Annotated in this window: 59 protein-coding genes and 1 tRNA gene (3 of these 60 cut by a window edge); 22 read left to right on the top strand and 38 right to left on the bottom strand. The window is 63.5% G+C overall.

What is annotated here, in order from left to right; genetic code table 11:
• Window positions 1-560, top strand: partial view of a sensor histidine kinase KdpD gene (locus tag SC1_RS09970; protein ID WP_062180833.1) — the 3' portion only. The gene continues 811 nt to the left of window position 1, outside the view; 560 of the gene's 1371 nt are visible here — the last part of the coding sequence; its start codon lies off the left edge, out of view; it ends in the stop codon at window positions 558-560.
• 482 nt (window positions 561-1042) lie between these two features.
• Here the strand turns inward: SC1_RS09970 and SC1_RS09965 are convergent, their stop codons facing one another.
• Window positions 1043-2326 carry a citrate synthase gene (locus tag SC1_RS09965; protein WP_062180830.1) on the bottom strand — a complete coding sequence of 428 codons (1284 nt, stop codon included), beginning with the start codon at window positions 2324-2326 and terminating at the stop codon, window positions 1043-1045.
• A 38-nt stretch (window positions 2327-2364) separates the two neighbouring features.
• Window positions 2365-3831, bottom strand: coding sequence for a glutamate--tRNA ligase (gene gltX / locus SC1_RS09960; RefSeq protein ID WP_062180827.1), 1467 nt, complete (start codon window positions 3829-3831; stop codon window positions 2365-2367).
• Between the two features lie 58 nt (window positions 3832-3889).
• Between gltX and SC1_RS09955 the strand changes: the two genes are divergently transcribed.
• Complete coding sequence (locus SC1_RS09955; protein WP_062180824.1) at window positions 3890-6049, top strand: ComEC/Rec2 family competence protein; 2160 nt, start codon at window positions 3890-3892, stop codon at window positions 6047-6049.
• Here SC1_RS09955 and lexA read toward each other — a convergent pair.
• From lexA to SC1_RS09930, 4 genes are all read right to left on the bottom strand, one after another.
• Window positions 6003-6686, bottom strand: a complete 684-nt coding sequence (lexA, locus tag SC1_RS09950; protein WP_062180821.1) for a transcriptional repressor LexA — start codon at window positions 6684-6686, stop codon at window positions 6003-6005. The genes SC1_RS09955 and lexA overlap by 47 nt on opposite strands.
• Before the next feature lie 65 nt (window positions 6687-6751).
• Window positions 6752-7942 (bottom strand): gephyrin-like molybdotransferase Glp, encoded by a 1191-nt coding sequence (glp, locus tag SC1_RS09945; RefSeq protein ID WP_062180818.1) that lies wholly within the window; start codon window positions 7940-7942, stop codon window positions 6752-6754.
• A complete protein-coding gene (gene moaC / locus SC1_RS09940) occupies window positions 7939-8412 on the bottom strand; it encodes a cyclic pyranopterin monophosphate synthase MoaC (RefSeq protein WP_062180815.1) in 474 nt (157 codons plus the stop codon). The genes glp and moaC overlap by 4 nt, the downstream gene beginning before the upstream one ends.
• Before the next feature lie 550 nt (window positions 8413-8962).
• A complete protein-coding gene (locus tag SC1_RS09930; protein ID WP_062180809.1) occupies window positions 8963-10234 on the bottom strand; it encodes an MFS transporter in 1272 nt (423 codons plus the stop codon).
• 159 nt (window positions 10235-10393) lie between these two features.
• Here SC1_RS09930 and pgsA point away from each other — a divergent pair, with 159 nt between their 5' ends.
• From pgsA to SC1_RS09915, 3 genes are read left to right on the top strand one after another with little or no spacing between them, the layout of a single operon-like run.
• The gene (pgsA, locus tag SC1_RS09925) at window positions 10394-10966 is read left to right on the top strand and encodes a CDP-diacylglycerol--glycerol-3-phosphate 3-phosphatidyltransferase (protein WP_062180806.1); all 573 of its coding nucleotides are present in this window, start codon (window positions 10394-10396) and stop codon (window positions 10964-10966) included.
• A 10-nt stretch (window positions 10967-10976) separates the two neighbouring features.
• Window positions 10977-11231 carry a molybdopterin converting factor subunit 1 gene (gene moaD, locus SC1_RS09920; protein WP_202966795.1) on the top strand — a complete coding sequence of 85 codons (255 nt, stop codon included), beginning with the start codon at window positions 10977-10979 and terminating at the stop codon, window positions 11229-11231.
• On the top strand, window positions 11228-11668 hold the full coding sequence (locus tag SC1_RS09915) for a molybdenum cofactor biosynthesis protein MoaE (RefSeq protein ID WP_062180803.1): 441 nt from the start codon (window positions 11228-11230) through the stop codon (window positions 11666-11668). Before moaD ends, SC1_RS09915 begins: the two co-directional genes overlap by 4 nt.
• Before the next feature lie 107 nt (window positions 11669-11775).
• Here SC1_RS09915 and SC1_RS09910 read toward each other — a convergent pair whose 3' ends face one another.
• Window positions 11776-12681 carry a hydrogen peroxide-inducible genes activator gene (locus SC1_RS09910; protein ID WP_062180799.1) on the bottom strand — a complete coding sequence of 302 codons (906 nt, stop codon included), beginning with the start codon at window positions 12679-12681 and terminating at the stop codon, window positions 11776-11778.
• 134 nt (window positions 12682-12815) lie between these two features.
• On the opposite strand from SC1_RS09910, the gene SC1_RS09905 reads away from it, so the two are divergent.
• The gene (locus SC1_RS09905) at window positions 12816-13283 is read left to right on the top strand and encodes a hypothetical protein (protein ID WP_062183901.1); all 468 of its coding nucleotides are present in this window, start codon (window positions 12816-12818) and stop codon (window positions 13281-13283) included.
• A 14-nt stretch (window positions 13284-13297) separates the two neighbouring features.
• Here the strand turns inward: SC1_RS09905 and trmFO are convergent, their stop codons facing one another.
• Complete coding sequence (gene trmFO / locus SC1_RS09900; protein ID WP_062180796.1) at window positions 13298-14644, bottom strand: methylenetetrahydrofolate--tRNA-(uracil(54)-C(5))-methyltransferase (FADH(2)-oxidizing) TrmFO; 1347 nt, start codon at window positions 14642-14644, stop codon at window positions 13298-13300.
• 75 nt (window positions 14645-14719) lie between these two features.
• On the opposite strand from trmFO, the gene SC1_RS09895 reads away from it, so the two are divergent.
• Window positions 14720-15385, top strand: a complete 666-nt coding sequence (locus SC1_RS09895) for a lysoplasmalogenase family protein (RefSeq protein WP_062180793.1) — start codon at window positions 14720-14722, stop codon at window positions 15383-15385.
• Here the strand turns inward: SC1_RS09895 and SC1_RS09890 are convergent.
• Window positions 15382-15903 (bottom strand): hypothetical protein, encoded by a 522-nt coding sequence (locus tag SC1_RS09890; protein ID WP_152682357.1) that lies wholly within the window; start codon window positions 15901-15903, stop codon window positions 15382-15384. The two genes, SC1_RS09895 and SC1_RS09890, sit on opposite strands and share 4 nt — an antisense overlap.
• A 98-nt stretch (window positions 15904-16001) precedes the next feature.
• Complete coding sequence (locus SC1_RS09885; RefSeq protein WP_062183898.1) at window positions 16002-16871, bottom strand: TauD/TfdA family dioxygenase; 870 nt, start codon at window positions 16869-16871, stop codon at window positions 16002-16004.
• 135 nt (window positions 16872-17006) lie between these two features.
• Here SC1_RS09885 and SC1_RS09880 point away from each other — a divergent pair, with 135 nt between their 5' ends.
• On the top strand, window positions 17007-17567 hold the full coding sequence (locus SC1_RS09880; RefSeq protein ID WP_062180788.1) for a peroxiredoxin: 561 nt from the start codon (window positions 17007-17009) through the stop codon (window positions 17565-17567).
• Window positions 17568-17742: 175 nt separating this feature from the next.
• Here SC1_RS09880 and trpC read toward each other — a convergent pair whose 3' ends face one another.
• From trpC to SC1_RS09855, 5 genes are all read right to left on the bottom strand, one after another.
• Entirely contained in the window at window positions 17743-18528 is a 786-nt protein-coding gene (trpC, locus tag SC1_RS09875; protein WP_062180785.1) for an indole-3-glycerol phosphate synthase TrpC, read from the bottom strand.
• The gene (gene trpD, locus SC1_RS09870) at window positions 18525-19523 is read right to left on the bottom strand and encodes an anthranilate phosphoribosyltransferase (protein ID WP_062180782.1); all 999 of its coding nucleotides are present in this window, start codon (window positions 19521-19523) and stop codon (window positions 18525-18527) included. Before trpD ends, trpC begins: the two co-directional genes overlap by 4 nt.
• Window positions 19520-20110, bottom strand: coding sequence for an aminodeoxychorismate/anthranilate synthase component II (locus SC1_RS09865; protein WP_062180779.1), 591 nt, complete (start codon window positions 20108-20110; stop codon window positions 19520-19522). Before SC1_RS09865 ends, trpD begins: the two co-directional genes overlap by 4 nt.
• Window positions 20111-20180: 70 nt before the next feature.
• Complete coding sequence (locus tag SC1_RS09860) at window positions 20181-21698, bottom strand: anthranilate synthase component I family protein (protein WP_062180776.1); 1518 nt, start codon at window positions 21696-21698, stop codon at window positions 20181-20183.
• A gap of 7 nt (window positions 21699-21705) precedes the next feature.
• Window positions 21706-23652: a peptidylprolyl isomerase gene (locus SC1_RS09855; RefSeq protein WP_062180773.1), complete on the bottom strand. Its 1947-nt coding sequence runs from the start codon at window positions 23650-23652 to the stop codon at window positions 21706-21708.
• 178 nt (window positions 23653-23830) lie between these two features.
• On the opposite strand from SC1_RS09855, the gene tpiA reads away from it, so the two are divergent.
• The 4 genes from tpiA (at window position 23831) to SC1_RS09835 (ending at window position 27604) form a co-directional block, all read left to right on the top strand.
• Complete coding sequence (tpiA, locus tag SC1_RS09850; protein WP_062180770.1) at window positions 23831-24583, top strand: triose-phosphate isomerase; 753 nt, start codon at window positions 23831-23833, stop codon at window positions 24581-24583.
• Window positions 24584-24712: 129 nt separating this feature from the next.
• Window positions 24713-25156: a preprotein translocase subunit SecG gene (secG, locus tag SC1_RS09845; protein ID WP_062180767.1), complete on the top strand. Its 444-nt coding sequence runs from the start codon at window positions 24713-24715 to the stop codon at window positions 25154-25156.
• Window positions 25157-25263: 107 nt separating this feature from the next.
• A complete protein-coding gene (locus tag SC1_RS09840; RefSeq protein ID WP_062180764.1) occupies window positions 25264-26895 on the top strand; it encodes a CTP synthase in 1632 nt (543 codons plus the stop codon).
• A gap of 25 nt (window positions 26896-26920) precedes the next feature.
• Window positions 26921-27604 (top strand): Crp/Fnr family transcriptional regulator, encoded by a 684-nt coding sequence (locus SC1_RS09835; RefSeq protein WP_062180761.1) that lies wholly within the window; start codon window positions 26921-26923, stop codon window positions 27602-27604.
• 179 nt (window positions 27605-27783) lie between these two features.
• On the opposite strand, the gene SC1_RS09830 is transcribed toward SC1_RS09835, so the two are convergent.
• From SC1_RS09830 to SC1_RS09820, 3 genes are all read right to left on the bottom strand, one after another.
• Window positions 27784-28485 carry a DUF899 family protein gene (locus tag SC1_RS09830; RefSeq protein WP_062180758.1) on the bottom strand — a complete coding sequence of 234 codons (702 nt, stop codon included), beginning with the start codon at window positions 28483-28485 and terminating at the stop codon, window positions 27784-27786.
• A gap of 93 nt (window positions 28486-28578) precedes the next feature.
• Window positions 28579-29157: a hypothetical protein gene (locus tag SC1_RS09825; protein WP_062180755.1), complete on the bottom strand. Its 579-nt coding sequence runs from the start codon at window positions 29155-29157 to the stop codon at window positions 28579-28581.
• A gap of 13 nt (window positions 29158-29170) precedes the next feature.
• Window positions 29171-29809: a carbonic anhydrase gene (locus SC1_RS09820; RefSeq protein WP_062180752.1), complete on the bottom strand. Its 639-nt coding sequence runs from the start codon at window positions 29807-29809 to the stop codon at window positions 29171-29173.
• Window positions 29810-29871: 62 nt separating this feature from the next.
• On the opposite strand from SC1_RS09820, the gene lipA reads away from it, so the two are divergent.
• A complete protein-coding gene (lipA, locus tag SC1_RS09815) occupies window positions 29872-30819 on the top strand; it encodes a lipoyl synthase (protein ID WP_062180749.1) in 948 nt (315 codons plus the stop codon).
• Window positions 30820-30826: 7 nt separating this feature from the next.
• The gene (locus tag SC1_RS09810) at window positions 30827-31306 is read left to right on the top strand and encodes a type II toxin-antitoxin system RatA family toxin (protein ID WP_062180746.1); all 480 of its coding nucleotides are present in this window, start codon (window positions 30827-30829) and stop codon (window positions 31304-31306) included.
• On the opposite strand, the gene SC1_RS09805 is transcribed toward SC1_RS09810, so the two are convergent.
• Together SC1_RS09805 and SC1_RS09800 are read right to left on the bottom strand one after the other, a co-directional pair.
• A complete protein-coding gene (locus SC1_RS09805) occupies window positions 31249-31806 on the bottom strand; it encodes a CinA family protein (protein WP_062180743.1) in 558 nt (185 codons plus the stop codon). The two genes, SC1_RS09810 and SC1_RS09805, sit on opposite strands and share 58 nt — an antisense overlap.
• A gap of 3 nt (window positions 31807-31809) precedes the next feature.
• Window positions 31810-32988, bottom strand: a complete 1179-nt coding sequence (locus tag SC1_RS09800) for a bifunctional 2-C-methyl-D-erythritol 4-phosphate cytidylyltransferase/2-C-methyl-D-erythritol 2,4-cyclodiphosphate synthase (protein ID WP_062180740.1) — start codon at window positions 32986-32988, stop codon at window positions 31810-31812.
• A 96-nt stretch (window positions 32989-33084) separates the two neighbouring features.
• On the opposite strand from SC1_RS09800, the gene dusB reads away from it, so the two are divergent.
• The 7 genes from dusB (at window position 33085) to hflX (ending at window position 42307) form a co-directional block, all read left to right on the top strand.
• Window positions 33085-34083 carry a tRNA dihydrouridine synthase DusB gene (gene dusB, locus SC1_RS09795; protein ID WP_062180737.1) on the top strand — a complete coding sequence of 333 codons (999 nt, stop codon included), beginning with the start codon at window positions 33085-33087 and terminating at the stop codon, window positions 34081-34083.
• Entirely contained in the window at window positions 34080-35162 is a 1083-nt protein-coding gene (locus SC1_RS09790; RefSeq protein ID WP_062180734.1) for a nitrogen regulation protein NR(II), read from the top strand. The genes dusB and SC1_RS09790 overlap by 4 nt, the downstream gene beginning before the upstream one ends.
• Before the next feature lie 5 nt (window positions 35163-35167).
• The gene (locus SC1_RS09785) at window positions 35168-36586 is read left to right on the top strand and encodes a sigma-54 dependent transcriptional regulator (protein ID WP_062183895.1); all 1419 of its coding nucleotides are present in this window, start codon (window positions 35168-35170) and stop codon (window positions 36584-36586) included.
• 93 nt (window positions 36587-36679) lie between these two features.
• Window positions 36680-38971: an ATP-binding protein gene (locus SC1_RS09780; RefSeq protein ID WP_238586645.1), complete on the top strand. Its 2292-nt coding sequence runs from the start codon at window positions 36680-36682 to the stop codon at window positions 38969-38971.
• Complete coding sequence (locus SC1_RS09775; RefSeq protein ID WP_062180728.1) at window positions 38961-40340, top strand: sigma-54 dependent transcriptional regulator; 1380 nt, start codon at window positions 38961-38963, stop codon at window positions 40338-40340. Before SC1_RS09780 ends, SC1_RS09775 begins: the two co-directional genes overlap by 11 nt.
• A gap of 117 nt (window positions 40341-40457) precedes the next feature.
• On the top strand, window positions 40458-40958 hold the full coding sequence (gene hfq / locus SC1_RS09770; protein ID WP_062180725.1) for an RNA chaperone Hfq: 501 nt from the start codon (window positions 40458-40460) through the stop codon (window positions 40956-40958).
• A 59-nt stretch (window positions 40959-41017) separates the two neighbouring features.
• A complete protein-coding gene (gene hflX / locus SC1_RS09765) occupies window positions 41018-42307 on the top strand; it encodes a GTPase HflX (protein ID WP_370568735.1) in 1290 nt (429 codons plus the stop codon).
• On the opposite strand, the gene mazG is transcribed toward hflX, so the two are convergent.
• The 10 genes from mazG to SC1_RS09720 form a co-directional block, all read right to left on the bottom strand.
• Window positions 42285-43058 carry a nucleoside triphosphate pyrophosphohydrolase gene (gene mazG / locus SC1_RS09760; RefSeq protein ID WP_062180719.1) on the bottom strand — a complete coding sequence of 258 codons (774 nt, stop codon included), beginning with the start codon at window positions 43056-43058 and terminating at the stop codon, window positions 42285-42287. The two genes, hflX and mazG, sit on opposite strands and share 23 nt — an antisense overlap.
• A gap of 65 nt (window positions 43059-43123) precedes the next feature.
• On the bottom strand, window positions 43124-43300 hold the full coding sequence (locus tag SC1_RS22215; RefSeq protein ID WP_193749149.1) for a hypothetical protein: 177 nt from the start codon (window positions 43298-43300) through the stop codon (window positions 43124-43126).
• The gene (locus tag SC1_RS09755) at window positions 43297-44061 is read right to left on the bottom strand and encodes an MBL fold metallo-hydrolase (RefSeq protein WP_062180716.1); all 765 of its coding nucleotides are present in this window, start codon (window positions 44059-44061) and stop codon (window positions 43297-43299) included. Before SC1_RS09755 ends, SC1_RS22215 begins: the two co-directional genes overlap by 4 nt.
• A 13-nt stretch (window positions 44062-44074) precedes the next feature.
• Window positions 44075-44851, bottom strand: coding sequence for a TatD family hydrolase (locus tag SC1_RS09750; RefSeq protein ID WP_062180713.1), 777 nt, complete (start codon window positions 44849-44851; stop codon window positions 44075-44077).
• On the bottom strand, window positions 44852-46441 hold the full coding sequence (gene metG / locus SC1_RS09745) for a methionine--tRNA ligase (protein WP_062180710.1): 1590 nt from the start codon (window positions 46439-46441) through the stop codon (window positions 44852-44854).
• Window positions 46442-46479: 38 nt separating this feature from the next.
• Window positions 46480-47469, bottom strand: a complete 990-nt coding sequence (locus tag SC1_RS09740; protein WP_062180707.1) for a DNA polymerase III subunit delta' — start codon at window positions 47467-47469, stop codon at window positions 46480-46482.
• Window positions 47457-48080 carry a dTMP kinase gene (gene tmk / locus SC1_RS09735; RefSeq protein WP_062180704.1) on the bottom strand — a complete coding sequence of 208 codons (624 nt, stop codon included), beginning with the start codon at window positions 48078-48080 and terminating at the stop codon, window positions 47457-47459. The genes SC1_RS09740 and tmk overlap by 13 nt, the downstream gene beginning before the upstream one ends.
• A gap of 75 nt (window positions 48081-48155) precedes the next feature.
• A complete protein-coding gene (locus SC1_RS09730; RefSeq protein WP_193749148.1) occupies window positions 48156-49064 on the bottom strand; it encodes a D-alanyl-D-alanine carboxypeptidase family protein in 909 nt (302 codons plus the stop codon).
• A gap of 72 nt (window positions 49065-49136) precedes the next feature.
• Window positions 49137-50111 (bottom strand): septal ring lytic transglycosylase RlpA family protein, encoded by a 975-nt coding sequence (locus SC1_RS09725; RefSeq protein ID WP_062180697.1) that lies wholly within the window; start codon window positions 50109-50111, stop codon window positions 49137-49139.
• Window positions 50095-51090, bottom strand: coding sequence for a lytic transglycosylase domain-containing protein (locus SC1_RS09720; RefSeq protein WP_062183893.1), 996 nt, complete (start codon window positions 51088-51090; stop codon window positions 50095-50097). The genes SC1_RS09725 and SC1_RS09720 overlap by 17 nt, the downstream gene beginning before the upstream one ends.
• Window positions 51091-51303: 213 nt before the next feature.
• Here SC1_RS09720 and SC1_RS09715 point away from each other — a divergent pair.
• Window positions 51304-51393 (top strand) — tRNA-Ser (locus SC1_RS09715).
• Between the two features lie 15 nt (window positions 51394-51408).
• On the opposite strand, the gene SC1_RS09710 is transcribed toward SC1_RS09715, so the two are convergent.
• Window positions 51409-52470: a tyrosine-type recombinase/integrase gene (locus SC1_RS09710; RefSeq protein ID WP_062180694.1), complete on the bottom strand. Its 1062-nt coding sequence runs from the start codon at window positions 52468-52470 to the stop codon at window positions 51409-51411.
• A complete protein-coding gene (locus tag SC1_RS22210; protein WP_193749147.1) occupies window positions 52467-52637 on the bottom strand; it encodes a hypothetical protein in 171 nt (56 codons plus the stop codon). Before SC1_RS22210 ends, SC1_RS09710 begins: the two co-directional genes overlap by 4 nt.
• 217 nt (window positions 52638-52854) lie before the next feature.
• Window positions 52855-53067: a hypothetical protein gene (locus SC1_RS09705; protein ID WP_062180692.1), complete on the bottom strand. Its 213-nt coding sequence runs from the start codon at window positions 53065-53067 to the stop codon at window positions 52855-52857.
• Window positions 53068-53101: 34 nt separating this feature from the next.
• A complete protein-coding gene (locus tag SC1_RS09700; protein ID WP_062180689.1) occupies window positions 53102-54211 on the bottom strand; it encodes an RNA-guided endonuclease TnpB family protein in 1110 nt (369 codons plus the stop codon).
• A complete protein-coding gene (locus tag SC1_RS09695) occupies window positions 54211-54528 on the bottom strand; it encodes a Lar family restriction alleviation protein (RefSeq protein WP_062180686.1) in 318 nt (105 codons plus the stop codon). Before SC1_RS09695 ends, SC1_RS09700 begins: the two co-directional genes overlap by 1 nt.
• On the bottom strand, window positions 54525-54989 hold the full coding sequence (locus SC1_RS09690; protein WP_152682356.1) for a hypothetical protein: 465 nt from the start codon (window positions 54987-54989) through the stop codon (window positions 54525-54527). Before SC1_RS09690 ends, SC1_RS09695 begins: the two co-directional genes overlap by 4 nt.
• A gap of 75 nt (window positions 54990-55064) precedes the next feature.
• Window positions 55065-55445, bottom strand: the 3' portion of a protein-coding gene (locus tag SC1_RS09685) for a recombination protein NinB (RefSeq protein ID WP_062180680.1). Its footprint extends 6 nt past the window's final position; only the last 381 of its 387 coding nucleotides appear in the window; its start codon lies off the right edge, out of view; its stop codon occupies window positions 55065-55067.
• Window positions 55444-55445, bottom strand: a 2-nt sliver of a protein-coding gene (locus SC1_RS21575) for a DUF968 domain-containing protein (protein ID WP_083435777.1). Its footprint extends 337 nt past the window's final position; just 2 of its 339 coding nucleotides fall inside the window; its start codon lies beyond the right edge, outside the window; its stop codon straddles the right edge of the window (only 2 of its three bases are visible, at window positions 55444-55445). Before SC1_RS21575 ends, SC1_RS09685 begins: the two co-directional genes overlap by 8 nt.

The following is a 55445-nucleotide window of genomic DNA, read 5'->3' as shown; positions in this document are numbered from 1 at the left end:
GTTACGCGGGCGATATCGCGCATGCCGGACGACATCTGCTCGGCCTCGTCGACGACCTCGCCGATCTGCAGAATATCGAACGCCCTGGCTTCAAGGCGGCACGCGACGAAATCGATCTTGGCGATCTGGCGCGCCGTGCCGTCGGCTTGCTTGGCATGAAAGCCGAGGAAAAGGGCATTCGCATCGACGCACCGCGTACCGACGATCGCGCGCCCGCCACGGGTGAATTCCGCCGGGTGCTGCAGGTGCTGCTCAACCTGCTCGGCAATGCGATCCGCTATTCGCCTGAAAGTTCGCAAATCTGGATCCGCGTCGACCGCGAAGACGACCGCGCGATGGTCACTGTCGCCGATCAGGGGCAGGGGATCGACGCGGACCAGCAGGCGGTGGTGTTCGAAAAGTTCGAACGGCTGGGGCGTACCGACAGCGGCGGTTCGGGCCTTGGCCTCTACATCGCACGCCGACTCGCGCGTGCGATGGACGGTGACCTGACCGTCGACAGCGCCCCGGGGCAGGGTGCGCGTTTTACGCTGAGCCTGCCGGCGCGGGATGTCGCTTAGTCTGCTTTGTCGGTTTCGGGGTGGGGAGCTGTCGTTACCCTCTTTGGACATCGCCCGGCTGGATATTCCAAAGTTCAGGAAAGTTCAGCCCTATGAGCGCCCCCATTTGCAAGTCGGGGAGCGCTGGATGTGCGCGGCACGTCCGATCATGGTTGAACCCGCAAGCGAGGCAGCGACCGCATTCTGTTCACCGAATGAAAGAGCCGGATGAGGGCTGGCACAGCCGGATAATGTAGGAAAGGCCTATTTGAAGGCTATGTCTGTTTGGGGTGGGGAGTTTCCGCTGCTTCCCTATCTTTAGTCATCCCGGACTTGATCCGGGATCCCGCTTTTTTGCGCCTCGACCGGTTTCGACTTCAAGCGGCACCCCGGATCAAGTCCGGGGTGACGATATTGAGAAGTCAGCTATCGGTCGTTAACGGCCTCTGCGCAAAAAAAAGGGGCCGCGGAACGGCCCCTTTTCCTATTTTCGGTAGAAGCGTTTAGCGCTTGTCGACCGGAACGAACGGACGATGCGTCGGGCCGGTGTAGAGCTGGCGCGGGCGGCCGATCTTCTGCGCGGGGTCCGAGATCATTTCGTTCCACTGCGCGACCCAACCGACGGTGCGGGCCAGGGCGAAGAGCGCGGTGAACATCGTCGTCGGGAAGCCGATCGCCGACAGGATCACGCCCGAATAGAAATCGACGTTCGGGAAAAGCTTCTTCTCGACGAAATAGGGATCGTTGAGCGCCATTTCCTCGAGCTGAAGAGCGACTTCGAAGACCGGATCGTTGACCTTCAGCGCGTCGAACACTTCGCGCACGGTTTTTTGCATCACCGTCGCGCGCGGGTCGTAATTTTTGTAAACGCGGTGACCGAAGCCCATCAGGCGGAACGGATCGTCCTTGTCCTTTGCGCGCGCGATATATTCGGGAATGCGCTCCGGACGTCCAATTTCGCGCAGCATGTTGAGCGCCGCTTCGTTCGCGCCGCCGTGCGCGGGCCCCCACAGGCAGGCGATGCCCGCTGCGATGCACGCGAAGGGATTGGCGCCCGACGAACCGGCGAGGCGGACCGTCGAGGTCGACGCATTCTGCTCGTGATCGGCATGGAGGATGAAAATGCGGTCGAGCGCGCGCTCGACGGCAGGAACGACCTCATATTCCTCGGCGGGAACGCCGAAGGTCATGCGCAGGAAGTTGCCAGTGTAGCTCAGCTTGTTGTCGGGATAGACGAACGGCTGGCCGACCGAATATTTATACGCCATCGCGGCGATCGTCGGCATTTTCGCGATCAGGCGGTGGCTCGCGATCATCCGCTGGTGCGGATCGTGAATCTCAGTCGAGTCGTGATAGAAGGCGCTGAGTGCCCCGACCACGCCGCACATGACCGCCATCGGGTGCGCGTCGCGGCGGAAACCGCGATAGAAGGTCGCGAGCTGTTCGTGCAGCATCGTGTGGCGTGTGATCGTATTGTCGAAATCGGCCAGTTCCTGCGCGTTCGGCAGTTCACCGTTCAGCAGCAGGTAGCAGGTTTCCATGAAGCTCGAATGTTCGGCGAGGTCGCCGATCGCATAGCCGCGGTGCAGCAGGACGCCTTCGTCGCCGTCGATGTAGGTGATCTGCGATTCGCAGCTCGCGGTCGAGGTGAAGCCCGGATCATAGGTGAAAGCACCGGTCTGCGCATAGAATTTGCGGATGTCGACGACGTCCGGGCCAACGGTGCCCGACAGGACAGGGCTGTCGACAGTCTTGTCGCCCAGCGTGATTTTTGCGGTGTCGGTCATATTTTGTTCCCTGTACTGACGGCGGGGAGAGAGAGTGGCTACGCCCCTGCCGGATAATGTTGCGCTGCGTCAAGTCGCGCCAGACTCACATCGCGTCCGAGCAACAGCAGCACGTCGAAAATTCCCGGGGAAACGGTTCGGCCGGTTAGTGCAGCACGTAGGGGTTGCGCCAATTTTCCGAGCCCCAGTTCGGCGGCTTCGGCTTCGGCGCGCACGGCGGCATCCAGCTCTTCTGTCGTCCAATCGTTTAGCCCACGAAGTCGCTCCGTGACGGCAGCGAGCAGGCCTTCGGGCGCGGCCTTTAGCACCTCGGCGGCCTTTTCGTCCACCGGCAACGGATCGGGCTGGAACAGGAAAATTGCGCCATCGGCGATTTCGTCGAGCGTCTTGGCGCGCGGTTTCAGCGACTCCATCGCACGCGTCAACAAGTCGCGATCGGCGCCGTCGAGAGCGCGCCCGACAAGCTTCTCCACCCGCGGTGCAATCAGTTCGGCGAGCCGGGCATCATCGGCTTCGCGCAGATAGTGACCGTTGAGATTTTCGAGCTTTTTGAAATCGAAACGCGACGGTGAACGGCCGACATGGTCGAGGTCGAACCACTCGGTCGCCTGTTCGCGGCTTATGATCTCGTCGTCGCCATGTCCCCAGCCGAGGCGAAGCAGATAATTGTTCACCGCTTCGGGCAGATAGCCCATCTCGTCGCGATAGGCATCGACACCAAGCGCACCGTGGCGTTTCGACAGTTTCGCTCCGTCGGCGCCGTGGATCAGCGGGACATGCGCATAAACGGGCTCACGCCAGCCCATCGAGCGGATGAGCGCAAGTTGGCGGAACGCGTTGTTGAGATGGTCGTCGCCGCGGATGACGTGCGTCACGCCCATGTCGTTGTCGTCGACGACGACGCTCAGCATATAGGTCGGTGTGCCGTCGCTGCGCAGCAGGACGAAATCGTCGAGTTCGGCATTCTGGACGGTGACTTCGCCCTGAACCTTGTCGGCGATGGTCACCGCGCCCTCCTGCGGAGCACGCAGCCGGATCACATGCGGAACCGATGGGTCGCCATCATCACGGTCGCGCCAGGGGCTGCGGACGCGGAAGGGAAGCCGCTTTTCCTGCGCCTCGGCGCGCATCGACGCGAGTTCGTCCTGAGTCAGGTAGCAGCGATAGGCTTCGCCCTTTGCGAGCAGTTCGTTCGCGACTTCGGCGTGGCGCGGCGCACGCGCGAACTGGAACACGGTCTCGCCATCCCAGTCCAGATCGAGCCATTGCATCCCGTCGAGAATCGCGTCGATCGCGGCATCGGTCGAGCGTGCGCGGTCGGTGTCCTCGATGCGGAGCAGGAATTTACCGCCGTGATGGCGGGCAAACAGCCAGTTGAACAAGGCAGTACGGGCGCCGCCGATGTGCAGATAGCCGGTCGGCGATGGTGCAAAGCGCGTAACGACATCCGCTCCCGTCGCTTCGGGGGGCGTTGCTTCCACTTTGGTCTGGTTTTCGGTTGCCACTCCGGCCTCTTTCACTCAATTTGCCGCCTTCCGGGCGGGGATCGGGGGAGCCCCTAGCATGGCGACAAGGCTGCTTCAAACGCCCATTGCTGCTCGTTGGGCAACAATCTGGCACCGGACCGGCAACGCGCTGGAGGCACGGCTCGAAGTCGAACGCGAACGGATCGGGCTCTGGCTGCCGGTCGCGATGGGCGCCGGCATTGCAGCCTGGTTCGCCTTACCCGGCGAAGCACAATGGATCGGGTTCCTCTTGTCGCTTGCGGGTGGTTTGTGCGCGGGCCTCCTGATCGGCTGGGATAGCCGGTTCGGGCGGATGGTCGTGGTTGGATGCGGCGTGATGGCGGTGGGCATGTTGTTGATCTGGACGCGCGCCGTCTGGGTCGCGGCGCCGGTGCTCGCGGCGCCCGTGATGACTGAATTTTCCGCGATCGTCGAGCGGGCCGAGCCGCTGCCGGCCAAAGGGCAGATCCGTATTCTCGCATTGCCGCAGAAGCGCAGCGACCTGCCGCCGCGGGTGCGATTGACGCTAGGTAGCGAGCAGGCGGTGAGCCTCACCGACGGTGAAATGATCGGCGTCCGAGCGCGATTGATGCCGCCGCCTACGGCCAGCCTTCCCGGGGGCTATGATTTCGCGCAGCGCGCGTGGTTCGACAGGATCGGGGCCGTTGGGACTGTGCTCGGCGACATCTCTCGGACGTCGGCGTCCGGGCCGACTATGCCGCCGCTGCGTACGCGGCTCAGTGCGCATATACACGATCAGATCGAGGGTTCGTCCGGCGGCATTGCCGCCGCGCTGGTAACGGGCGACCGCGGCGCGATCAGCGAGGCGGATGAGGAGGCGATGCGGCGCAGCGGGTTGGCGCATCTCCTGTCGATCAGCGGGCTGCATGTGACCGCGGTCGTCGGATTTGCGATGTTCCTGACCCTGCGCCTGTTTGCGTTGAGCCGGCGGCTGGCGCTCGCCGGCTATGTCCTGCCCCTCGCCGCTGCTGCCGGGGCGCTGGCCGGCGGCGGCTATACATTGCTCGCAGGGGCGGAGGTGCCGACGCTGCGGTCGTTCATCGCCGCCTTGCTCGTGCTCGTGGCGTTCCTGATGGGACGCGAAGCGCTGACGCTGCGACTGGTTGCGGCGGGCGCGCTGATCGTGCTGGTCTGGCGCCCCGAATCGCTTGCGGGTCCAAGCTTTCAACTGAGCTTCGCGGCTATCACCGCGATCATTGCGCTGCATGAAAGCCGCCCGATGCGCGCATTTCTGGCACGCCGCGATGAACCGTGGCCTTTTCGAACCTTGCGCGCTGTCGCGGGGCTCTTGGTCACCGGACTGGTCGTCGAAGTCGCGCTGGCGCCGATTGCGTTGTTTCATTTCCATAAGGCGGGGGTTTATGGGGCCATGGCCAATGTGGTGGCTATTCCGCTCACGACCTTTGTCATCATGCCGTTCGAGGCGCTTGCGCTGCTGTTCGATTGCATCGGGCTTGGCGCGCCCTTGTGGTGGGTGACTGAGCAGGCGCTGCGCCTTCTGCTCGGGCTCGCGTATGTTGTCAGCGATGCACCCGGGGCCGTCGCTACCTTGCCAAGCTTTCCGCCCTGGGGTTTCGCGCTCGCGGTCTTTGGCGGGCTGTGGGTTTTGCTCTGGCAAACGGGCTGGCGCCGGGCAGGCTTCGTTCCGCTCGCGATCGGCGCGGCGACATTGCTCTTTCAGCCGCGCCCCGATCTGCTCGTCACCGGCGACGGCCGCCATATTGCCGCGGCGCTGCCCGATGGCAGCTATGCGCTGCTGCGCGACCGGTCGGGCGACTATATTCGCGACACGATGGCGGAAGCCGCAGGGACCGATATGCCGCTCGCGAGCCTGGCCGACCTCGATCATGTCGAATGCAATCGCGATTTCTGCCGCTGGAGCCAGGGGCAGGGGGCCGCGCGTCATGTCATTCTCGCCTCGCGCGGGCGCGACCGGATCGAGGGTGCAGATATGGCCGATGCCTGCGCCGCGGCCGATATCGTTATCAGTGACCGCTGGTTACCGCGCGAGTGCGCCGGGCGCTGGATGACAATCGATCGCGACAGTCTCGCTACCAGCGGCGGCCTTGCAATCTACCTCGGCAAGGTACCCGAAGCCGTCGCCACGCTTAAGGCGGGCGACGGCCATCCCTGGCGGCTGCCGCAGCAGCTTAGTGGTAACGACGAAGCAGTCCCGACAGGCGGCCCTGAACGATGACGCGTTCGGCGGGATAGCGCTGCGGTTCATAGGCCGCGTTCGCCGGGTCGAGACGGATCATCTGCCCCTCACGGCGGAAATATTTGAGCGTCGCATCCTGCCCGTCGACGAGCGCAACGACGATGTCACCTTCGCGCGCGGTGCTCGCTTTCTGGATCAGCGCATAGTCGCCGTCGAAAATCCCCGCTTCGACCATCGAGTCGCCCGATACTTCGAGTGCATAATGTTCGCCCGAGCCGAGCAGCGCGGCGGGAACGGCAAGGTTGTTGTGATCCTCGAACGCCTCGATCGGGACGCCTGCAGCAATCTTGCCGTGGAGCGGGATCTCGATAACGTCGTTCGCAGCGATCGGCTTGAGCGCCGGGGCTGGCTTGCGGAGCGGGACGATATTGTCGCGATCGTTACGCACGACAGGTTTCGCGGCTTCGGGCACCTTGAGCACTTCGAGAGCGCGGGCGCGATTTGGAAGACGGCGGAGAAATCCCCTTTCTTCCAAGGCGCTTATCAGTCGATGTATACCCGATTTCGATTTGAGGCCCAGCGCCTCCTTCATCTCCTCGAACGAGGGCGAGATGCCGCTCGAATCGAGGCGTTCCTGGATGAAGTGGAGCAGTTCATGCTGCTTCGCGGTCAACATCGGTCGTTCTCCATGATGCCAATTCCGGACATATTGAGAACGATAGTGGAACAAAGCGGAACTTGTCAAGCGATGACAAGATAATCCGCGATGTCGCCCACATTGCGTGGGGGCGCGCCGATATCGCGGATCAGCAGCGCGTTCGCCGAGGCAAGGGGCAGGGTGCGGCCGCTCTCCTGCCCGATCATTGGCGTCAGGCGACCGCTTTCGAGTCGCGCGCGAAGATAGTCGCGGCGCGTACCGCCTTCGGCGAGGGGAGCGGCTAACGGCGCCCGATGGACAGGCGGCAGAGGCGCGCCCGCGCCCGCAAGGTGGCGGACGAGAGGCAAGAGGAACAGCGTAGCCGTGACGAAGGCCGACGAGGGGTTGCCCGGCAGGCCGAGCAGGATTGCGTCGCCGAGCGTTCCGGCGATCAGCGGCTTGCCGGGACGCATCGCGATCTTCCAGAAATCGAGCTGCCCGCCGGCATCGTCCAGCGCGCCGCGTACATGGTCGTGATCGCCAACCGACGCACCGCCGACGGTCACGATGACGTCGTGACGTCGCGCCAACTCCTTGAGAATCTTCGCAAGGGTGTCGCGGTCGTCGCGGACGTGATGCGGAAGAACCATATCCTCGACCTCGCCCGCCAGCATCGCCGCGAGCATCACGCCGTTGCTGTCGGGGATCTGCCCTGGTGTCAACGGGCGTCCGGGCTGGACGAGTTCGTCGCCGGTGGTGAGGATCGCGACCCGCGCGCGCCGGCCCACCGCGAGTTCGCTCGCGCCGCTCATTGCCGCAGCAGCGATCGCGCCGGGGGTCAGGCGGGTACCTGCGGGGAGCAGGCAGTCGCCGGCTGCGAAATCGGCGGCTTGCGACCGGATATGGCGCCCGCGCGTGCCGGGGCCGTCACCGGTCAGCCGCAGAGTATCGCCTTCACGCGCGACATCTTCCTGAACGATCACCGTGTCGGCGCCGGCAGGAACCATCGCGCCGGTGAATATCCGCATCGCTTCGCCGGGCCCGACCGCCTGGTCGGGCGCAGCGCCCGCGGCGGTTTCCCCGATGACGGCCCACGGACCCGGAAGGTCGCCGAACCTGATCGCATAGCCGTCCATCGCCGATAGCGCTGCGGCGGGCTGATCGCGCTGGGCCGTCACATCACGCGAAAGATAGCGACCAAGCGACTCGGAAAAGGCGATATTTTCATCGCCAAGCGGTGCGCGCAACGCGAGCAGCCGGGCCTGCGCTTCCTCGACGGGAAGCAGCGCGCTCATTCGGCGCGCCAGTCGCCCGAGCGGCCCCCGCTCTTTTCGAGCAGGCGGATATCGCCGAGGACCATCGCGCGGTCGAGCGCCTTTGCCATGTCGTAGAGCGTGAGTAGCGCGACCGAGGCGGCGGTTAGCGCCTCCATCTCGACCCCCGTCGGGCCGTTCGTTTGAGCGACAGCTATGACTGCGATACCACTGTCTTCCCACGTAAAATCGACGCCGACCTTGGTCAGCGCGAGTGGGTGGCAAAGCGGGATCAGGTCGGCGGTGCGTTTCGCGGCCATGATCCCGGCGATCCGCGCGGTCGAGAGCACATCGCCTTTCGGAGCATTGCCGCTGCGGATCGCTTCGAGCGCCGCGGCAGACATTGCGATGCGCCCGCCGGCGACTGCGCGGCGCTGCGTTGCGGATTTTGCGCCGACATCGACCATGTGCGCGGCGCCCGTTTCGTCCAAGTGAGTCGGTTTGAGTGTCATCGCCTGGGATCGAAGCAATGCGGGGCGGGAAAGGCAAGGAGATAGCGCGGAGTTTGGACGGCCGATTGCGACCGGTTGCTGCCCTCCACATCCTCGTCACCCCGGACTTGATCCGGGGTGACGAGGATGTGGGGGCCGGTCGATGCGCAAGAAAAGCGAGATCCCGGGTCAAGCCCGGGATGACGAAGTTCGGGTAACGACCGATTGCGGACATGCAATCAAGGCGGTAGCGTTCAGAAATGCGCGGATCGACGGATAGGAAGCCCTCGGAGCGGGCGATTGGAGCGCGGGTTCGCATCAAGCCTGCTCACCAAGCCGAGATTGAGGCGTTATTCGATGAAGTGATGATCGTCCCAATCTACAAGGAAGTGAGAACGGACGGAAATGTCTCTTACTGGTTTGGTAAGAATCAGATCTCAGAGCTTGCGGAAGCATGTGTGCTGGAACGGATACCACTCCACTGTTGGGCTCACCACGCGGTAATCGACCAACCGCCGATCATCGACTGAAGCTAACGCCCGCTCCCCATCCCAAACCGGCCGAGGGAGCCTTAGTCGCACGCCTTGTGCAGGCGCCAGGCCAGCGCTGCCGAGCCGACGCACATGGCGGCGACCATCAGCAAAGTGTCGTCGATGGTCAGGCCGAGGCCGATCAGCACGCTAAGGAGCAGCGTCGCGGCGACCATGAAACCCGAATTGACGATATTGTTCGCGGCGACGGTACGCGCCGTCTGCGATTTGGGGACGGTCGTCGTCAGGAAAGCGTAAAGCGGCACGACGAACATGCCGCCCGCGATTGCGATGCCGAGCAGGTCGAGGATGATGCGGTCGCCAGCGGTCAGCGACAAGAATTCGCGCCAGCCCATCAGGCCGGTACCGATATGCTCCCATCCCCGCACATTCCACCACAGGTCGAGCACGAACAGCCCCATGACGATCACCGATCCCGGCGAATAACGCGCCGAAACATGGCCTTTCAGCAAGCGGTTGACGACGATCGATCCGATCGCGACGCCGACCGAGAAGATGGCGGTGAACAGCGTTGCGACGGTCTTGTCGGCGCCCAGCGCATTTTTGACCAGCGGTGGAAATTGTGCGGCGAGAATTGCGCCGATCGCCCAAAAGAAGCTGATCGAAATGATCGCGAGGAAAAGCCGCGGGATATGCATCGTGCCGTTGACCAACTGCCAGGACGATCGAAACACATTATGATCGATGACCAGCCCCTCGGCGTCCTTTTCGGGAGGTGCGGCGGGGACATAGTTCGCGGTCAGGCGGCCGATCACGGCGACGACGATGATCCCGGGTATGGCGAAATGCGGAGGAGTCAGCCCGCCGACGATCGTACCGCCGAGGATCGCGATATAGGTTCCCGCCTCGACCCAGCCAGTCCCGGCAAGAACCTCGTCCTCCTCCAGATGCTGCGGCAGAATCGCATATTTGATCGGGCCGAAGAAGGTCGAATGCATTCCCATCGCGAACAGCGCGAGGAGCATGACCGGCACGAGGTGGAACCAGATTCCGATCGCGCCAATAATCATGATGAAAATCTCGGCGGTCTTGATCAGGCGGATCATCCGCGTCTTGTCGGTGCTGTCGGCAAGTTGCCCCGCAAGCGCCGAAAAAAGGAAGAAAGGCAAAATGAAAAGACCGCCCGCGAGGGCGTTGAACCATGCCTCGGTCGCCGGATCCTTGTAGATGGTAAAGGTGACGAGGATCACCATCGCCATCTTGTAGAAATTGTCGTTGAAGGCGTTGAGAAACTGCGTCGCGAAAAGGGGCAGGAACCGGCGTTGCTTCATCAGCGCAAAAGAACCGGTCATTGAAAATCCACTTTTATCACCCGACATCCCGACCACGCCGATGCCGTCCGATTTTTCCGGAGGCAATATTGTTGTCGCACGGGCGACTTATCGGTTAGGGCTTGCCGGGTCAAAGCCGATTTTGGGCCCCATTTTCGAACGGACACGCCGACAGGGATCATGCTGAGCCTACCGAACATCCTGACATTGTCGCGCATCCTTGCGGTGCCCATTCTGCTTTTCCTGTTGTGGCCGGGAGTGGTCGAAGGGTCGGCTCAGCCCAAACCGATCGACTATGCGCTCGCTTTCGGCCTCTATTGCCTGATGGGCATTACAGATTATTTTGACGGCTATGTTGCACGCTCACGCGGGATAGTGTCGCGGCTCGGTGCGTTTCTCGATCCGATCGCCGACAAGATCATGATCGCCGCGGTCATATTGCTGCTCGTCTTTACGCGCGACATCACCGGCTATCATGTCATCGCAGCGCTGATGATCTTGCTGCGCGAGATCATCGTGTCGGGTCTTCGCGAATTTCTGGCGACGCTGCAGGTGTCGATGCCCGTGACGCAGCTCGCCAAGTGGAAAACGACCTTTCAGCTTGTCGCTTTCGGCGCGCTGATCCTTGCGGGGGCATTGCCCGCGATGGTCTGGATAAAGACCGTCGGGCTCATCTCGCTTTGGGGGGCGGCGCTGCTGACGCTGATTACCGGATGGGATTATCTGCGTGTCGGTCTGAAGCATATGGATTGAGCGTGGGGTGATGCTGAAAATCGCCTATTTTTCCTGGGTCCGCGAACGGATGGGAGTACCCGACGAGGCGGTCGAGCTCCCGGCGAGCGTTACCGATATCGGTACGCTCATGGCATGGCTCGCCGCGCGCGACGCACGCGGGAAAACGACTTTCGAAGAGCCGGGACGCATTCGCGCGGCGATCGACGGTGTGATGATGGGCCCTGAAGCGCCGCTTGCTGGCGCGCGCGAAGTCGCGCTTTTCCCACCGGTAACGGGCGGATGATCCGCGTCGCGATCCAGCCGGCAGCGATCGACATCGTCGCCGAATTCGATCTTCACGATGCGGGCGGGCATGGGGCGAGCGCCAGCTTCATCGGGCGAGTGCGCGGTGACGGCGACCTGACCGAGCTTTTCCTGGAGCATCATCCCGTCATGACCGCGTCGGGGCTTGCGGACCTTGCACATGCGGCTTCGGATCGTTGGCGTCTTTCAGCGCTGACCCTGATCCACCGCGTCGGCGCGATGACGCCCGGCGAGACGATCGTCCTTGTCCTGACAAGTAGCCCGCACCGGACCGAAGCGCTCGCTGCGTGCGAATTTCTGATCGACCGGCTGAAGACCGATGTCATGCTGTGGAAACGCGAAACCTTTGCCGACGGGCGGGTTCAGTGGGTCGAACCGCGCGAAGGGGATCATGATCGCGCGGGGCGCTGGGGTTAGGCCGTCGAGCCCGGGCTTGACCGGGGATCCCGCTTTTTTGACGCACCCACCGACTTCGGCTTCAAGTGGGACCCCGGATCAAGTCCGGGGTGACTAATCTTCGGTGATCAATCCCCCCTATGCTTGCGGAAGATATCCGCGAGCATCCGGAATTCTTCGGCCCGCGGACTGCCCTTTCGCCACACCAGCGCGATCGTGCGCCAATCATGGTCCGAATCGAGCGGGCGCGTGTCGATGTCGGTGTGATCGAGTATGCCCGCCTCAATGGCCATTTGAGGAAGCATTGTGATGCCAAGGCCGTTGTCGACCATCTGCACCAGCGTGTGGAGCGACGTTCCCATCATCCGCGCGCCGGCGCGCAGTTCGGGGCGGTTGCACGCCGCGAGGACATGATCCTTCAGGCAATGCCCGTCCTCGAGCATCAGCATCTGCGACGGGTCGATCTGGTCCGCGCTGACCATCGCGGGGAGATCCTCCGACTGGTCGCCGGGAAAGGCGACGAATAGCGCGTCGTCGAACAACGGCTCGCTCTCGACATCACCGCATGCATAGGGGAGCGCGAGGAGGACGCAGTCGACGGTACCGTGATGGAGCGATTCGCAAGCCTGCGCGCTCGGTTCCTCGCGAAGGAACAGCTTGAGCGAGGGGCGTTCCTTGCGCAGCCGCGGGAGGAGGCCGGGGAGGAGGAAGGGGGCGATCGTCGGGATCACGCTCATGCGCAGTTCGCCGACAAGCGGTGCGGCGGCGGCGGCGGCCATATCGGCAAGCTCCTCCGCCTCGCGCAGCACGCGATGTGCTTTTTCGACGATTGCATTGCCGAGCATCGTAAAGCGCACGACGCGGCGCGTGCGCTCGACCAGCGTCTGGCCGAGCAGGGTTTCGAGTTCGCGAATTCCCGCCGACAGCGTCGATTGGGTGACGTTGCACGCATCGGCGGCGCGGCCGAAATGGCCGTGTTCGTGCAGCGCCACGAGATATTGCATCTGTTTCAGCGAGGGCAGGTAATTGTGCATTGATCGGATATAGCAATGATTGACTGAACTTTGAACAGTCTGGTCGATTAAAAATCGTCGCCATTGTGGCGCCGTTCGCTGTCGCCGTTCAGATCGCCGTGGTAGCAGGTCGCATCAACCACGCGGAGGGGCGGATGGCAGTTTCCCGTTTTCTGATTGGCGGCGTGGCGAGTGCGCTGTTGCTGACCGGCGGGCTTTTCATGTGGAAGGGCTATACGCAGATCGCCGACGAAGAGGTGCTGCCCGATCCACCGCCAGCCTTGCCGGCGGTCCCCGTTGCCGCGGCCGGGGCGCCCAAACGCGGGCCCGCACCGCCGGCACTGCCCGCGGCCAAGGAGGCGTCGCGCGAGGAACGGCGCTTCAACCGCTTCGACCGGGACCGCAACGAGAGGATCAGCCGCGTCGAACTGATGTCGTCGCGCACCGCGGCTTTCCGCAAGCTCGACAAGGACGGAAATAATCTGCTGACGTTCGAGGAATGGGCCGCGGCAACGGGGCAGCGTTTCGCTGGGGCCGATGGCGACAAGTCGGGCGACCTCACGCGCGCCGAGTTTGCGACGACAGCACCAAAACAGGCGGCAAAGCCCAAGTGTAGCTGTTAGGCGATCGCATCAGGTCAGGCGGCGACGCCTTCGGCTTGCCTGATCCATTCTGCCAGCGCGGTTCCCGCCCGCTGCGTATAGCCAAGCTTGCGGTCCTTCTTTCGGACATCCTCGGCGAGCGGCGGGAAAAGACCGAAATTGACGTTCATCGGCTGATAGGAGGCCGCATCTGCGCCGCCGGTGATATGGCCAAGCAGCGCGCCGAGCGCAGTCTCGGGCGGCGGCGGGGGCAGTGTGCGGCCGCCAAGCTCGGCGGCGGCGAAGCGCGCGGCGACGAGGCCGATCGCGGCGCTCTCGACATAGCCTTCACAGCCGGTGATCTGCCCGGCAAAGCGGATATGCGGCGCCGATTTCAGACGAAGCTGCTGGTCGAGCAGTTCGGGCGAGCGGATGAAGCTGTTGCGATGAAGCCCGCCAAGACGTGCGAATTCCGCCTTTTCGAGCCCCGGGATCGTACGGAATAGTTCGACCTGGGCCGCATGTTTCAGCTTGGTCTGGAACCCGACCATGTTCCACAGCGTGCCGAGCGCATTGTCCTGCCGCAGTTGGACGACCGCATAGGGCCAGCGCCCGGTGCGCGGATTGTCGAGGCCGACGCCCTTCATCGGACCAAAGCGCAGCGTTTCGGGGCCGCGCTCGGCCATAACCTCGATCGGCATGCAGCCCTCGAAATAGGGCGTGTCCTTCTCCCAATCCTTGAACTCGGTCTTGTCGCCGTCGACCAGCCCCTGGACGAAAGCGTGATACTGGTCCTTGTCCATCGGACAGTTGATATAATCCTTGCCGTCGCCGATCGGCCCGACCTTGTCCCAGCGGCTTGCCATCCACGCGATGTCCATGTCGATGCTGTCGCGATAGACGATGGGGGCGATGGCGTCGAAAAAGGCGAGGGCGTCCTTGCCCGTCGCGTCGCCGATGCTGGAGGCAAGGCTCGCCGCGGTGAGCGGACCGGTCGCGACGATCGTCAGGCCTTCGGACGGAAGCGAGTCGACGCGTTCGCGGACGATGGTGATGTTTGGATGGTCGGCCAGCGCTTTCGTCACGCCGCCCGAAAAAAGGTCGCGGTCGACCGCGAGCGCGGAACCGGCGGGGACCTTGTGCACGTCGGCCTCACGCATGATGATCGAGCCCAGGGTGCGCATCTCGCGGTGGAGTAAGCCGACAGCATTGCTGTCACCATCATCGCTGCGAAAGCTGTTCGAGCAGACCATCTCCGCAAGCGTGTCGCCCTGATGCGCCGGGGTCATGTCGCCGCCGCCGCGCATTTCGGAGAGGCGCACGCGATAGCCCGCCTCGGCGAGTTGCCATGCGGCTTCGGACCCCGCGAGGCCGCCGCCGATGATGTGAATGTCGTGGCTCATTTACGCTATCCGTTGACTTGCACTTGTGGAGCCGCGCACTAGGCCCATTGAAAGCAAGATGCAAAGGGGCGGGCGATGAGTGGCGAACAAGGGTGGGATCGGGCGCGCTGGTTGTGGCTGCTGGCACTCGCCGGCGGGATCAGCTTTTTCGGTGCTGTCTATCTGCGGCTCGACGGTCCGGCGATCTGGGCATGGAAGACGAGCGGTGTCGGATTGCTGGCGCTGTGGGCCGCAGCGAATGCGCGCGGACGTGACGGCTGGATGATCGCGGCGGTACTCGCTTTCGGCGCGCTCGGTGACTGGCTGCTCGACGCGAAAGGGCTTGTTACCGGAGCCGCGGCCTTCGCGGTGGGGCATCTGATCGCGATTACGCTGTACCTGATGAACAGGCGGCCTCAGATGACACCCTCGCAACGCCTGCTCGGCTGGCTGACGATGCCGGCGACGCTGGCGATCGTCTGGGGCATGCTGAGCCCTGCTCCCGGCTGGTGGCACGCGGCAGTCTATTCGCTGTTCGTCGCGGCGATGGCGGCCGCGGCATGGACCAGCCGCTTCCCCCGCTATCGCACCGGCATCGGCGCGATGCTGTTCCTTGCGAGCGACCTGTTCATCTTTGCGGGCGAGGGCGCGATCCTGTCGAAGGATGTCACGCTTTGGCTCGTGTGGCCGCTCTATTTCGGGGGGCAGGCGCTGATCGCGTGGGGCGTGGTCGGCACGCTGGCGCGGGAAGCGAAGGCCTAGTCCTCACCGCGCGCGCACGCCGCTATCCACGCCTTGTCGTCGGCCTCCGGGCCTTCGCCACCGAGGCTGCGGACTTTGGGCATTCCGGCGGCGGGGCGTGCATCGGCGCACGAAAAAGGCTGGTTGCTGTCGGCGCCATAGAGGCGGGCGCCGCAGGCATGAAGAGTCCGGTTCGAGCTTCCCCAGCCGACTTTCTCGGCACCCGCCGGCGCTTGCCCGGCGCACCAGGTATCAGTTTCGGAGCCCGGATCGCCGCAGATGCGGTCGATGCTTGCGCTCTTTCCTTCCGCTGTCGCGACAAAACGCTGCGTATAATCCGCGTTGGTCGCAAAATCGCGCTGGACGCCACAAACGCGCGTGCCGGTCTGCATCATCAGCGTGTAAGAACAGATGCGTGCGCCCTGATAGGTTTCGCAGCTCATCCATGCACCATCGAAGGGCCGGCGCACGGGTTCAGGCGCAGCTCCGCCCGTCATTAATGCGGCGAAGGGAAGGAGGGCGAGAGAGGCGAGACGCATGGGAGATTGCTTTCGTGAGGGAACGCGGGGATCTATCCTCAGACCGGCGCGCTTTACAATGCCGGTGATCACAGGTCGCGCAAATATTCCTTATCTTTTTAGGATGTTGTCGCCTTCCCATCCCACGCCGCGATCGTCGTGCGGTGAAGCAGCCGGTCGTGACCGTCGTAGCCGCCGGTGGCGCGGTGGAGGACCGAGCGATTGTCCCACATGATAAGCATGTCGGGTTCCCATTGGTGCGAGTAGCGAAACTCGTCGCGACCCTGCCACTGGATCAATTCGTAGAGCAACGGCAGCCCTTCATCGTCGTCGACCCCATCGAAGCCGATGATATAGCCCGCGCAGCCGAACAGGCCGAGGCGACCGGTCTCCGGATGTGCTCGTACGAACGGATGGAACTGCGTTTGGAGCGCTTCGTCGTCCGAGCGAATATCCATGCTGCGGCCGCTTGGTCCTTTGGGATCATTGGCGCCATACATGCCGGTCGGCGCATAGCCGTTGCGCGCGCTGTGGATCGCCTGAAGTCCCTCGACCCGCGCACGAAGGTCGGCGGGCATCGCGTCAAGTGCCGCGTGCTGGTTCGAAAATTCGGTATTCCCGCCCACCGGCGGAATGGTGATCCCGAAGAGGCAGGTACCCGCGGGCGGACGGGCCTGAAAGCTCCAGTCGCTGTGCCAGTTTTCTGCGAACAGCGGGGCGGTTTCGTCGGCCTTGCGTTTCACAGCGATGATATGATCGTGGCCGGGGATGGGGCGGATGAAGGGATCGTCGCCGAAGCCGCCGAAATAGCCGGTGAAGCGCTCGAGATCGTCCTCATTCATCTTCTGGTCCGGAAAGGCAAGGACATGATGGTCGAGCCAGGCTGCGCGAATATCGGCGATGGTTTCGGGGGCAAGCGGCCGCGTCAGGTCGACTCCGGTAACGCGCGCGCCGCACGCCTGTCCGCTGGGAGTGATGTTTAGCGTCATCGCGCCATGCTGCGCCGTCCGGAACACAAGGTCAATCGGGCGAGCGCCGCCCAGGCGGAGGATCGATGTAGACGCAGCAACTTTTATCCATCATCCTCATTCCCGGCAGCGCTTGCCGAAGGTGGAGAACCGCAGATGAAAACCCTGATGAAGATTGCGATGTCGGTCGGCCTTGGCCTGTCGCTCGTGGCCATTCCGGTACAGGGTATCGCCGCCCTTCAGAAAGGCGCGAAGGCGCCCGAATTCACGCTGAACGCGGCGCAGGGCGGCAAACCCTTTGTCCTGTCGCTGAAGCAGACGTTGAAAAAGGGGCCTGTCGTCCTCTATTTCTTCCCCGCGGCCTTCACCCCGGGCTGCACGATCGAAGCGCATCTGTTCGCCGAGGCGAGCGACGATTTCAACAAGCTGGGCGCCCGCGTGGTGGGCGTGACTGCGGGTAATATCCATCGCGTCGAGGAGTTTTCAAAGTCCGAATGCCGCGACAAGTTCGCCGTCGCTGCCGATCCGGGCGCGAAGATCGCAGCGAAATATGATTCGACGATGCAGGGCGCAAATGGACAACCGCTGTCGAACCGGACATCCTATGTGATTGCGCCGAACGGCACGATCCTGCTGAGCTACACTGACAGCAAACCGCAGGCGCATATCGAAAAGACGATGGCCGCGGTTCGGGCTTGGAAGGCGCGTCAGCGGTAAGACACGGATATTTAAACGGGCGGCCGATTGGCGGGCGCTACGTTGTTCCGGTAAAGACCTAAGTCGGTCGTCGCTCGCGGCGGGGCCTGTCGGCTTAGCGCTAGCTCTCCAGCGGCTCCCCCCTTTGCGGAGGGGGCGGTTATCGCGAACGTGCCAGCCTATCCCAAAGCCGTCTTCAGCCTTCGAGCAGGGCCTTTGTTGCCGCCGTGACGTCGGGCTGCCGCATCAGGCTTTCGCCGACGAGGAAGGCGTGGACGCCGCTGACCGCCAGCCTTTCGCAGTCCTTATGGCTTGCTATGCCGCTTTCGCCGACGAGCAGCGTTCCGGGCGGGACGAGCTTTGCCAGGCGCTCCGTAACCGCGAGGTCGGTTTCGAAGGTGCGCAGATCGCGGTTGTTGACGCCGATCAGGCGCGACTGGAGCTGCGTGAGCGCGCGGTCTAGTTCGATCTCGTCATGCACCTCGACAAGCACGTCCATGCCGCGTTCGAAAGCTGCGGCCTCGATTTCGCGCATCGCGCCGTCTTCGAGCGCGGCGACGATGATCAGAATCGCGTCGGCGCCGATGGCGCGTGCCTCGGCGACCTGCCAGGGGTCGACCATGAAATCCTTGCGAAGCGCGGGCAGGCCGCAAGCGGCGCGCGCCGCGACCAGATAATCCTCATGCCCCTGAAAATATGGCGCGTCGGTTAGGACCGACAGGCACGCAGCACCACCGGCGGCATAGGCGCGCGCATGATCGGCAGGGTCAAAATCAGGCCTTATCAGTCCCTTGGACGGCGAAGCCTTTTTTACCTCGGCGATCAGGCCAAAGCCGCCAGCGTCGATCTTCGCGCGAAGCGCCGCGGCGAAACCGCGCACCGGGCCTGCGTCGATCGCGTCGAGATCGGCGAGCGAGCGTATGGCGCGGCGTTCGGCGACCTCATCAGCCTTGGTGGCAAGAATTTGCGTCAGCTTGTTCATTTGTAGGCGATCCAGCAATTGAGCAGCGCGTTGGCAAGGCCCTTGTCGATTGCCTCGGCGGCTTCCTCGACGCCGTCGCGCAGGGTTTCGACCGCGCCCGCGACGACGAGCGCTTCGGCGGCATTATAGAGCACTGCGTCACGGTAGGCGCCCGGCTCTCCTTCGAGCAGGCGGCGCAGCGCTTTCGCATTATATTCGGCATCGCCGCCGCGGATTTCGCCGAGCGAGCGCGTCGGCAGGCCGGCGTCGGCGGCGACGCTGCGCTGCATGCGCACACCCTCGGGCAGGACCACCGCGACCTCGTTGCCGCCTGCGAGGGATAATTCGTCGAGCCCCTCATCGCCCGATATCACGCGCGAATGTTCGGTGCCGAGCCGGTGCAACGCCTCGGCATAAACGGGGACATAGGCCGGGCGCGCGATACCCACGAGCTGGCGCGTAACACGCGCAGGGTTGGCGAGCGGGCCCATCAGGTTGAAGATCGTCCGCCGTCCGATCGCCCTTCGGATGGGCATGATGCGCTTCATCGCGGGGTGCCGCGTTCCGGCGAAGAGGAAACAGATACCGAGGTCGGCGAGCTGCTCCTCCGCCTGCCGGTCGGCGCGCTCCATGTCGAGACCGAGCGCTTCCAACGTATCGGCCGCGCCCGATTTCGAAGAAGCGGCACGATTTCCATGCTTTGCGACCGGAACCTCGCACGCCGCGACGACGATCGACACGGCGGTCGAGACGTTGAGCGTATGATGGCCGTCGCCGCCGGTGCCGCAGACGTCGATCGCGCCCGCAGGCGCATCGATCGGAATCAGCCGGTCGCGCATCGCCTGCGCCGCTGCGGCGATTTCGACCATCGTTTCGCCCCGGTCAGAAAGCGCGTTCAGGAATTCGATGATATTGTCGTCGCTCGCCCCGCCGTCGAGCATCGTCGCGAACGCATCGGCCGCCTCGTCGTGATCGAGCAGGCCGGCGGGGTCGGGAAACGGACCGAAGCGGCTCATGCGGCCTTCCGTTCGCCGACCGGCAACCCCGCGATTTTCAGGAAGTTGGCGAGCATCGCATGGCCATGTTCGGTCGCGATGCTTTCGGGGTGGAACTGGACGCCGTGGATCGGCAGGTCGACATGGCGGAAACCCATCACCGCGCCATCGTCGCTCGTCGCATTGATCACCAGAGTCGCGGGAATGTCGACAACCTCTAGGCTGTGATAGCGGGTCGCCTGAAAAGGTGAGGGCAGGCCCGCGTAAAGCCCGCTGTTGTCATGACATACGGGCGAGGTCTTGCCGTGCATCAGATGGCCGCGCTGGACTGTGCCGCCGAAATGCTGGCCGATCGCCTGGTGGCCAAGGCACACACCGAGCAAGGGGCGGCGCGCTTCGGCGCAGGCGGCGACGAGGTCGAGGCTGATGCCCGCCTCGTTCGGCGTGCAGGGGCCGGGTGAAATCAGGATCGCATCGGCGCCGGTCGCGAGCGCGTCGGCCGCGGTCAGCGCGTCGTTGCGCTCGACGCGCACGTCGACGCCCAACTCGATCAGATAATGAACGAGGTTGAAGGTGAAGCTGTCATAATTGTCGATGACGAGGATCATGGCGGCGGCCCTAACGTTTTTGCGGCGGCGGGGGAAGCATTAGGAACTATTCGTCCGTCAAGCTCTGCTGTTACTGCCCGTACCCCGGCGTTCCGGCGAGCCGTACCGCCTCTCGCGCCGCGGCGAAGAGCGCGCCGGCCTTTGCCTCGCATTCGCGCTGTTCATAGGCGGGATCGCTGTCCGCGACGATGCCTGCACCCGCCTGAACGTGCATTTCGCCGTCCTTGACGATCGCGGTGCGCAGCACGATGCAGCTATCCATATTGCCGTCGGGTGCGAAATAGCCGACGCCGCCCGCATAGGGCCCGCGCGCATCGGCTTCGAGTTCGGCGATGATCTGGCACGCGCGCACTTTCGGCGCGCCGCTGACGGTTCCTGCGGGGAAGCCCGCGAACAGCGCGTCGATCGCGTCCTTGTCTGGCGCGATGCGGCCGATCACGTTCGAGACGATGTGCATGACATGGCTATAGAATTCGACGGTGTAGCTGTCGGTCACGGCGACCGATCCGCCAATGGCAGCGCGGCCGACATCGTTGCGGCCGAGATCGAGCAGCATCAGATGCTCGGCGCGTTCCTTGGGGTCGGCGAGCAGGCTTTCGCGATTCTCGACATCCTCCGCGCTCGTGCGTCCGCGCGGGCGGGTGCCGGCGATCGGGCGGATCGTGATCTCGTCATCGCGCACCCGCACGAGGATCTCGGGAGACGATCCGATCAGCGCAAAGCCGGGCAGGTCGAGGAAATAGAGGAAGGGCGAGGGGTTGATGCGGCGGAGTGCCCGGTACAGGTCGAAGGGCGGCAGGTCGAACGGGGTAGAGAAACGCTGCGACAGAACGACCTGAAAAATATCGCCCGCGGCGATATAATCCTTCGCGGTTCTGACCATTTCGGCAAAATGTGCGGGCGTGGTCGCCGGGTTCGCCGCGATGTCGGTCGGCAGTGCGTCGGTCGACGCGCGCTCGGCATGGGCGCTGACGCTCGACAAGCGCGCGGCGATCGTGTCGAGCCGGTCCTGTGCCGTCTCGATCATCCGGTCGATAGCGCCATCGGCATCGGGCCAGATCGGTGCGATCAGGAACAGTTCGTCGGCGAGGCGGTCGAAGACGAGGATCGTCGTCGGGCGCACGAACACCATGTCGGGCAGGCCGAGCCCCGCGCCCGGCGCGCGCGGGATGCGCTCGACAAGGCCGATGGTTTCATAAGCGAAGAAACCGACGAGCGTCGCGAGCGCCTTGGGCAGCCCGTCGGGCACGTCGAAGCGGCATTCGGCGACGAGGTCGCGCAATGCCTGAAGCGCGGGAGTAGCGAGCGGCTGGAACGCCTCGCGGTCGGTGCGCCAGTCACGGTTGATGCGCGCGGCGTCGCCGGAGACTTCGAACATCAGATCGGGATCGAGCCCGAGCAGGCTGTAGCGCCCGCGCGTCTCTCCGCTCTCGACCGATTCGAGCACCCAGTCGCCACGCCCCGGCTCGATCAGCTTGAACGCCGCCGACACCGGGGTTTCGATGTCGGCGATAAGCCGCTGCCAGACGACCGCGCCGCGCCCCTGCGCCAACGCCTCGAGCGCGGCGGCTCTGCCCTCCAGCGCCATTGCCGGTTTATTCGGCGACCGGCGCGTTGCCGGTCAGCTCGGCGCGCAACTGGTCGACGAGCTTTTTGTTGATCGTGACGCCGACACGGCGCTTTGCTTCGGCGGCGAGTTGTTCGATCAGCTCGTTGCCGAAGGCGGGCGCGAGCGGTTGCGCGATCGCGGCGACGCGCGCCGGTTCGATCGTCTTCGGGTCGGGGCGCTGAACATCGTTGAGCGCGATTACCATCCAGCCGCGGTTGCCGGGGATTTCGAGCGTCTTCACGCTGCCCTTGGCCATCGAGAAAAGCAGCGAGAGTTCGGGCGGCACGGGCTTTCCGCCCGCACCGAGTTCGGCACGGCGGCCGCCGATCGTCTGGACATTGCCGATGTTCGGGCCGGCTGCGGCGACGGCTTCGCTCAGGCCCTTGCCGCCTTCGACCGCCTTGACGATCGCGCGTGCCTTGTCGCGGGCGACTTTCTGGCCCTCGGCAAAGCGCCATTCGCTGAGCAGATCGGCGCGCACCTGCGCGAACGGCGGCGGCGCGGCTGCGACGATCGACTTCACCGCATAGACGGCGAATTTTTCGTTCTCGACGAGCGTAGCGATATGGCCTTCGCCTTCACCGGCGGCCTGGAATGCCTGCGCGACGAGCGGCGCGAGTTCGGGGGCAGGGACGAATGCGGGTTGTTCGGGCGCGCGACCGCTCGGCAGGATCGCAGGGGTTTCGACGAGCTGGAGCTTGCGATCGGCGGCGATTTCCTCGGCCGATGCGCCGCCGTTCACGGCGTCCTGGATCGCATTGTAATAATCGACGATCGCTTCGTTCGCCTTGTTCTTTGCGAGTTCGGTGCGGATCTCGGCGCTTGCGTCGGCAAGGCTGCGCGCGGGTTTCGCCGTCACGTCCTCAACGCGTGCGATGGTCCAGCCAAGGCCGGTCTGCGTCGGGCCGATCAGGTCACCGCGCTTGGCGGCGAAGGCGGCTTTAGCGGCCGCGGCGCTGGTCGTTGCGGCATAGGCCGACTGGGTGAGGTCGCCCGTCGTCGAGGCAGAGAGGCCCGCTGCCTGCGCCGCGGCGGCGAGCGAAGTGCCGCTGCGAACTTTCGCGGCGAGCGCGTTCGCGGCCGCCTGATCGGGGACGATCACCTGCGCAAAGCGGCGCGTCTCGCTCGCAGCGAACTGCGCGGCGTTATCTTTATACACCTTGGCGATTTCGGCGTCGGTGACTGCCGGAACCGGCACTGCGCTGCGGTCGAACAGCGCGTATTGGATCACGCGGCGTTCGGGCACCGTGAACTTCGCCTTGTTCTGCGACAGGAAGGTCTTCAGCGCGGCATCGCCGGGGTCGGCGGTCGGCGCGAAGGGACTGGACGGAATGAAGGTTGCCTGGCCGCGGCGCTGCTCCATCAGGAGAGCGGCATAGGGCTGGGCCATGCCCGGCGCGATCCGGGGCATCATCGCGATCGGCGCGGCGAGCTGTTCGAGCAGAAGCTGTTGGCGCAGGTCGCGGCGGAGCTGGGTTTCGGTGATGCCGTTCTGGCGCAGGAAATTCTCGAAGACCTTTTGGTCGAACTTGCCCGACACGCCGGCAAAGGCGGGCAGGTCGGCGATGCGGCCATCGATCAGTCGCTTGCTGACGCTGAAGCCCAGGCTCGTCGCGAACTGGTCGAACGCACTGCCCTCGACGAGCTGATTGAGCACCTGATCGAGCCCGCCTCCTTCAACGAAAGCCTCCATCGTCAGCCCCGGCTGCCGCTGGCGCGCCTGATCATAGGCCTGCCGCGCGCGGTCGCGCAATTCACCGACACCGATCTGTTCGCTGCCGACCTTCGCGACATTGGCGCCGCTAAGCCCGCCGAAGTTCGAGTTGCCAGTTATATCGCCCATCGCGAAGGCGAGGCCGACGAGGACGACGAAGGCAAGGGCGAGGACTTTGCCGATCGTCGAGGAAAACATGGCGCGGATGGCGGTAATCATGAACGGGCATTCTTTCGGCAAGGCGCTGATGAAGCGCGATAGCGCGCTGCTTTAGGCGGGAGCCGGGGCGGCATCAAGGCCGGAAAGGGGCTTTTCATGCGTGCGCGACGCTGCTTGCCTATGGCGCCCATGCGCCGCTAGGGCGAGGGCAAGGTTCGAACGAAGGGAGAGGCGGTACATGACGCGGCGCAAATATGTGGTCGGCAACTGGAAGATGAACGGGCTTTCTGCCGCGATCGGCGAAGCGCAGGCGATATTCGCCGCGGCGGATGATCATCCCGCGGTCGATGTCGCGATCTGCCCGCCCTTCACGCTGATCGGCGCGATGGTTGCTGCGGCGCCGGGCAAGGCCGTCGGCGGGCAGGATTGCCACAGCGCCGTATCGGGCGCGTTCACCGGATCGGTCGCCGCCGGGATGCTCGCCGACATTGGGGCGAGCGTTGCGATCGTCGGGCATAGCGAACGGCGCGAGGGGTTCGGGGAAAGCGATGCCGATGTGCGCGCCAAGGCCGAAGCGGGCCTCGCCGCCGGGCTGTCGGTGATCCTATGCGTGGGCGAACCGCGTGAGGTGCGCGAATCGGGCGGCGCGATCGATCATGTGCTTGCGCAGATTGCGGGATCGGTGCCCGACGACTTCGATCCGCACCGGCTTGCCATCGCTTATGAGCCGATCTGGGCGATCGGCACGGGGCTTGTCCCGACCGTCGCCGATGTCGCCGCGATGCACGGTGCGATCCGCGGCGCTCTTGGTGCGCGCTTTGGCAGCCCGGCGGAGGATATGCGCATTCTTTACGGCGGTTCGGTCAATGGCGATAATGCCACCGAGCTGTTGGATGCAGCCGATGTCGATGGTGCGCTCGTCGGCGGCGCAAGCCTAACCGCCGCGAAGTTCGTGCCGATTGTCGCAGCGGCGGCGACACTTGCGGGTTGAGCATTACCCGTCGCCTTCGTGGGGGCGACGGATTGTTTCTGAGGTGACGTATGGGTTGAAGCGAAGCCGCTTCGTCTCTATGTGCGCCGCGAGCGCGGTCCGTGTGAGGCCGCGCAAGTTCGGGAAAATATGATGTCCAGCCTTTTCACCTTTCTGCTTGTCGTTCAGGCGCTCGTTGCCGCGACGATGATCGGCGTCATCCTGATGCAGAAGTCGGAAGGTGGCGGTTTGGGCGTCGGCGGCAGCCCTGCGGGCCTGCTTTCGGCGCGCGGCGCGGCGGATTTCATGACGCGCGCAACGACGATCCTCGCGACGGCATTCGTCGCGCTGTCGATTGTCCTTGCAGCGATGGCCTCGGTCGGCCGCAGCGGTTCGACGATCGATACCTCGCTTTCGAAAACGGCTCAGCCGGCGAGTGCTCCCGCCTCGTCGCTGACGGGTCCGGCACAGCAGGCCCCGGCCAATGCAGCGCCCGCCCCCGCGAGCGACGATCCGCTGGCGGCCGCTGCCGCAGCGGCGGCAAGCCAGGAAACCGCTCCGGCTCCCGCGCAGGCACCTCCCGCCAAGAAATAACCGGCGGCTTCGGCCTCCACCGTAACCCGCCCGGCGGAAAATATTTCCGCCGGATGCGATTCGACGGCTTGCGCCGTCCCCCTCCCGTTGAGTAAGTCTTTCCTCCCATGGCGCGGTTCATTTTTATCACCGGCGGCGTGGTCTCCTCGCTTGGCAAAGGTTTGATGGCGGCTAGCCTCGCAGCCTTGTTGCAGGCGCGTGGCTATCGTGTCCGTATCCGGAAGTTCGATCCCTATCTGAATGTCGATCCGGGCACGATGTCGCCCTATCAGCACGGCGAGGTCTATGTGACCGACGACGGCGCCGAAACCGACCTCGACCTCGGCCATTATGAACGCTTTACCGGCGTTGCCGCGCGGCAGAGCGACAATGTCACCTCGGGCCGCATCTATCAGGGCATCATCGCCAAGGAACGCCGCGGCGACTATCTGGGCGCGACGGTACAGGTCGTTCCGCACGTCACCGACGCGATCAAGGAATTCGCGCGCGCCGAGATCGACGATCTCGATTTCGTGCTGTGCGAAATCGGTGGCACCGTCGGCGATATCGAATCGCTGCCGTTTATCGAGGCGATCCGCCAGCTCAAGAATGAAGAGGGACGCGAAAACGCGATCTCGGTCCACGTCACGCTGGTGCCTTATATCGCGGCCGCCGGCGAGTTGAAGACCAAGCCGACACAGCACAGCGTGCGCGAACTGGCGTCGCTTGGCGTCCAGCCCGATATCCTGCTCTGCCGCTGCGAAAAGCCGCTGCCCGAGAGCGAGCGCGCCAAGATCGCGCTTTTCTGCAACGTCCGCAAGGAAGCGGTAATCCCCGCGCTCGATGCCGACAGCATCTATTCGGTCCCAGTCCAATATCATGGCGAAGGGCTGGACAGCGAGGTCCTGCGCGCGTTCGGCATCCATGACGCGCCCGCGCCCGACCTGTCGCGCTGGTACGACATCATGGACCGCAAGCAGCATCCCGAGGGCGAGGTCACGATCGGCGTCGTCGGCAAATATGTTTCGCTGCCCGACGCCTATAAGTCGCTGAACGAAGCGCTGGTTCACGGCGGCATGGCGCACCGGGTCAAGGTGAATATTCGCTGGCTCGATGCCGAAATGTTCGAACGCGACGAGGATCTGGCCGCCAATCTTGAGCCGATGCACGGGATTCTTGTACCCGGTGGTTTCGGCGAGCGAGGGTCCGAAGGCAAGATTTCGAGCGTGCGCTTTGCGCGCGAGCGCAATGTGCCTTTCTTCGGCATCTGCCTTGGCATGCAGATGGCGTGCATCGAAGGCGCGCGGAACACAAGCGGTATCGCGGACGCATCGAGCACCGAATTCGGCCCGACCGATGAGCCCGTCGTCGGCATGATCACCGAGTGGATGAGCGACGAAGGCCTGCAAAAGCGCGGCGCCGACACCGACCTTGGCGGGACGATGCGGCTTGGCGCCTATGAGGCGAAGCTGTCGCCGAACAGCCATGTCGCGAGCGTATATGGCGCGAACGACATCAGCGAACGCCACCGTCACCGCTATGAGGTGAACAACGCCTATCGCGAGCAGCTCGAAAAGGGCGGTCTCGTCTTTTCGGGCATGTCACCCGACGGCATGTTGCCGGAAATCGTTGAGCGCCCGGACCATCCGTGGTTTATCGGGGTGCAGTTCCATCCGGAACTCAAGTCGAAGCCGTTCGACCCGCATCCCTTGTTCGCGGGTTTCATTGAAGCGGCGGTGAAGCAGAGCCGGCTGGTCTAGGCCGGGCAAAAGGGGTGTAGGGGCAATGGATCACGCGAGACTCGCCGAATTGCAGGGCCCCGACAGCATTTTTTCCGGACTGACGGTCGAGGATTGGGCCGAAATTGCCAGCCGCGCGGTGCAGGTCAATTTCGTCAAGGGCAAGGAATTGCTTGTCCAGGGCGACCCGGGCGACATGATGTTGATCCTGACCGAGGGCACCGCGCGCGTATCGATGCTGACCTCTGGCGGGCGCGAAATCGTGCTCGCTTACGCCGAGCCCGGTGCGATATTGGGCGAGATCGCATTACTCGACGGCGGCGAACGCACGGCCTCGGTGACCGCAACGAGCGCGGGGAGCGCGCTCCAGCTTGGCCGCAACGCGCTCAAGGATTTCGCGGCGAGCCATTCCGAATTTGCCTGGTCGTTGATGCAACAGCTCGCGCGGCGGCTGCGCACCGCCGACCAGACGATCGAAAGCGACCGCGCCTATGCGTCAGGGCCGCGGCTTGCGCGTTATCTGAAGCGGCTGATCCGCAAGGATGTCGAGGCGTCGCAGCGCGTCGAGCTCAGCCAGACCGAACTTGGCAATTTCGCGGGCATGAGCCGCGAGCATATCAACCGCCAGCTCAAGAGCTGGGAAGAATCGGGCGTGATCTCGCTCGAACAGGGCCGCGTGCGCGTGCTCGACACCGATATGCTTGAGGATATCAGCGAAAGCGAAGGGTAGGGGGCGGGTTTCGACCCGAAGCGGACCTCTTTATCCTCGTCATCCCGGGCTCGACCCGGGATCCCGCTTTTCGAATGTACCGGCTCGCTTCACAAAATAACGGGACCCCGGATCAAGTCCGGGGTGACGAAAGTGGGGTTAAGTTGCGGCAGCTCCCACCCCAAAAAGGCCGTCCACCTTCAATATTCCAGCGACGGATACCAGTCGGTCCCGCGGCCCGACGGCGTCAGATCCAGGATATTCCACAGGCTGGCGATATCGGGCGCGTCGCGCGGGTCCTGCCCCGGATCGGCCATTTCTGGGGTCATCTCGCTCTTCCAGAACAGGCGCACCTCGTTACCGATCTTCTTGAACACCGCGAGCGCCGGATTCTCGCTTCCGTCCGCGTTGAGCAAACGGAAGTCGCGGGCATAATCATCGCCGACGGTTTGCAGGAAATCGAGTGCCTGCCATCCGCGTTCGAGCGCGAAGGCCTTTTGCCGCTCGACCGGACTGCGGCCGAAAACCTTGAACGCGACGCGCTGTTTCAGATCGTTCGCATTGCCGTCGACCGAGCCTAGCCAGTTGGTGCACATCGGGCAGGGGCGCTCGCGGTCGGGGCCGTACATCCAGAAATAGCTGACGAGCGTGTCGTGCCCGGCGAACAGATCTGCGAGTCCGAGTTCGGCGCCATTGGCATCCTTGAACCGATAATCCTTCATCACCGGCCCCGGCGGCAGGGCACGGCGCTGTTCGGCGATCCGCGTCATCTTGCGGCGCAGGTCGATCTCTTCGGCCAGCAGCGACTTTCTTGCCTTGGTATATGATTCATCTTCGCCGGGAAATGCACGTCTACGGGAAGCAAGTGCCGGCGCAGCCGACAGGGTTTGGCGAAGGGCCATCCAATTCTCCTTTTCTGGGAGAACGTGTGATTCGGGCGATTGTTGCAGGGGCGGGTCACAATTGCCCGCAGCCGAGCCTCGCTTCGTCGCCGGTCAGGCGGGTTCGACTTCCCACAGGATCAGCTTGGTCGCCTGGACATTCTCACGTGCCTTTGCGCCTTCCAGCCGCGTGAGCTTGGCATCGCCCTTCAGCGCGCTCATTTCGAACATTGCATCGACAACGACCACCTCGCCCGCGCCAACCTCGATCTCCAACGTGCCGGCATGCGCCATGATGCCCTTGGCCATCGCGGCGTACAGCCGGTGCGTGCCAGGTGCCACATCGGCCATCAGCATCTGCCCCGACTTGATCTGACCCTTTGCCGTCTCGTCGAGCGTGACGTTCATGCCCTGCAGCGCGGCGACGAAGCCGCGGCGCGTCACATAGATGCGGGCCTTGCCCTCGGGCGCGCGCATAGCCCGGGCGTCGGCGAGGGTCGCGGTATCGGCTTTCTTGCCCGACTTGTTGTTCGACAGCGACCAGACGATCAGCCCGACGATCGCGACGAGGGTGACGACCGAAAAAGTCAGCATCGCCCCGGTAGAGAGCGATTGGGCAAGAGCGGGTCCCAGAAACGCCCCGACGATTGCCGCGACGAAAATCATGGTCACCCAGAATGTATTCTTGCTCATGTCGCCCTCCTGTTCAGGCGGGAGAGAAGTCCCCCGTCGCCTCATCCATCAGATGCAAGACCCCGTCGCTGATCGCGAAAAAGGCGCCGCGCAGGGTCAGCGTACCGCGCCGCACCTTTTCCTGAATGCACGGAAAAGTCATCAGATTGTCAAGGCTTACGCGAACTGCCGCAAGTTCCATCGCGCGGCCGGCGTCGCGATTGTCGATATTGGGATGCTCGCTGCGCACCCGTTCGCTCGCATCGTCGAGCATCGCGATCCAGTCGGCGATGAACCCGCCGCGGCCGGGCTCGGCGCCCGCCATCGAGCGGTGCAGCGCGGCATGGCAGCCGCCGCACAGACCGTGCCCCATGACGACGATTTCCTCGACCTTCAGGAATTGCACCGCGAACTCAAGCGCGGCCGAGACGCCGTGACGGCCCGGCGTCGTCTCGAACGGCGGGACCAGCGCGGCCACGTTGCGAACGACGAAGATTTCGCCCGGATTGGTATCGAAAATCTGCGACGGTTCGGACCGGCTGTCCGAACAGGCGATCACCATCACCTTCGGCGATTGCCCTTCCGCAAGCTGTCCCCAGCGTTCGCGTTGCTGCGCCCAACCGCCGTTACGGAAACGGCGGTATCCCTCGATCATGTCTGCAAAGTGAGTCATGGAGGCGCCTTAGCATAGGTAGAGAGGTTGAGAAGAGGCGCGTGCACGACTATGTGGGCGGCATGAACGCTCCCGCCCAGCCTCAATCGGCCTCCGCCACCACTCCCAGCCAGCGCAGCCGCAAGCCCGACTGGATCCGCGTCAAGGCGCCGACCAGCCCCGGTTACGCCGAAACGCGCAAGCTGATGCGCGAACTCAACCTGCATACGGTGTGCGAAGAAGCGGCGTGCCCAAACATCGGCGAATGCTGGACCAAGAAGCATGCCACGGTGATGATCCTTGGCGACACCTGCACGCGCGCCTGCGCCTTTTGCAACGTCAAGACAGGGATGCCGCGCCCCGTCGATCCGCTGGAGCCCGAACATACGGCAATCGCGGCGGCGAAGATGGGGCTCAGCCACATCGTCATCACCTCGGTCGACCGCGACGATCTGCCCGACGGCGGCGCGAGCCAGTTCGTCAAGGTCATCAACGCGCTGCGCCGCGAGACGCCGCAGACGACGATCGAGATCCTGACCCCCGATTTTCGCAACAAGCCCGAAAGCGCGGTTGCGGCGATCGTCGATGCGCGTCCCGACGTCTATAACCATAATCTCGAAACCGTGCCGCGGCTCTATCCGACAATCCGCCCCGGCGCGCGCTACTATGCCTCGCTGCGCCTGCTCGAAAGCGTCAAGCGCCGCGATCCGTCGATCTTTACCAAGTCGGGCATCATGCTCGGGCTCGGCGAGGAGCGGATGGAGGTCCATCAGGTGATGGACGACATGCGCAGTGCCGACATCGATTTCATGACGATGGGCCAATATCTACAGCCGACACCGAAGCATGCGAAGGTCGCCGAGTTCGTGACCCCGCAGGCGTTCGACGCCTATGCGCAGATCGCGCGCGCCAAGGGCTTCCTGCAGGTCGCCTCTTCGCCGCTGACTCGTTCCAGCTATCACGCCGGCGACGATTTCGAGCGGATGCGCGCGGCGCGCGAGGCGCAACTGGCGCGCGTCAAGGCGGGCTGAGCGCCCCTTGCCGAGGCATCACGAAACGCGCGAACTTCCATACAGCGACGAACAGATGTTCGCGCTTGTTACCGATATCGCGCGTTATCCCGAATTCCTGCCGTGGGTCGTCGCGCTGCGCCTGCGCAGCGACAGCGAGCATGAGGCGGTTGCCGACATGATCGTCGGCTTCAAGGGGCTGCGCGAAAGCTTTTCGTGCCGCGTCCACAAACAGCGGCCGCGCGAAGTCATCGTCAGCTATATCGACGGTCCGATGAAGCATCTCAGCAACGAATGGCACTTCCAGCCCGCCGAGGGTGGGGGCTGCCGCGTCGATTTCATGGTCGATTTCTCGTTCCGCAGCCGCGTGTTCGAGGCTCTTGCGGGTCAGATGTTCGACAAGGCGCTCAGAAAGATGATCGCCGCGTTCGAAACGCGCGCCGACGATCTTTACGGGGCGGGGAGGGCGATATCCTCCGACGGCCGCAGCCCATCCTTTTCAGGCTGAAGCAGATCGAGCGCGAACAGCGTCGCCGCCTGCCGGATCGCCGCGCGATCGGTTGATTCGAATTGTACTCGCTGGGTGAAATAATCGTCGGGATCCTGCCCGCGGAGCGCGCGTGCGAACACGACCTGTCCCACCGGCTTCTTCTCCGACCCGCCACCGGGGCCAGCGATCCCGGTGATCGCCACCGCGACATCGGCGTCGCTGTTGGCCAGCGCCCCCGCTGCCATCGCCCAGGCGGTCGCGAGCGACACTTCGCCGAAGGTTTCGATGATCTCGCTGCTGACGTCGAGTTGGCTCTGCTTGGCGTGCGCCGAATAGGTAACGAAGCCGGCGCTGAATACGTCCGAGCTTCCGGCAATATCGGTCAGCGCGACCGACACCATGCCCCCGGTGCAGCTTTCGGCGACCGCGACCCTGCGACCCGCGGCGCGGTTGTTGGCGAGGACGCGAGTGGCGCGCTCGTCGCGCGCGGCGAGGCGCGCTTTTTCGACAGACTGCAAGGTTCAATTCTCCGGAAGTTGTAAAGTGGCAACGGCCTGCGCCGCTATCCCCTCGCGGCGGCCGGTAAAGCCCAGCCGCTCTGTCGTTGTGGCCTTCACACTAATCCGTTCGCGTGGAATCGCAAGGATTTCGGCAATGCGCGTGCGGATCGCATCGCGATGCGGGCCGATTTTCGGTGCTTCGGCGATGATCGTGAGGTCGACATGATCGATTCGCCCGCCACGGGCCGACACCCGCTCGCCAGCGAAGGCGAGGAAGCGGTGCGACGCCGCGCCGCGCCATTGCGGGTCGCTCGGCGGAAAATGGTCGCCGATATCGCCATCGGCGAGCGCGCCAAGGATCGCGTCGGTCAGCGCATGAAGTGCGACGTCGGCATCGCTATGCCCCTCAAGCCCATGACTATGCGCGATTTCTATCCCACCGATCCACATCGGCTTGCCGGTAACTAGACGGTGGACGTCATAGCCCATGCCGACCGCTGTTCGTGTCATCGTGCCGATCCCCAAAAGCCCCGCAAGGATCGCCATATCCTCCGCATATGTCAGTTTGTGCAGCCGCGCGTCGCCAGGAACGGCTGTCACGGCGATACCGAGCCGGCGCACCAGTTGTGCATCGTCGCTCGCCGCCGCCTCGACCGCTTCCCCATGCGCACGGCGCAAAACCCCCAGGCGAAAGGCCTGCGGCGTCTGAACACGCGCCAGAACGCTGCGATCGACGACATCGCCAGCCTCGCCATGCGCCTGTTCGACGAGCGTATCGGGCACAGGCAGTGTAGGGATCGCAGCATCGGAACCCTGCAGCGCCGCAAGCAACCGGTCGATAACATCCGCGCCGACACCCGGACGCGCAGCGTCGTGGACCAGCACATGCGCATCGTCAGCCCAATCCGCCAGCGCCGTGAGGGCATTGGCCACCGACTGCTGCCGCTCGGCGCCGGGTTCCGCGAAAATCCAGCCTGCGGGCAATGGCTCCACTGCGGCCATCACGTCGGCGTTCGCCACCAACACGCCGCCCGCAATCGACGGATGCGCCGTGAAGGCATCGATGCTCCAGCACAGTATCGGCTTGCCGCCAAGCGGCTCGAGCTGCTTCGGTCGTTCGAAACCCGCGCGCGCGCCAACCCCGCCGGCAAGCAGCACGACCGCAACGCGCGGAGAAGAGGATGGGGCGGACTCGGTCATAGCCGCGCCGGTTAGCGCAGCCGCGCCTTGCGGGAAAGCGGCTTAGCGTGTAGGGGCTGCTCAAAATTTAGGCAATTTTGACGAAAGCTCCCCGCCATGGCGCCGCTGCGGCCCATCCAGATCGGCAACATCACCATCGCGGATCCCGTGATCCTCGCGCCGATGACGGGCGTCACCGACCTGCCGTTCCGCAAGCTTGTCCGCTATTACGGCTCGGGGCTCAACGTCACCGAGATGATCGCAAGCCAAGCTGCGATCCGCGAAACGCGCCAGTCGATCCAGAAAGCCGCATGGGACCCCGTCGAGGAACCGGTATCGATGCAGCTTGTCGGTTGCACTCCCTATGAAATGGGCGAGGCGGCGAAGCTCAACGAAGACCGCGGCGCGTCGATCATCGACATCAACATGGGCTGCCCGGTGCGCAAGGTCACCAACGGCGACGCGGGCTCGGCGCTGATGCGCGACCTGAAACTGGCGGCGGCGCTGATCGACAGCTGCGTGGAGGCCGTATCGGTCCCGGTGACGGTCAAGATGCGCATGGGCTGGTGCCACGACAGCCTCAACGCGCCCGAACTTGCGCATATCGCCGAAGATCTTGGCGCAAAGCTGGTCACCGTCCACGGCCGGACGCGCAACCAGATGTATCGCGGAGAGGCCGACTGGGGTTTCGTGCGCAGCGTCAAGGACGCGGTGTCGATCCCCGTTATCGTCAATGGCGATATCTGTTCGGCGGAAGACGCGAAAACCGCGCTCACGCAAAGCGGCGCCGACGGCGTGATGATCGGCCGCGGCGCTTATGGCCGTCCCTGGCTGTTGGGACAGGTGATGGCGGCGCTGCGCGGCGAAGCCGAACGCCCCGACCCCGGCCTCGACGAACAATATGACGTCATCACATCGCACTACCGCGCGATGATCGATCATTATGGCGAGATGACCGGGGTCAATATGGCGCGCAAGCATCTCGGTTGGTACGTCAAGGGGCTGCACGGCTCGGCCGAGTTCCGTAACAAGGTCAATCAGATTCCCGACAGCAAGGGCGTGCTCGACGCGCTGGAAGCCTTTTATGGCCCGCACCTGACCAGGGCGGCTGCGTGACCGCGCTCACGTCGAGCATCCCCGTTTTCGACCATGACGAGCTGATCCAGTCGCACCCCGTCCCGACACTGCTGATCGACGGCGGCGGGGTCGTGCTATTCGTCAACGCTGCCGCCGAGCAGCTCTGCAATGTCAGCCGCTCGGCGATGGTCGGGCGCGTCATCTATGACGTCATCGAGATGGACCGCAACTATCGTCAACGGATGAGCGACGCCGCGACGTCGGCGCTCTTCGCGCACCGTACCGAGATTTCGGCGGGGGGCAGGCGGTCCTTCTTCGTTGACATGCAGATGGTCCCCTATGGCCAGAGCGGCCACCGTATCCTTGCGCTCGTGCCGTCGCAGAGCGATGCCGAACTGATGGGCGGGGCGATCGGGCGCTCAGGGCGCGCGGCAGGCGCGGCCGCCTCTATGCTCGCGCATGAGATCAAGAACCCGCTCGCGGGGATCAAGGGCGCGGCGCAATTGCTCGCGCGCAAGACCGATGCTGGAGGCGAACGGTTCACGACGCTGATTTGCGCCGAGGTCGATCGCATCGCGACGTTGATCGATCAGATGGAGCATTTCTCGCGCGGGCAGCCGATCGCCTGCGGCCCGATCAACCTCTATCAGCCGATACACCAGGCAATGGAGACGGCGCGTGCGCGCCAGTTCCCCGGCGTGCGCTTTGCCGAGGATTTCGATCCGTCGCTGCCGCTCGTCCACGGGAATCATGACGCCATGGTGCAGATATTGCTCAACCTGCTGACCAATGGTTGCGAGGCGCTCGGCGGGCGCGACGATGGCGTGGTGCGCCTGACCACCGCCTATCGCCACGGCCTGTCGATCGACAATGGCGATGGGCGCGGCCGCATCGCGCTGCCCATCGAGGTTAGCGTCAGCGACAATGGCCCCGGCGTTCCCGCCGACATTCGCGGCGACCTGTTCGATCCGTTCGTGACGACCAAGCGCGAGGGGCGGGGACTTGGCCTCGCTCTCGTCGCCAAGCTCGCACGCGACATGGGCGGCACGGTCCAGCATATCCGCGATGGCGAATGGACGCGCTTTCGCGTTCACCTGCCCGTCGCGCAAAAGGGATGAACCAGGTGAGCAAGGGCAAGACGATCCTGTTGGTCGAGGACGATCCCGCGATCGCGATGATCATCCGCGAAACGCTCGTCGGCGAGTGCGCCCATTTCGCGTCGGTCGCGAGTCTGGCCGAACGCAATGCCTGGCTTGCGGATAACCGCCCCGATCTCGTCATTACCGACGTTGTGCTTCCCGATGGCGACGGCATCGATTCATTGTCGCGCTCCGCGATCGATCCCACGACGCCGGTGATCGTGCTGTCGGCGCAGAATACGCTCGACACGGCGGTGCGCGCCACGGGGATCGGCAGTTACGATTATCTTCCCAAGCCCTTCGATCTCGATGAACTGACCGCCAGCGTTCGTGCCGCATTGCAGCGGCGAGCAGAGCCTGCCGCCAGGGAGGCCGCGGTCCCCGCCGACAGCCACGGACTGGTCGGCCGAGCGCCCGCGATGCAGGCCGTATACCGCACGATCGCGCGACTCGCGTCGAACGATCTCGCGGTGCTGATCCTTGGGGAATCGGGTACGGGCAAGGAGGTCGTCGCACGTGCGATTCACGCGACGGGCCTCCGCCGCAGCGGCCCCTTCGTTGCGATCAACATGGCCGCGATTCCGCGCGAGCTGATCGAGGCCGAATTGTTCGGGCATGAGAAGGGGGCCTTTACCGGCGCGCATAGTCGCAATGCCGGGCGTTTCGAGCAGGCCGCGGGCGGCACACTGTTTCTCGACGAAATCGGCGACATGCCGCTGGAGGCGCAGACGCGGCTGCTGCGGGTGCTCCAGAGCAACGAATATTCGACCGTCGGCGGCAATCAGGCGCTGCGCGCCGACGTGCGCGTCATCGCGGCGACCCACCGCGACATGCGCACGCTCGTCGCCGATGGCCGGTTCCGCGAGGACCTTTTCTACCGGCTCAACGTCATTCCGGTGACGCTGCCGCCGCTGCGCGACCGACGCAGCGACATCGCCGCACTGGTGCGCCATTTTGTCGAGGTCGGACGCGGCTCTGGGCTACCCGATCGGCAGTTTGCGCCCGCTGCGATGCAATGGCTCGAACGCTATGACTGGCCGGGCAATGTTCGCGAACTCGGTAACGTTGTTCAGCGACTCGCGGTCCTGTCGCGCGACATCGTCGTGACCGTCCGCGATGTCGAAACCGTCCTGCAGGATAATGGCGAGGGCGGCGGAATGGTCGAACCCGCGGCGCTTATCGCCCGCGCGGTCGACGATTGGACGCGCGAGAAGATGGCGGACGCGGCGGGCGACGGACATATCCACGAACAGCTCGAGGCAATTGTCGAAGCGGCGCTTTTCCGTCGGATATTACGCGATGTTCGCGGCAATCAGCTTGAGGCGGCGCGGCGGCTGGGCATCAACCGCAACACGTTGCGCAAGCGCCTTGGACAGCTCGATATCGACCCGGCGCATCCTTGATCTGGAACGGCAATCGAAAAATCGGCGCGATCGGGCGATGGCCGCGCAGTTTGTGTGTTTTCTATGCAACAGGATTGTCGTAACGTAGCAACAATGACGCTATCCCCCCCTCTGGCTGTCGATACGGATTCGGACGACCAGGTGGCGCGCTCGGGCTTCTGGCGTTTTGCCGCCCCAGAATATTACACGCTCGCACTCATCATCAGTTTTGCGATCGCTACCTACATCTTCGTGACGGGCGATGCGCAGAGCGAACGGCTGCTGACCCCTGCGCTCGTCGCTGCGATCATGGTCGTCAATTTGGTGCCGGCGATGGCGCTGATCGTGCTTATCGGCAGCCGCGTCGCACGCGCCCGCGCGGTGCGGTCGATGGCGGGCGGTAACGGCCGTCTGCACGTCAGGCTTGTTGCCCTCTTTTCGCTGATTGCCGCGGCACCTACCTTGCTCGTCGTGATCTTTGCGTCGCTGCTGTTCCAGTTCGGCGTCGATTTCTGGTTCTCGGATCGCTCGCGCGGCATGTTCGAAAACGCCGCCAATCTGGCCGAGGGTTATTATCAGGAAAACCAGCGTCAGGTCGGCGCGAACACCTTTGCCATGGCCAACGACCTTGGCAAGCAATTGAGCCTCGCCCCGATAGATAGCCCGGTCTTTAGCAACTATTATCTGCAACAAGTTGTCGTGCGTAGCCTGAATGAATCGGCCATTATCGAGATCGGCAGAGATGGCGTTTCGCGGACGGCAACGGCGATCAATCCCGATAACAGGGCGGCCGAGAACCGCCTTAGCTCGGCGATGGTCGGTCGCCTCGACGCAGGCGAGGACGTCGTTGTCGTCCGCCAGCCGAACCGGATCGAAGCTGCGGCGCGGCTTCCCGGCACGGGCCGCGCCTACGTCTATGCCTCACGCGACACCAACGTTCCGGGCTTTCAGCAATCGGCTCGCGCGAGTGCGGTGCTCGCTGACTATAATGGCTTGTTCGAACGCTCACAGCAGCTCCAGCTGCAATTCAACGGCGCCCTCTACCTCGGGTCGCTTTTGCTTCTTGCGCTCGCCGTTATTGCGGCAATCGTCGTGGCCGACCGAATCGTCCGCCCGCTCGGCACGCTGATCGGCGCGACGCGAACCGCTGCGGAGGGCGACCTTTCGGTGCGGGTCACGCCGCCGGCGCGCGACGACGAAATCTCGGTGCTGACCCGAGCATTCAACCGGATGACCGAGCAATTGCAGGGGCAAACCGGCGCGCTGGTCAGCGTGAACGAACAGCTCGAAGCGCGGCGCAGCTTCATCGAGGCAGTGCTCAGCGGTGTGTCGTCGGCGGTGGTGTCGGTAGACGCCGACCGCCGCATCCTGCTCGCCAACGCAGCAGCGGAACGGCTGATCTGCCAATCGGCCGAATGCCTGACTGGCCAGCCGCTCGACGACGTCGCTCCAGAACTGGCACGCCTGTTGATCAGCGACGAGCGCGAGGCGATCGTTCAACTGTCGCGCAAGGATGCTGAACCCGCGACGCTTGCGGCGAAAGCCGTGGCGCAGGGCGATGGCTTCGTCCTGAGCTTCGAGGATATCACGCAGCAATTGCTCGATCAGCGCCGGGCGGCCTGGTCCGACGTCGCACGGCGCATCGCGCACGAAATCAAGAACCCGTTGACCCCGATCCAGCTGGCGGCCGAAAGGCTCCAGCGGCGGTTCGGTGACAAGGTGGAGGGCGACGAAGCCACGTTCCGCAAGCTGACCGATACGGTGATCCGGCAGGTTCACGATATGCGGCGCATGGTCGATGAATTTTCGAGCTTTGCACGGATGCCGAAACCGACTTTCGGGGTCGAGGATGTCCGTGACATCGTGCGTCAGGCGGTCTTCCTCTTCGAAGTGGCAAAGCCCGACATCGCCTTTGCCGTCAAAACGCCCGCCGAGATCGAGCCGCTCGTTTGCGACCGCCGCCTGCTGTCACAGGCGATCACCAATATCGTGAAAAACGCGGTCGAGGCGATTGAAGAGAAATATAGAAATTCCGATTCCGTCGCCACGGGACATATCGCGGCGGAACTCGTTGTCGGCGCAGGGGGCGAGTTCATCATTCGCGTATCCGACGACGGTATCGGACTGCCGGAAGCGCGCGACGCGATCGCCGAACCCTATATGACGACGCGCCAGGGCGGGACCGGGCTCGGGCTCGCGATCGTCAAGAAGATCGTCGAGCAACATTATGGCGAGCTAGAATTTTCCGACAATCCGACGGGGCAGGGGACATGCGTGACCCTGACGCTCCATCCCGAACGGCTCAGGCCATTGGCCGGAAAGGGCGGCGAACAGGGAATGGGGCAAATTGAATCGGTTCCCGGACGCATCCGGAACCGACAGGACAGAGAAGATCATGGCGCTTGATATTTTGATCGTCGACGACGAACGTGACATCTGCGAACTCGTCGCCGGCGTCATGGAGGACGAAGGTTATGAGGCGCGCACCGCCTCCGACAGCGATTCCGCGCTCGAAGCGATCCGGCAGCGACGCCCGTCGCTCGCGCTGATCGACGTCTGGCTTCAGGGCTCGCGGCTCGACGGTCTCGGGCTGGTCGAGGCGATCAAGGCCTTTGACCCGACGCTGCCGATCATTGTCATTTCGGGGCATGGCGGGCTGGATACCGCGGTTGCAGCAATCCGCCGCGGCGCGTTCGATTTCATCGAAAAGCCGTTCGAGGCATCGCGTCTGCTCCACCTCGTCGCGCGCGCGACCGAGAATGAGCGGCTGAAGTTCGAATATGAGCAATTGCGTGAAAAGGCAGGCCCCTCTGACGAACTGACCGGGACCAGTGCGGCAATCAACAATGTCCGTGCGACGCTGAAGCGCGTCGCAGGAACCGGGAGCCGCGTGCTGATCACAGGCGCGCCGGGCGTCGGCAAGGAAGTTGCGGCGCGCGTGCTGCACGGATGGAGCGGCCGGCAGAATGCGCCCTTCCGCGTCATTTCCTCCGCGCGGATGGATCCCGAAACGGTCGAGACCGAATTATTCGGTTCCGAGGCCGAGGACGGCTCGATCCGCGTCGGACTGCTCGAACAGGCGCATGGCGGGACCTTGTTCCTCGACGAAGTCGCCGATATGCCGCTGACCACGCAGGGCAAGATCCTGCGCGTCCTGACCGATCAGAGCTTCGCCCGGGTGGGCGGCCGGACAATGATCCGCGTCGATGTCCGCATCATTTCAGGTTCGGCGCGCGACCTGATGACCGAAATCGCCGAAAACCGGTTTCGCGAAGATCTCTATTACAGGCTCAATGTCGTACCCGTGCATATCCCGCCGCTGCGCGAACGCCGCGACGATATCGCCAGCCTTTGCGATCACTATATCCGCCGCTATGCCGCCGATCGTCGCGTCCCACCGCCCGAAATCAGTTCGGAAGCGATGGCGGCGCTCCAGGCGCACGAATGGCCGGGCAATGTCCGCGAACTGCGCAACGTGATCGAGCGTGTCATGATCCTTGCACCCAGCGACCGGCTGAATCGTATCGACGCCGATATGCTGCCAGCCGAACTGGTCCGCGGCGGCGCCGATATCCTGCCCAACTCGGAATCGATCACGGCAATCCCGCTGAAGGAAGCGCGCGAGAATTTCGAACGCGAATATCTGCGCATCCAGATCAACCGCTTTTCGGGCAATATCTCACGCACCGCGACCTTCATCGGAATGGAACGTTCCGCACTGCACCGCAAACTGAAACTTTTAGGCCTTACCGAGAGTTCGGACGGCGAGGGATAGCGGCTTTGCGCTAGACCTCGCGTGTCCTTTGCCGCATATTGCGGGCGCGAAGAAGGTCTTAAAACCGGAAAACCGGCACCATACCCGCGGTTACACCGCCAAAAACAGGAGGCAAATGTGTCCGATAAAAATCAGAATCTCCAGGATATTTTCCTAAACGCCCTTCGCAAGAGCAAGACGCCGGTGACGATGTTCCTGGTCAAGGGTGTCAAGCTGCAGGGCATCATCACCTGGTTCGACAACTTCTCGTTGCTTCTTCGCCGTGATGGGCAATCACAGCTAGTTTACAAGCATGCGATCTCGACGGTGATGCCGTCGCACGACTTCGACCTCTCGCTGCTTGGTGACAGTCTGCGCGACGCACCAGCAAGCAAGGGCAAGGCGCTGCAGGACGTGTTCCTGAACGCGGTCCGTCGTTCCGACGAGTCGGTGACGATGTTCCTTGTCAACGGCGTCATGTTGCAGGGCGATATCGTCGCTTTCGACCTGTTCTGTATGTTGCTCGAGCGCGAGCGGCAGGTCCAGCTTGTCTACAAGCACGCGATTTCGACTGTCCAGCCGAACGGGCCGATCAACCTGACCGACAGCGAGCCGGACGCAGAAGCGGATAACGCCTGATCGACCCGATAATCGACAATGAAGACGAGGTAACGCGCGGCGCCGCCGCGCTTATCGTCGTGCCCGAATGGCATAGCCAGCGCCTCGCGCGGGACTTAGACGCGCGCGCCGAGGAGGCGAGGGGGCTTGCGCTTGCGATCGGGCTAGACGTCGTTGCGGTCCACACGCTCCGGTTACGGCAGACGCGCGCTGCGACGTTGTTGGGTGTCGGGCAAATCGAAGCGATCGCGCCCGACATCGCGGCAAAGGGTGTTCAACTGGTCGTCGTCGATGCGGCGCTCAGCCCGATCCAGCAGCGCAACCTTGAAACCGCATTCGGCACCAAGGTAATCGACCGGACGGGCCTGATCCTCGAAATTTTCGGCGAACGAGCCGCGACAGCCGAAGGGCGGTTACAGGTCGAACTCGCACATCTCGACTATCAGGCGGGGCGGCTGGTGCGCAGTTGGACCCACCTTGAGCGCCAGCGCGGTGGCTTTGGCTTCCTCGGCGGCCCCGGCGAAACACAGATTGAGGCTGACCGGCGGATGATCCGCAACCGGATGGCCCGCATCCGCCGCAGCCTCGAAGACGCGCGGCGCACGCGGCAGTTGCAGCGGTCGAAACGCCAGCGCGCGCCATGGCCCGTGGTTGCGCTCGTAGGCTACACCAATGCCGGGAAGTCCACCTTTTTCAATCGGTTGACGGGAAGTGACGTCATGGCGGAAGATATGCTTTTCGCCACGCTCGACCCAACGATGCGCGAAATCCGGCTCCCCGGAATCGACAAGGCGATCCTGTCGGACACCGTGGGTTTTGTCTCCGACCTGCCTACCGAACTGGTCGCGGCGTTCCGCGCGACGCTGGAGGAAGTCACAACCGCCGATCTGATCGTACACGTCCGCGACATTGTCCATCCCGACAGCGACGCCCAATATGACGATGTGCGCGCCATATTGGAATCGCTGGGTGTCAATGGACCACAGGACGACGGGGAGGGCGATGCGCCACCGGCGATCCAACAAATCGAAATCTGGAACAAGATCGACACGGCCGATGACGAAAGCCGCGCGGCTATCGAGGATATGGCAGCGCGTCGCCCCGATGTCGCCGTGATCTCCGCGGCAACGGGCGAGGGCGTCGAAGCTGCGCGGACACTGATGGCGTCACAATTGACTGCACTGCACAAGGTTCAGCGCATTTACCTGAGCTATAGCCAGGGTGAAGCGGCGGCGTGGCTTCATGCGCGAGGCGAAGTGCTGGCCGATGAGCCTGAGGCTGAAGGCCATATTCTCACCGTACGCCTCGATCCCGCCGACAGCGCACGCTTCGAACGGCTTTGGCCGACTACGGACGCTCCGACGCCTTAACGGCCAACCAATGGCTTTCCTGTACGTCGAGCGACAGGCCCGACAGGCTGCCGCCGGCGCGATCTTCCATGGCGGCAAAGCGCCGCGCGAACTTGCCATTGGCGTCGCGCAGAGCTCCTTCTGCGTCGACGCCAAGGTGTCGGGCATAGTTGACCACCGCTAACAACAGGTCGCCGATCTCCTCATGCTGCTCGGCCTCGCTGGTCGCAGCCGCGACCTCGGCGAGTTCCTCGACAATCTTGGCGCGCGGGCCTTCGATGTCGGGCCAATCGAACCCGACACGCGCCGCACGGTCTTGCAGCTTTTGTGCGCGAAGTAATGCGGGCAACGACTGCGCAACGCCGGCAAGCGCGCTTGCCGGACCGTCGGTGGCGCGTTCGGCCGCCTTGATCTGCTCCCACTGCTGGCGGACGTCGTCAGTCTTTCTGTCACCGAAGATATGAGGATGGCGGCGCTCCATCTTGTCGCTGATCGCGTTGGCGACATCGTCGAAACCGAACAAGCCGTTGTCGGTGGCAATCTGGCTGTGAAAAACCACCTGGAGCAACAGGTCGCCAAGCTCATCGCAGATGGCTACGGGATCGCCGCCGGCAATGGCGTCGGCGACCTCATAAGCTTCTTCGATCGTGTACGGTGCGATGGTCGAAAAATTCTGCGCCAGATCCCATTCACAGCCGCCGTCGGGATTGCGGAGCTGGCGCATGATCGCAAGCAGGCGATTGATGGGGGACTGGGCTACGGTTTCGGCCATGAAATTATCCGATAATATATATTATGTTAAATATAAGAATGTACGGGGAGAAAGTGCCCCTCTCGCTATGTTACAGCCTGCCATGTCCGGATAACCAGAAACACCAGTCCGAAAATCGCCACCCACGCCAGCGCCATCTTGATCCAGTCGGCCATCGGCAGCCGCCGCGCCAGCAGCGAACTGAGCACCAGCGTGAATGCGCCGACAAACCACAGGATTTGAACAGTCGTGTCGCCGTTCATAGCTGCACCTCCAACCCGTCATATCCAGGCTCGACGCCTGGCGGCAATTCCGCCGCAAGGTCGTCATAATCCATCGTATTGTCCATATGCGTAATGATCGCGCGCGGATTGCCGACTTTGCCCAGACCCTCAAGCGTCATTGCCAAATGTGGGTGCGTTGGATGCGGATAACGGCGCAGCGCGTCGATGACGAAGAGGTCGACGCCTTGGAAAAATTCGACCATCTCATCAGTAAACTTAGAAAAATCAGTGGCATAGGCGATCTTGTGGGCGCCATCGCTAAAGATCAGGCCCGTAGCCTTGATCGGGCCGTGCGGCATTTCGATCGCGGATACTTCGATGGGGCCGATCGACTGATGATCGTGAAGATCGATTGGATCGACCGATGCCGGATAGCCGGCGTTGCCCGCAAAGGCATAGGTAAAACGCCATTTCAGGATGTCGAGTACATGATCGCGCGCATAGACCGGTACTGCGGAGCGCCGGAGATGCATGACTTGTCGAAGATCGTCGAGACCGTGCGTATGGTCGGCGTGCTCATGCGTCCAGATCACGGCATCGATCTCGCCGACGCCCGCGTCTAGCAGTTGCAACCGCATATCAGGACTGGTGTCGACGAGGATACGAAAACCGCCCAGCGAGACCATGATTGAGGCGCGGCTACGCAGGTTTCGGGGATTGTCGGGGTCACACGCACCCCAGTCGTTACCGATCCGCGGAACGCCCGAGGAGGTACCGCTGCCAAGGATCCTTAGCTTCATGAAGCGCGCGACGTCATGCTACCGCCTTATTGAAAAGCGAATAGAAATTGGCGCTCGTCGCCGATGCAAGCGCGTCGGGATCTTCGTCGCGAAGCGTTGACAGAAACGCGAGAGTATCGGCGACAAAAGCCGGCTCACCGGCCTTGCCGCGATGCGGGACGGGGGCAAGGAAGGGGGAATCGGTTTCGATCAGCAGCCGGTCCTGCGGCAGCCATTTGGCTGTCGACTGGAGATCGGCGGCGTTCTTGAACGTCACTATGCCCGAGATCGAGATAAAGAACCCAAGGTCGAGCGCCTGCCGCGCGAAATCATCACTGGCGGTGAAGCAGTGGATCACGCCTGGGAAGGTAGCCCTGTCCATCTCTTCGCCGAGCAAGGCCAGAGTATCAGCTTCGGCATCGCGCGTGTGAACGATGATCGGCAGGCCGGTTTGTTGCGACGCGTGAATATGACGGCGGAAGCTATCCTGCTGCCGCATGCGGTCGCTCTTGTCGTAATAGTAATCGAGCCCGGTTTCGCCGATCCCGATCACTCGCTGATGCCTCGCGCGTTCGACAAGCTTGGCGGTATCGACGTCGGGGTGGTGGTCCGCATCATGCGGATGGATGCCGACACTGGCCCAGACGTCGGCGTTCGCTTCGGCGACGGCAAGAACATCGTCCCATTCGCTTTCGCGCGTCGCGATGTTGAGCATGGCGGTGACGCCGCGCGCACGGGCGCGTTCGAGCACTTCATCCTGCTGTTCGGCGAGGCCCTTATAGTTGAGGTGGCAGTGCGAATCGACGAGCATTCAGGCCTCCCCTTCCCCCCCATTGTCCTCGGCTGGCAGTTCCAGGCGTGGGAAGATCGGTACGGGCTGACCGACCACAAAGCCGCTGGCAACGAGCTTCGCGAACCAGTCGTTGTCTGCCAGCGCGTCAAAATCGCGCGCGTCGTCGGCAATGCCAATCTGGTCGAGTAATGCGTCGGCGGCCGCCGGTACGACGGGCCGGATGGCGATCGCGAGCGTCCGCACCGCTTGAAACAAGGTCATCAGCACGGCGCGCATGCGTTCGGGGTCGGTTTTACGCAGCGCCCAGGGGGCCTGCGTATCGACATATTGGTTGCAGGCGAACACCGCGCGGATCCAGTCCTCGATACCTACCGAGAAAGCGAGTTGCTCGAATTCGCGCGGCAAGCGGATCGCCGCCATTTCGGCGAGATCTGTGAGCAGGTCGACGTCATCCTGCGCCGGTGAATAGTCGGCCGAAATCTTGCCGTCCAAATTCTTGAAAATCATCGACAAGCTGCGCTGTGCAAGATTTCCGAAGCTGTTCGCGAGGTCGGCGTTCGCGGTGCGCACGATCGCCTCGGCCGAATAAGTACCATCCTGTCCGAAGCTGACTTCGCGGAGCAGGTAATAGCGCAGCGCGTCGACGCCGAACTGATCGGCAAGCACCATAGGATCGACCACATTGCCGAGCGATTTCGACATTTTCTCGCCGCGGTTGAGCAGAAAGCCGTGGCCGAACACCTGTTTCGGCAGCGGCAGGTTCGCGCTCATCAGGAAGGCCGGCCAGTAAACCGTATGAAAACGAACGATATCTTTGCCGATCATATGGATATTCGCCGGCCAGAACTTGCTGAAATCACTGGCGGGGTTCGGGTAGCCCAATCCTGACAAATAGGTGGTCAGCGCGTCGACCCACACATACATCACGTGCCCCGGTGAACCCGGCACCGGCACGCCCCAGTCGAAGCTGGTGCGCGAGACGCTGAGGTCCTTGAGACCGCCTTCGACGAAGCGCATGACCTCGTTGCGACGGCTTTCGGGGCGGATGAAATCGGGTTGCTCGTTGTAGAGCGCGAGTAGTTTGTCCTGATATTTGGACAGACGGAAGAACCAGCTTTCCTCGACGGTCCATTCGACCGGCGTACCTTGCGGCGATAGGCGAACGCCCCCTTCCCCGTCGACCAGTTCGCTTTCGTCGTAAAAAGCCTCATCGCGGACCGAGTACCAGCCCTCATAACGGTCGAGATAGAGGTCGCCGTTCGCCTCCATCGCGCGCCAGATCGCCTGCGACGCTTCATGGTGAGCGGCATCCGACGTACGCATGAAATTGTCATAGCTGATATTCAGCCTGGCATACATCTCACGGAAATATCCCGACATTTCGTCGGCGAGATCGATCGTAGCGCGGCCTTGGTCACGCGCGGTCTGGAACATCTTAAGCCCATGTTCGTCGGTCCCGGTGATTAGCCGCACGTCGCGGCCGCGCGCGCGCTGGAAGCGGGCCATGACGTCGGTCGCGATTGCTTCATAAGCGTGACCGATATGCGGGCGGCCATTGGGGTAGCTGATCGCAGTGGTGATATAGAAGGGGTCTTTGTTTTCGGACATGCGCGCGCCTTAGCCGCTGGGGCGCGCGAGGGAAAGCGTCAGCGTGTCGTCTGCCCTGTCCTTGGCGCCAATTCGGCGAGGCAGTTACCTATTTCGAACCCCACCATCGCACCGTCGTAGGAACCTCGGATCGCATCACGGACCGTGCGCTGGACGCGGTCCCATTGGGCGAGAACGGGCGCGATCTCCGCAACCGGACGGTCGCGTGCGAGGCGCGCCAGCAGCCCCGGAACAATGTCGATCACCAGTTCGAGCCGGGCGCGATTGCTTGTCCCGCCAACTTCGCGAGCGAGCGCCTCACGCAACCGGTTCTCGGGATCGCCGCTCGCCGCAATCGCAAGCAGCTTTTTTTCCATCGCCGTGACATCGCTGTCGATCAGCGCGAGCGCCTTGCCCGGCACACCGCCCGAAGCGGCAACGATCGCGCGTACTTCGGCGATTTCGAGCATCGGGCGCAACTCGCCCAGCCACGCTGTCATGACGTCACGATCAACCGGCTGAAAACGTAGCATTCTGCAGCGCGACCTTATGGTCGGCAACAAGCGTCCAGGTGAATGGCTGACGAGCAGGAACAGCGTCTTTGCCGGCGGTTCCTCGAGCGTCTTTAGCAATGCGTTGGCGCCGTCGGTTTCCAGATCGTCGACCGCATCGACGATGATCACGCGCCACTCGCCGAGCGACAGAGACAGATGAAGGCGGCGGATCATCTGCCGCACCTGCTCGATCGTGATGTTGCGAGCGAGCTCCTTCGCCTTGTCCTTGGGCTGGCGTGCGAGACGGAGGATTTCGGGGTGGTTTCCGGCGTCGACAAGCCGGGCCGCGGCATCGTCGCCGTGGTCGTCGAGGGTCACCGATTGTCCGTCGCCGCCGCGTCCGTGGGTGACGAGAAAGCGTGCTACACGTTCGGCAAAGGCGCCCTTCCCCATCCCCTGCGGCCCGGCCAGAAGCCAGGCGTGGTGAAGACGTCCGCCTTGCCAGGCCTCGACAAAGGCCTTTTCGGCGTCCTGATGGCCGATCATGGCAGCCATTCCGCAAGCTCAGCGAGGATCGCCGCAGTCACCCGTTCAGCGGGAGCGTCGGCACCGACGATCCGCCAGCGAGCAGGCTCCGCCTCCGCCATTTCGACAAAACGTGCCGCGAGCCGCGCCTGATAGTCCGCAGGCTTATTGCCCATGCGGTCGCTGCCGCCACGTTCGGTCAGCCGCCGCGCCGCCTCGTCGGCACTGACGGTGAGCAGAAAGGTCCGGTCGGGCAACAAGCCCATCGAACCGAAGCCGTGAAGCGTCAGGAGGTCGGCGTCGGTGATGCCGCCGCCGCCGCCCTGATAGGCGCGGCTCGAATCGACGAAGCGGTCGCAGAGCACCCACGCGCCGCGATCAAGCGCCGGGCGGATCGTGCGTGCGACATGGTCGGCGCGCGCCGCGGCAAAAAGCAATGCCTCGCTCCGAGCGTCCCAGCGATCGTCGCTTCCCTCCATGAGCAGCGTGCGGATCGCTTCGGCGCCCATGCTACCGCCAGGTTCGCGCGTCGCGACTGTCTCGATACCAAGCGCCTCGAGCGCGGCAGCAAGTGCGCGAATTTGCGTCGATTTACCGACCCCTTCGCCGCCCTCAAGCGTTATAAAACGACCGCGCGTCATGTCGCTAACCCAAAGAGCTGGTGGATGGGATGCTGCCCGTGCATCGGTCGGCGGTAGCCCGCCTTGGGACCTTTGTCATCTGCGCGTAGCGGCTGCCCGGTCTTTCGACGCAGCGGAGCGCCGGTCCTGTACAGTTGTCCCGGCGCCGCCATCGGCAAAACCCCAGCTCATCAGCCGCTCGGCCTCGTCGCGGCGCGCTTTTTCGGTTGGCATGCCGGCAACAATCATGATCAGCCGACGCCCATCGCGCTTTGCCGAGCCGAGGAAACAATAGCCCGCCTCCGACGTATGTCCTGTCTTCAGGCCATCGGCCCCCGCGAAGCGGCCGAGGATCGGATTGCGGTTCGCCTGGATGATCGGTTTTCCTTCCGGCGAGGTGCCATGCCGGAACTTCGGAATCGAAAAATAGCGCGCATAGTCGCCCGGATGGTCGCGGATCAGCCGCTCGGCGAGCAGGACCATATCGCCTGCGCTGACTTTGGTCACTCCGCCGTCAGGCCAACCGCTCGGCGTTCCGAAATTACTCGACGACATACCAATTCGCGTCGCTATCCCATTCATTCTTTTGACGAAAGCGGCCTCGCTGCCGTCGATGCCGACCGCGAGAACCGCTGCGGCGTCGTTCCCCGAAACGGTGATCAATCCTTTGAGCAAATCGTCAACCGAGACCTTTTCGCCCGCGCTCAGAAACATGCTCGAACTGCGGCTCCGCGCGCTCCATGTCTTCCATGTCGCCTCTTCGACAGTCAGAAGCTTGTCGCGCGACAATTGGCCTCGTTTGACGAGGTCGAGGACGACATAGGCCGTCATCACCTTCGCCATAGACGCCGGAGCAAAGCGCTTGTCGGCGCCGCGGGAAAACAGCACTTTTCCCGTATCGAGATCCTTGAGCATCACGATCGGGGCCTGCGTAACATAGGCCGCAGGTGCCGCCGGCGCGCTCTTTGGGCGAACGTCTTCGGCTGCTGCCGCCGGAAGGTTCAAGATTAGCGCAAGCAGGCCCAGCGAGGCTGCGATGCCTCTCAAAACGGTGGTCGGCCTGCCCATACCTGCCCGTCAGCGATCGCGCTGGACGACCGCATCGCGGAAGCCCTTCGCCTTCACTTTGCCGAGCGCGCCGCGCGCTTCGGCGTCGCTCGCGAAAGGACCGACGCGCACACGCCACAGATTGCCTGCTTTCGTCACGTGGCCGCCGACCGATTTCGCCGCTGCGTCGGCGCGGCTTTCCACGCTGAAGGCGCCGACCTGCACCACAAACTTCCCGGCGACAGCGGGGGCTGGTTTAGTGGTAGGCTTGGGCGCCGCCTTGGTCGTTCCCGGACCTTCGACAACAAAGCGGTCGTCGCCGGGTTTGGCCTTGCCCGATGCGATCGGCGCAGCGGGCTGCGCGGTAACGGGTGCGGCAACAACCGCCGCTTTCGGAACGGGTAGCGCCTTTGCCTTGTTACGCAGAATTGCCAGCAGCGATTCGGGCGTCGCGATGCGTTCGGGAACGGGTTTGCCCGAGCGAAGCTGCGCGCGTTCGGCGACGGGCGGGTTAGTCCGACGCACCCGCACGGCGGAGAGGCCGTCGGTGAGCCCGAGTTGTTCGGCGGCGCCGCGTGAGAGGTCGATCAGCCGGTCGCCGACCATCGGCCCGCGATCGTTGACGCGCACCAGAATCGTCCGTCCGGTATCGAGCGCGGTGACCTCGACATAGCTCGGCAACGGCAGCGTCTTATGCGCCGCGCTGATTGCCGCAGGATCGAACGCCTCGCCATTGGCGGTCGGCTTTCCGGCCAATTCCTCGCCATACCAGCTTGCATAGCCGACATCATCATAGTCAGGGATGTCGGCGGGCGTATAGGTCACGCCGCCGATCGTGTATGGATCGCCGAGCTTTACCGGAACATCGACAACACCGTTTGCGGCCGTCGCCGGCGTCGGACTTGCCGTCGGGCCGCCTTCGCGCTTGCCATCCGTAATGCCACAGCCGGCGAGCATCAGCATCGCCCCGGCCATCAGGCCCCCGCCCTTAACGATCGATTTCATCCGCCAGCAACCCCACAGACAGTGCGTAAAAATTGGAACAATTATAGTCCAATATCGCGCGATAGTTACCGGTCAGCAAATAAGCGGTGCGACCGGGGCCGTCCGGTTCGAGCAGCGTCGCCTGTACATTGCCGTCGGGCCAGCGGCCGCCGACCGGTTGGATACCGTCGGCGCGCCATTCCGCCATCGAACGCCAGCGGCTGTGCCGGTCGAAAACGCGCGGACAGCGCGTGGGGGTCAGGCGATTGGCGACCGCGCTGCGGTTGAAACCCGCAGGTACGGTCACTGCGACGCCCCATGGCTGGCCTGCGCGCCAGCCAGCGCGGCGAAGGTAGGAACCGATCGATTCGATGGCGTCGGCCTCACTTGACCAGATACGCGCGACGCCGTCGCCGTCGCCGTCCTCTGCGACCTGTAGATAGACCGAGGGCAGGAACTGCGGATAGCCGAACGCGCCGGCCCAACTGCCCTTCAGCGCGCTGCGCGGCACGCCGCGCTCGACCATTACCATCGTCGCGATAAGCTCGGGTTCGAAGAGGCTGCGACGGCGGCCTTCATAGGCGAGCGTCGCAAGCGCTTCGGGCAAGTCGAAATTGCCCGTCACCTGTCCATAGGCGGTTTCATGGCCATAGATTGCGATCATAATGCTCGTCGGGACGCCCGTGCGCGCCTCGATGCGCGACAGCAGCGGCAGCAGCCGGTCGTGGACGCGGCGCCCGCCGCCAATGCGCGCGGCATCGACATGCTTCGCCTTATAGGGGGCGAATGACGGGATCGGGGTGTTCGGGCTCGGTGGGCTGCCGAGATTGTCGCGGTCGAGCGCAACGACGCGCGCGTTGTACGCGAGCCCTGCCGTCACGCGGTCGAAGGTGGTGCGCGAGACGCCGCGCGCCTGCGCCTTTGGCCACAGCGACTGAACATAGGCGTCGAAGCTGCCGTCGACGCCCTGCGCGTGAAGCGGGGCCGAGGCGGTGAGCATCCATGCCGACAGGAACGCCGTAGCAAATTTGAAAAGGCGTCCGATTCTGAAACGTATAGCGTGCATCATGTCCCCACCCATAGGACGGGTGTCGCACAGATGCGAGCGGCTTGGCTAGGTCGCGGCGGGATGAGCCGATTCATTCGCGCGATGGATCGAGCCCGCAAGGTTTCGCTTGCCGCTGGGCGCCCGCGCGCTATGGGGGCGGCGCAAGGACAGGTGGCCGAGTGGTTTAAGGCAGCGGTCTTGAAAACCGCCGTGGGTGCAAGCTCACCGTGGGTTCGAATCCCACCCTGTCCGCCATTGTCAAGAGAAATGTTACGCATTTTGGCCGTCCTTAGCCTGAGGTTTGGCGAACCGCTTAGATACGTTCGCCAATGCTTCGTCTGCCATCGTGCGTTTATTCGCCGACGAGGCGTAGTGCGAAAACACGCGATCCGACTTGTGTCCGGTGACTGCCCTGCCCTGCTGATTGGTCGCTCCGGACTCGGCTAGGCGACGCGACATGGCTTTACGCAGACCGTGCGCTCGGCATGTTTTCGGCAAGCCCGCTTCCTCGACCTTCTCGGCGAACCAGTTGCCGAATCCGTTGGCCGTGTAGGGCTTGCCCCACTTGGTTTGCAGATAGGTGCCGGTCGTATCGGCAAACGGGGCGATGATCGCTTCCAGCTCAGCGTTTATCGGGATCGAAGTTTCGGCGTCGTTTTTGCCGTGCTCCAGGTCGAGCCGGTCGCCGACCCGATTGTCAGGCCCGACTTTCACCATGTCCGACCGGCGGAGCGCGGTATGCAGAAGCAAGCCCATTGCCAGCCGCTCGCGCGTGCCGATGGGCCATTTCTTCTCGTACTGCTCTATCTCTTCCTCGGTCCAAGCGTGAAACCCCTCCCCTTTCTGCTTGTAAGCGTCGGTGAAGGCGACGGGGTTATGGCTCATCAAGTTCATCTTGATAGCCTGTTTGAATAGGCGGCTGAGCGCCTTACGCAGATTGTTTGCAGCCGCTGGCGTCGATTCCATGCCTGCCAGTTTCTCGTCGATGACCTCGGTGGTGATGTCGACGATCTGGTGATGGCCGTTGCCAGTGCGGAAGCGCTCAAGGATACCGCGATATGTCGCCTTGCTGCTCGGCTTCTGCGCCTTCCATCGCGGCGTGCGGTAGAGCGCGGCTATAACCGCATCGACCGTACCGGCGGCGAACCGCGGTTCCGGCGCGGGCTTCTCAGCCGCCTTCGCCAGAAGATATTCCCCCATGAACTCAGGCGTCCCAGGCTCACTCTTGAAATGGTAAGTCGGCAGTCCGGTCTTGCGAAACCGATAGCGCTTCTTCTTGTGCCGGTCGCGATACTCGGTCACGTTGTCGGGGAGCCATTTGCGGCGGGTCATACCAGCTTGATCTTTTCTCGGTCGTTGGCGGGCTCGGTGTTTCCGCAGATAATCTCGATTTCCCCATTAGGGCGCAAGATGACGCGCGGGTGATCGAAGCCGGCGCACTTCGCAGCCTTCATCGCCCGTTGCAGATCCGATTGCTTGAAGCGCGCCGGGGCCGTCATCCGGTCCTCCGCGTCAGGGATGCTGCTCCGCGAAAACGCCGAAGGCGGTTGAGGCCGTAGGCCAGCAGCCCGCCCGGACGCCCGTAATCGGTCGTCCACCACCCCCTACGGGGTTCAGGCAACATAGGAAGGATAGGACCGCGAGCGCGTTCCTTCTGCCACTGGGTGGAATAACCTTCGCGGCGGGTGGCTTTAAAAATACGGTCGGTGTGACTGGTCACCAATTTGGCTCCTTCACTCGGCGGCCGATGTGCAATTCGGTTCCGCGCAGACTCGCCCGGTGATAGACCTTCAGCGAGCCGTCCTTGAACAGGTCGGCGATGGCCGGCGTTACGGGCATACTGGCATAGAGCGAGCGATCTCGGTTGTAGACGAGGGCCGCCGGCTCGTCCTCCGTCGACATGATCGGCCGCTGAATCTTGACGATCATGGTTCACCGGCTCCTTGATAATGCAATGTGCCGGTCATGCCGCCACCTTTCCGGGAATACGCTCGCCGCAACCGGCCACGTTAGCTTCCCCGCGATCTTGCACGACCGCGCGCAGCAGGACGACTTTCGCCGCTGCTACGTCTCTATCCTCGACACAGCCGCAGGGGCACCGATGCTCGCGTTGCGACAGGGCCTTGGGCTCAATCGCGCCGCACTCCGGGCACGTCTGCGAGGTGTAACGAGGGTCAACCTCCACGAAGCGTCCACCGGCTCTCTCGGCCTTGTAGCGCAGGAAGTTGAATAGCTTTGTCCAACTCGCGTCGTTGACGCTGCGAGCGAGATTGCTTGCCGCCAGACCTTTAACATTCAGCGCCTCTACGGCGATCATGCCGAAGCGGTTGGCGATGCTGGCGGAAACCTGATGGAGATGCGTGTCGCGGGTACGACGAATTTTGAGGTGGGCAGCCGCAAGCGCTGACTTCACCTTGCCGCGCCGCTTCGACCCTCGCTTGCATCGAGCCAAAGCGCGCTGCTTGACGCGCAACTTCCGCATAGCTCGAAGGTACGGGCGGGCATTGTCGATCATCTCGCCCGTGGACAGCGCGGCTAGCGTGTTTAGGCCGGCGTCAATGCCAACGGGCGGGCGATCGTTCGCCGCGGCGCATTCCACTTCCACGACGAGAGAAACATACCAGTGCCGCCCCTCGCGCTTGATGCGAGCGATCTTCGGCTTCCCGGGGAGCGTGCGGTGCATGTGAAGGCGAATCTTGCCAATGCCCTTCGCACGGAACTTGCCGCCATCAATTGCCCAGCCCTTCGCGTCCGCAAAGGCGATGGTCTTGAACCAATCTCGCCCTTTGAAACGCGGGAAGCCGCCTCGCTTAAAGAAGGCCTTATATGCGAGGTCTAGAGCTTTCAGCGGCGCAGACTCCATGCCCCAGGTATAGGGCGTGCCATCCTGCCGAAGCTGGGTAAGCGCCGCGGTCTGGTCGAAATAGGTCCGGCCCTTGCCGGTCTTGCGGTAGCAATCGATGCGCTCCTCAAGAGCGGCATTGTAGAGCTGGCGGCTATGTTCCAGTGCTGCACGCAGACGACCATGCTGGGCGCGGGTCGGGAGAAGCCGATAGCGATATGTCAAGATCATCACGCCTCCCCCTCTCCCGCATCTCCGGATAGCGCCGAAGCCCCGTCATATTCCTGCCCTAGCCGTTGAAGGTCGGACAGCGCCGAAGGGGTGAGAGCGGCGCGGGTGTTCCATTGTTCGATGGCCGTGTCGCGCGGCACTGACCAAGCTTGGTCGCGGATCAAGTCACAGGGCGAGCAGATCGCGAACCATGCGGCATTCAGCGGCTCTCCTGTTTGGTAATTCACGTCCTGCCGTAGCTCGGCTGGCCCGCCGCAAAACGGACACGGCAGCAATTCGGGCGTCACCGGCAACAGCGCCTGCGTTTTGCCAGTCACTTCCCGCCTCCCCGGTTCTTCGCCGCCTTGCGGTCGCGAGACCGTTTAAGGGAGTTGCGCCATTTCTGGGCGTCGGCTTTCAGGGCCTCCCACTCGGATTGCGGAACAGGTGCCACATTGCCCGTGCGTTGCATTTCATCGCGATAGCCTTCCAGCCAGACGCGCATCTCTTCGGGCAGGTCGACGCCTTCCCAGCCATCCTCGGGGCACGGGCCGGTGTATTCGCGGATGATGGCGAGCAGATCGGCGGCCCATTTCGGCCACGGTCCTGCCAGCGCCTCGTCGCGCTCGTCGGTGAGTTTCGCAATCTCCTCCACCTGCTTTGCGAGGTCGGTGGCGGCGAGTTTGAACTTGGCTTCCCACTCCTTCGACGAATCCCGCCAGTTATCTCGGGCCTCGTTGGCGCGTTTCAGGCCGGCAGCGTATTCTGCGATCTCCGCTTCATGGGTCTTGCGAAACATGATGGTTCCGGGTTTCAAAAACATCGTAAATTGCGCGGCGCTTGTTGGGCTAGACCCGCGTCTCCCTTGAGAAAACTAGGCGGCGATCGGTTGTGGTTCCGACCAGCGAATTTGATGTTCAGCGCCAAACGCGAGCATGAAGTCGATCATCGAAGTCATCTGCTTCTTGGTCATCTGCGAAGACCGGAAACCTTGGGGGAACGGGCGTCCGTCCAACCCCTCCAGGAACTGACATTCCCAGCCGCAGGCGTTCATAAAGATGGCCTTCCAGTCGTCTGGCGTGTGCATCCGGCCCATCGGCTTCTGGTGGCTGATATCGGTGAGCATGGCCCACATGCGGTCGTTCTGCTCGGCCGTGCGCTTGGGCTCTGCGAGGGTCACGACGTAGCCGTCAGGCGCACGGGCGATGAGGCTTTGGGCGCGTGTTCGTTGCTCGCCGCTGATGAGGGTGATCTT

Source organism: Sphingopyxis sp. C-1, assembly GCF_001047015.1.
Taxonomy (GTDB): Bacteria; Pseudomonadota; Alphaproteobacteria; order Sphingomonadales; family Sphingomonadaceae; genus Sphingopyxis.
Note: the sequence above shows the minus strand (reverse complement) of the source record. Positions and strands in the feature narration are given on the sequence as shown.

What these genes read in the sequence shown, in the direction of transcription:
- SC1_RS09800 (WP_062180740.1), bottom strand. Translation starts at nt 32,988, where the DNA reads ATGACCGAGTCCGCCCCATCCTCTTCTCCGCGCGTTGCGGTCGTGCTG.
- moaD (WP_202966795.1), top strand. Translation starts at nt 10,977, where the DNA reads ATGCTGAAAATCGCCTATTTTTCCTGGGTCCGCGAACGGATGGGAGTA.
- SC1_RS09880 (WP_062180788.1), top strand. Translation starts at nt 17,007, where the DNA reads ATGAAAACCCTGATGAAGATTGCGATGTCGGTCGGCCTTGGCCTGTCG.
- SC1_RS09855 (WP_062180773.1), bottom strand. Translation starts at nt 23,652, where the DNA reads ATGATTACCGCCATCCGCGCCATGTTTTCCTCGACGATCGGCAAAGTC.
- SC1_RS09885 (WP_062183898.1), bottom strand. Translation starts at nt 16,871, where the DNA reads ATGACGCTAAACATCACTCCCAGCGGACAGGCGTGCGGCGCGCGCGTT.
- SC1_RS09905 (WP_062183901.1), top strand. Translation starts at nt 12,816, where the DNA reads ATGGCAGTTTCCCGTTTTCTGATTGGCGGCGTGGCGAGTGCGCTGTTG.
- SC1_RS22215 (WP_193749149.1), bottom strand. Translation starts at nt 43,300, where the DNA reads ATGAACGGCGACACGACTGTTCAAATCCTGTGGTTTGTCGGCGCATTC.
- SC1_RS09740 (WP_062180707.1), bottom strand. Translation starts at nt 47,469, where the DNA reads ATGGCTGCCATGATCGGCCATCAGGACGCCGAAAAGGCCTTTGTCGAG.
- dusB (WP_062180737.1), top strand. Translation starts at nt 33,085, where the DNA reads ATGGCGCCGCTGCGGCCCATCCAGATCGGCAACATCACCATCGCGGAT.
- SC1_RS09720 (WP_062183893.1), bottom strand. Translation starts at nt 51,090, where the DNA reads ATGCTCACCGCCTCGGCCCCGCTTCACGCGCAGGGCGTCGACGGCAGC.
- SC1_RS09700 (WP_062180689.1), bottom strand. Translation starts at nt 54,211, where the DNA reads ATGATCTTGACATATCGCTATCGGCTTCTCCCGACCCGCGCCCAGCAT.
- SC1_RS09890 (WP_152682357.1), bottom strand. Translation starts at nt 15,903, where the DNA reads ATGCGTCTCGCCTCTCTCGCCCTCCTTCCCTTCGCCGCATTAATGACG.
- SC1_RS09835 (WP_062180761.1), top strand. Translation starts at nt 26,921, where the DNA reads ATGGATCACGCGAGACTCGCCGAATTGCAGGGCCCCGACAGCATTTTT.
- SC1_RS09840 (WP_062180764.1), top strand. Translation starts at nt 25,264, where the DNA reads ATGGCGCGGTTCATTTTTATCACCGGCGGCGTGGTCTCCTCGCTTGGC.
- glp (WP_062180818.1), bottom strand. Translation starts at nt 7,942, where the DNA reads ATGAGCGCGCTGCTTCCCGTCGAGGAAGCGCAGGCCCGGCTGCTCGCG.
- SC1_RS09780 (WP_238586645.1), top strand. Translation starts at nt 36,680, where the DNA reads ATGACGCTATCCCCCCCTCTGGCTGTCGATACGGATTCGGACGACCAG.
- SC1_RS09860 (WP_062180776.1), bottom strand. Translation starts at nt 21,698, where the DNA reads ATGGCGCTGGAGGGCAGAGCCGCCGCGCTCGAGGCGTTGGCGCAGGGG.
- tmk (WP_062180704.1), bottom strand. Translation starts at nt 48,080, where the DNA reads ATGACGCGCGGTCGTTTTATAACGCTTGAGGGCGGCGAAGGGGTCGGT.
- metG (WP_062180710.1), bottom strand. Translation starts at nt 46,441, where the DNA reads ATGTCCGAAAACAAAGACCCCTTCTATATCACCACTGCGATCAGCTAC.
- lexA (WP_062180821.1), bottom strand. Translation starts at nt 6,686, where the DNA reads ATGTTGACCGCGAAGCAGCATGAACTGCTCCACTTCATCCAGGAACGC.
- secG (WP_062180767.1), top strand. Translation starts at nt 24,713, where the DNA reads ATGATGTCCAGCCTTTTCACCTTTCTGCTTGTCGTTCAGGCGCTCGTT.
- mazG (WP_062180719.1), bottom strand. Translation starts at nt 43,058, where the DNA reads ATGGCCGAAACCGTAGCCCAGTCCCCCATCAATCGCCTGCTTGCGATC.
- SC1_RS09910 (WP_062180799.1), bottom strand. Translation starts at nt 12,681, where the DNA reads ATGCACAATTACCTGCCCTCGCTGAAACAGATGCAATATCTCGTGGCG.
- SC1_RS09865 (WP_062180779.1), bottom strand. Translation starts at nt 20,110, where the DNA reads ATGATCCTCGTCATCGACAATTATGACAGCTTCACCTTCAACCTCGTT.
- SC1_RS09690 (WP_152682356.1), bottom strand. Translation starts at nt 54,989, where the DNA reads ATGTTTCGCAAGACCCATGAAGCGGAGATCGCAGAATACGCTGCCGGC.
- SC1_RS09775 (WP_062180728.1), top strand. Translation starts at nt 38,961, where the DNA reads ATGGCGCTTGATATTTTGATCGTCGACGACGAACGTGACATCTGCGAA.
- moaC (WP_062180815.1), bottom strand. Translation starts at nt 8,412, where the DNA reads ATGACACTCAAACCGACTCACTTGGACGAAACGGGCGCCGCGCACATG.
- lipA (WP_062180749.1), top strand. Translation starts at nt 29,872, where the DNA reads ATGAACGCTCCCGCCCAGCCTCAATCGGCCTCCGCCACCACTCCCAGC.
- SC1_RS09930 (WP_062180809.1), bottom strand. Translation starts at nt 10,234, where the DNA reads ATGACCGGTTCTTTTGCGCTGATGAAGCAACGCCGGTTCCTGCCCCTT.
- SC1_RS09710 (WP_062180694.1), bottom strand. Translation starts at nt 52,470, where the DNA reads ATGACCCGCCGCAAATGGCTCCCCGACAACGTGACCGAGTATCGCGAC.
- SC1_RS09755 (WP_062180716.1), bottom strand. Translation starts at nt 44,061, where the DNA reads ATGAAGCTAAGGATCCTTGGCAGCGGTACCTCCTCGGGCGTTCCGCGG.
- SC1_RS09825 (WP_062180755.1), bottom strand. Translation starts at nt 29,157, where the DNA reads ATGAGCAAGAATACATTCTGGGTGACCATGATTTTCGTCGCGGCAATC.
- trmFO (WP_062180796.1), bottom strand. Translation starts at nt 14,644, where the DNA reads ATGAGCCACGACATTCACATCATCGGCGGCGGCCTCGCGGGGTCCGAA.
- SC1_RS09915 (WP_062180803.1), top strand. Translation starts at nt 11,228, where the DNA reads ATGATCCGCGTCGCGATCCAGCCGGCAGCGATCGACATCGTCGCCGAA.
- SC1_RS09955 (WP_062180824.1), top strand. Translation starts at nt 3,890, where the DNA reads ATGGCGACAAGGCTGCTTCAAACGCCCATTGCTGCTCGTTGGGCAACA.
- SC1_RS09965 (WP_062180830.1), bottom strand. Translation starts at nt 2,326, where the DNA reads ATGACCGACACCGCAAAAATCACGCTGGGCGACAAGACTGTCGACAGC.
- SC1_RS09830 (WP_062180758.1), bottom strand. Translation starts at nt 28,485, where the DNA reads ATGGCCCTTCGCCAAACCCTGTCGGCTGCGCCGGCACTTGCTTCCCGT.
- pgsA (WP_062180806.1), top strand. Translation starts at nt 10,394, where the DNA reads ATGCTGAGCCTACCGAACATCCTGACATTGTCGCGCATCCTTGCGGTG.
- SC1_RS09750 (WP_062180713.1), bottom strand. Translation starts at nt 44,851, where the DNA reads ATGCTCGTCGATTCGCACTGCCACCTCAACTATAAGGGCCTCGCCGAA.
- SC1_RS09895 (WP_062180793.1), top strand. Translation starts at nt 14,720, where the DNA reads ATGAGTGGCGAACAAGGGTGGGATCGGGCGCGCTGGTTGTGGCTGCTG.
- tpiA (WP_062180770.1), top strand. Translation starts at nt 23,831, where the DNA reads ATGACGCGGCGCAAATATGTGGTCGGCAACTGGAAGATGAACGGGCTT.
- SC1_RS09705 (WP_062180692.1), bottom strand. Translation starts at nt 53,067, where the DNA reads ATGATCGTCAAGATTCAGCGGCCGATCATGTCGACGGAGGACGAGCCG.
- SC1_RS09820 (WP_062180752.1), bottom strand. Translation starts at nt 29,809, where the DNA reads ATGACTCACTTTGCAGACATGATCGAGGGATACCGCCGTTTCCGTAAC.
- SC1_RS22210 (WP_193749147.1), bottom strand. Translation starts at nt 52,637, where the DNA reads ATGACGGCCCCGGCGCGCTTCAAGCAATCGGATCTGCAACGGGCGATG.
- trpD (WP_062180782.1), bottom strand. Translation starts at nt 19,523, where the DNA reads ATGAGCCGCTTCGGTCCGTTTCCCGACCCCGCCGGCCTGCTCGATCAC.
- trpC (WP_062180785.1), bottom strand. Translation starts at nt 18,528, where the DNA reads ATGAACAAGCTGACGCAAATTCTTGCCACCAAGGCTGATGAGGTCGCC.
- SC1_RS09725 (WP_062180697.1), bottom strand. Translation starts at nt 50,111, where the DNA reads ATGAAATCGATCGTTAAGGGCGGGGGCCTGATGGCCGGGGCGATGCTG.